Annotated in this window: 36 protein-coding genes; 23 read left to right on the top strand and 13 right to left on the bottom strand. The window is 68.7% G+C overall.

Annotated elements, in window-relative coordinates; translation table 11 throughout:
* Positions 1–137: 137 nt before the first annotated feature.
* Together LB823_RS09375 and LB823_RS09370 are read left to right on the top strand one after the other, a co-directional pair.
* A complete protein-coding gene (locus tag LB823_RS09375; RefSeq protein ID WP_224646694.1) occupies positions 138–2,009 on the top strand; it encodes a DUF2075 domain-containing protein in 1,872 nt (623 codons plus the stop codon).
* 80 nt (positions 2,010–2,089) lie between these two features.
* Complete coding sequence (locus LB823_RS09370) at positions 2,090–2,971, top strand: HNH endonuclease (RefSeq protein WP_224646693.1); 882 nt, start codon at positions 2,090–2,092, stop codon at positions 2,969–2,971.
* A gap of 39 nt (positions 2,972–3,010) precedes the next feature.
* On the opposite strand, the gene LB823_RS09365 is transcribed toward LB823_RS09370, so the two are convergent.
* The 7 genes from LB823_RS09365 to LB823_RS09335 form a co-directional block, all read right to left on the bottom strand.
* Positions 3,011–5,119 (bottom strand): DEAD/DEAH box helicase, encoded by a 2,109-nt coding sequence (locus LB823_RS09365; protein WP_224646692.1) that lies wholly within the window; start codon positions 5,117–5,119, stop codon positions 3,011–3,013.
* A gap of 7 nt (positions 5,120–5,126) precedes the next feature.
* Positions 5,127–6,416, bottom strand: a complete 1,290-nt coding sequence (gene brxD / locus LB823_RS09360) for a BREX system ATP-binding protein BrxD (protein ID WP_224646691.1) — start codon at positions 6,414–6,416, stop codon at positions 5,127–5,129.
* Entirely contained in the window at positions 6,413–9,148 is a 2,736-nt protein-coding gene (gene pglZ, locus LB823_RS09355; RefSeq protein ID WP_224646690.1) for a BREX-2 system phosphatase PglZ, read from the bottom strand. The genes brxD and pglZ overlap by 4 nt, the downstream gene beginning before the upstream one ends.
* Positions 9,145–12,894, bottom strand: a complete 3,750-nt coding sequence (locus LB823_RS09350; RefSeq protein WP_224646689.1) for a DUF6079 family protein — start codon at positions 12,892–12,894, stop codon at positions 9,145–9,147. The genes pglZ and LB823_RS09350 overlap by 4 nt, the downstream gene beginning before the upstream one ends.
* Before the next feature lie 238 nt (positions 12,895–13,132).
* Positions 13,133–14,458: a hypothetical protein gene (locus tag LB823_RS09345; RefSeq protein ID WP_224646688.1), complete on the bottom strand. Its 1,326-nt coding sequence runs from the start codon at positions 14,456–14,458 to the stop codon at positions 13,133–13,135.
* A gap of 21 nt (positions 14,459–14,479) precedes the next feature.
* Complete coding sequence (gene pglX, locus LB823_RS09340) at positions 14,480–18,010, bottom strand: BREX-2 system adenine-specific DNA-methyltransferase PglX (RefSeq protein WP_224646687.1); 3,531 nt, start codon at positions 18,008–18,010, stop codon at positions 14,480–14,482.
* Positions 18,007–22,047: an NERD domain-containing protein gene (locus LB823_RS09335; RefSeq protein WP_224646686.1), complete on the bottom strand. Its 4,041-nt coding sequence runs from the start codon at positions 22,045–22,047 to the stop codon at positions 18,007–18,009. The genes pglX and LB823_RS09335 overlap by 4 nt, the downstream gene beginning before the upstream one ends.
* Positions 22,048–22,278: 231 nt before the next feature.
* Between LB823_RS09335 and LB823_RS09330 the strand changes: the two genes are divergently transcribed.
* Positions 22,279–26,106: a GTPase gene (locus LB823_RS09330; protein WP_224646684.1), complete on the top strand. Its 3,828-nt coding sequence runs from the start codon at positions 22,279–22,281 to the stop codon at positions 26,104–26,106.
* A gap of 4 nt (positions 26,107–26,110) precedes the next feature.
* Positions 26,111–27,694, top strand: a complete 1,584-nt coding sequence (locus LB823_RS09325; protein ID WP_224646682.1) for a GTPase domain-containing protein — start codon at positions 26,111–26,113, stop codon at positions 27,692–27,694.
* Between the two features lie 547 nt (positions 27,695–28,241).
* On the opposite strand, the gene LB823_RS09320 is transcribed toward LB823_RS09325, so the two are convergent.
* Positions 28,242–29,165 (bottom strand): intradiol ring-cleavage dioxygenase, encoded by a 924-nt coding sequence (locus tag LB823_RS09320; protein ID WP_224646680.1) that lies wholly within the window; start codon positions 29,163–29,165, stop codon positions 28,242–28,244.
* 150 nt (positions 29,166–29,315) lie between these two features.
* On the opposite strand from LB823_RS09320, the gene LB823_RS09315 reads away from it, so the two are divergent.
* The 9 genes from LB823_RS09315 to LB823_RS09275 all read left to right on the top strand — a co-directional run bounded on the left by LB823_RS09315 (position 29,316) and on the right by LB823_RS09275 (position 40,249).
* The gene (locus LB823_RS09315; RefSeq protein WP_224646678.1) at positions 29,316–29,990 is read left to right on the top strand and encodes a hypothetical protein; all 675 of its coding nucleotides are present in this window, start codon (positions 29,316–29,318) and stop codon (positions 29,988–29,990) included.
* Positions 29,991–30,053: 63 nt separating this feature from the next.
* The gene (locus LB823_RS09310; protein ID WP_224646676.1) at positions 30,054–31,709 is read left to right on the top strand and encodes a long-chain fatty acid--CoA ligase; all 1,656 of its coding nucleotides are present in this window, start codon (positions 30,054–30,056) and stop codon (positions 31,707–31,709) included.
* Between the two features lie 59 nt (positions 31,710–31,768).
* Positions 31,769–32,974, top strand: a complete 1,206-nt coding sequence (locus tag LB823_RS24020; RefSeq protein WP_224646674.1) for a MucR family transcriptional regulator — start codon at positions 31,769–31,771, stop codon at positions 32,972–32,974.
* 65 nt (positions 32,975–33,039) lie between these two features.
* Positions 33,040–33,390: a hypothetical protein gene (locus LB823_RS09300; RefSeq protein WP_224646672.1), complete on the top strand. Its 351-nt coding sequence runs from the start codon at positions 33,040–33,042 to the stop codon at positions 33,388–33,390.
* Positions 33,391–33,444: 54 nt separating this feature from the next.
* Positions 33,445–35,448, top strand: coding sequence for an excinuclease ABC subunit UvrC (gene uvrC, locus LB823_RS09295; protein WP_224646670.1), 2,004 nt, complete (start codon positions 33,445–33,447; stop codon positions 35,446–35,448).
* Positions 35,445–36,512, top strand: a complete 1,068-nt coding sequence (locus tag LB823_RS09290; protein WP_224646669.1) for an SLC13 family permease — start codon at positions 35,445–35,447, stop codon at positions 36,510–36,512. The genes uvrC and LB823_RS09290 overlap by 4 nt, the downstream gene beginning before the upstream one ends.
* 112 nt (positions 36,513–36,624) lie before the next feature.
* Positions 36,625–37,665, top strand: a complete 1,041-nt coding sequence (locus LB823_RS09285; protein WP_224646725.1) for an iron ABC transporter substrate-binding protein — start codon at positions 36,625–36,627, stop codon at positions 37,663–37,665.
* Complete coding sequence (locus LB823_RS09280) at positions 37,662–39,191, top strand: ABC transporter permease (RefSeq protein ID WP_374201303.1); 1,530 nt, start codon at positions 37,662–37,664, stop codon at positions 39,189–39,191. The genes LB823_RS09285 and LB823_RS09280 overlap by 4 nt, the downstream gene beginning before the upstream one ends.
* A complete protein-coding gene (locus LB823_RS09275) occupies positions 39,188–40,249 on the top strand; it encodes an ABC transporter ATP-binding protein (RefSeq protein WP_224646665.1) in 1,062 nt (353 codons plus the stop codon). The genes LB823_RS09280 and LB823_RS09275 overlap by 4 nt, the downstream gene beginning before the upstream one ends.
* On the opposite strand, the gene LB823_RS09270 is transcribed toward LB823_RS09275, so the two are convergent.
* From LB823_RS09270 to LB823_RS09260, 3 genes are all read right to left on the bottom strand, one after another.
* Positions 40,240–40,824, bottom strand: a complete 585-nt coding sequence (locus LB823_RS09270; protein WP_224646663.1) for a hypothetical protein — start codon at positions 40,822–40,824, stop codon at positions 40,240–40,242. The genes LB823_RS09275 and LB823_RS09270 overlap by 10 nt on opposite strands.
* A gap of 66 nt (positions 40,825–40,890) precedes the next feature.
* Positions 40,891–42,864 (bottom strand): gamma-glutamyltransferase, encoded by a 1,974-nt coding sequence (gene ggt / locus LB823_RS09265; protein ID WP_224646662.1) that lies wholly within the window; start codon positions 42,862–42,864, stop codon positions 40,891–40,893.
* Between the two features lie 74 nt (positions 42,865–42,938).
* Positions 42,939–43,412: a M15 family metallopeptidase gene (locus tag LB823_RS09260; protein ID WP_224646661.1), complete on the bottom strand. Its 474-nt coding sequence runs from the start codon at positions 43,410–43,412 to the stop codon at positions 42,939–42,941.
* A 184-nt stretch (positions 43,413–43,596) separates the two neighbouring features.
* On the opposite strand from LB823_RS09260, the gene rapZ reads away from it, so the two are divergent.
* The 9 genes from rapZ (at position 43,597) to LB823_RS09215 (ending at position 53,307) form a co-directional block, all read left to right on the top strand.
* Positions 43,597–44,454: an RNase adapter RapZ gene (gene rapZ / locus LB823_RS09255; protein ID WP_164711730.1), complete on the top strand. Its 858-nt coding sequence runs from the start codon at positions 43,597–43,599 to the stop codon at positions 44,452–44,454.
* Complete coding sequence (yvcK, locus tag LB823_RS09250; RefSeq protein WP_224646660.1) at positions 44,451–45,413, top strand: uridine diphosphate-N-acetylglucosamine-binding protein YvcK; 963 nt, start codon at positions 44,451–44,453, stop codon at positions 45,411–45,413. The genes rapZ and yvcK overlap by 4 nt, the downstream gene beginning before the upstream one ends.
* Positions 45,414–45,477: 64 nt before the next feature.
* Positions 45,478–46,455: a DNA-binding protein WhiA gene (gene whiA, locus LB823_RS09245; protein ID WP_224646723.1), complete on the top strand. Its 978-nt coding sequence runs from the start codon at positions 45,478–45,480 to the stop codon at positions 46,453–46,455.
* Positions 46,456–46,537: 82 nt separating this feature from the next.
* The gene (gene gap, locus LB823_RS09240) at positions 46,538–47,554 is read left to right on the top strand and encodes a type I glyceraldehyde-3-phosphate dehydrogenase (protein ID WP_224646659.1); all 1,017 of its coding nucleotides are present in this window, start codon (positions 46,538–46,540) and stop codon (positions 47,552–47,554) included.
* On the top strand, positions 47,554–48,792 hold the full coding sequence (gene pgk / locus LB823_RS09235) for a phosphoglycerate kinase (protein WP_224646658.1): 1,239 nt from the start codon (positions 47,554–47,556) through the stop codon (positions 48,790–48,792). The genes gap and pgk overlap by 1 nt, the downstream gene beginning before the upstream one ends.
* Positions 48,789–49,571 (top strand): triose-phosphate isomerase, encoded by a 783-nt coding sequence (gene tpiA, locus LB823_RS09230; protein WP_224646657.1) that lies wholly within the window; start codon positions 48,789–48,791, stop codon positions 49,569–49,571. Before pgk ends, tpiA begins: the two co-directional genes overlap by 4 nt.
* Positions 49,572–49,660: 89 nt before the next feature.
* Positions 49,661–49,897, top strand: a complete 237-nt coding sequence (gene secG / locus LB823_RS09225; protein ID WP_068520767.1) for a preprotein translocase subunit SecG — start codon at positions 49,661–49,663, stop codon at positions 49,895–49,897.
* Positions 49,898–50,039: 142 nt separating this feature from the next.
* Positions 50,040–52,793, top strand: a complete 2,754-nt coding sequence (gene ppc / locus LB823_RS09220; protein ID WP_224646656.1) for a phosphoenolpyruvate carboxylase — start codon at positions 50,040–50,042, stop codon at positions 52,791–52,793.
* A gap of 70 nt (positions 52,794–52,863) precedes the next feature.
* Entirely contained in the window at positions 52,864–53,307 is a 444-nt protein-coding gene (locus tag LB823_RS09215) for a limonene-1,2-epoxide hydrolase family protein (RefSeq protein ID WP_224646655.1), read from the top strand.
* 1 nt (position 53,308) lies between these two features.
* Here LB823_RS09215 and LB823_RS09210 read toward each other — a convergent pair whose 3' ends face one another.
* Together LB823_RS09210 and LB823_RS09205 are read right to left on the bottom strand one after the other, a co-directional pair.
* Positions 53,309–54,988: a serine/threonine-protein kinase gene (locus tag LB823_RS09210; RefSeq protein ID WP_224646654.1), complete on the bottom strand. Its 1,680-nt coding sequence runs from the start codon at positions 54,986–54,988 to the stop codon at positions 53,309–53,311.
* Between the two features lie 142 nt (positions 54,989–55,130).
* Positions 55,131–56,279, bottom strand: coding sequence for an acyl-CoA dehydrogenase family protein (locus LB823_RS09205; protein ID WP_224646653.1), 1,149 nt, complete (start codon positions 56,277–56,279; stop codon positions 55,131–55,133).
* A 249-nt stretch (positions 56,280–56,528) separates the two neighbouring features.
* Here LB823_RS09205 and LB823_RS09200 point away from each other — a divergent pair, with 249 nt between their 5' ends.
* Positions 56,529–57,419, top strand: a complete 891-nt coding sequence (locus tag LB823_RS09200) for a sensor domain-containing diguanylate cyclase (protein ID WP_224646652.1) — start codon at positions 56,529–56,531, stop codon at positions 57,417–57,419.
* Positions 57,420–57,671: the final 252 nt, after the last annotated feature.

Raw genomic sequence — 57,671 nt, 5'->3', positions numbered from 1 at the left:
CATCGCACCGCCCACTGACAAGTTTTTGGTGGCGGTCTTCCGCATCGCGGTAGTCTCAGGTCAGCGGTTCGACGGAACTCCCGCTCAGGGCAGATCCCCTCCGCACGATCATTCGTGCTGCCCTGGGGGATTTTGGCGTGACGTTGTTGCGGGTGACCGCGAATCGACTGCTCGAGGAGTACACGTCGGAGTCGCTCGTGGAGAAGCTGCTGGAGCGCATGCTGTTCGAACGCGGAATCACCGTCGCCGGTGCTGAGCAACGGTCGTGGGGAAGCAGTCTCCCGTCCTTCGCCGCGGATCTGCGCCACGGCGGTCTGGGCGACGTCGAGATGCTGATCGAGTACAAGCTGCCGCTGACCTCCCGTCGCGCAGACGTCGTCCTCGCCGGTACTCACCCCGACACGGGTGCACCGTCGTACGTGGTCGTCGAGCTGAAGCAGTGGTCGTCCGCTGCCTTGTTCGAGGACGATCCGGGCATGGTGACCGTCCCGCACCTCGGTGGTCCGGTACTACACCCTGTCGCCCAGGTGGCCGGCTATTGCGAGTACATCGGGGATTTCGTCCGAGCGTTGCGCGGTCAGGATGATCCGCTGGCAGGTATCGCGTATCTGCACAACGTCCACGATCCCGGCGAAGTCGCCGACCTCGGTGCCCATCCCGCCACGGCTGAGGGGCGTCTGTTCACCGGGGCTGACACCGACGCCATGCTTGCGTACCTCCGCACGCGGCTCAAGGCCGGTGCGCCGTCCGGCTACGCCGCCGATGCCCTGCTGAACTCGCGCGCCGCACCGTCACAGCAACTGCTCGCCGTCGCTGCGGAGGAGGTGCGCGAGCGGCAGGTCTTCCACTTGATCGGCAACCAGAAGCTCGCGGTCGACCTGGTGCTGCACGACGTGGAGCGGGCCCGGGCCGCCGACACGAAGCGGGTGCTCGTGGTGACGGGTGGTCCAGGAAGCGGCAAGAGCGCGATCGCGCTCGCCCTGCTCGGTGATCTGGCCCGACGGGGTCGGACGGTGCTGCACGCGACCGGGTCCCGATCGTTCACCACGACCCTGCGCCAGGTCGCGGGTGCAAGGACGCCCCGCGTCAAAGCGATGTTCAAGTACTTCAACCAGTTCGTCACCGCTGACCGCAACGGGCTCGACGTACTCATCCTCGACGAGGCGCATCGGATCCGAGAGACGTCCGCCAACAGATACACGCGCGCGGCGGACCGGACCGGGCGCCCGCAGGTGGACGAGCTCATCGCAGCCGCTCGAGTTCCGCTCTTCCTGCTCGACGAGCACCAGGTGGTGCGCCCCGGAGAACTGGGTTCGCTGCCTCAGATCCGTGCCTACGCCGCCTCGCTCGGACTGGAGACAGTGCACATCGCGCTCGACGACCAGTTCCGCTGCGGGGGAAGTGAGCGGTACGTCGAATGGGTACTGGACCTCGTCGGACTCGGTGAGCGGGCGCCGTGGACGTGGACGGGAGACGACGGCTTCGAGGTGCGGATCGCGGAGACGCCGTGGGACTTCGAACGGATGCTCAGTGAGCAGCGGGACAAGGGCTACTCCGCGCGCATGACCGCCGGCTATTGCTGGCCGTGGAGCGATCCCACTCCCGAGCGGACGCTGGTGCCGGACGTCGTCATCGACGATTGGGTCAGGCCGTGGAACTCCAAGTCCGACCGACGGATGGGCGACGTTCCGCCCTCGCAGCTGTGGGCGACCGAGGACGGCGGCTTCGGGCAGGTCGGATGCGTGTACACGGCGCAGGGCTTCGAATACGACTGGAGCGGCGTGATCCTCGGACCGGATCTGGTGTGGCGTGACGGCCGATTCGTCGTGCGAGGGGACGAGAATCGCGATCCCAGCCTCAAGTCGAAGAAGAACCTCACGGACGTGCGGTTCGACCTGCTGATCCGCAACACCTACAAGGTGCTGCTCACCCGCGGCATGGTCGGCACCGTTCTGTACTCGACCGATGAACAGACCCGCGAGGCGCTCCGGCGTCTCGTGCAGCAGTAGCAACGAAACGAGCTCGGCCCGACAGGCTTCCGCATAGGAAACGCCTCCACCCGATGCGAACCTTGAAGGGCGCATGGGCAATGACGGCATGGATCGTTACGATCGCCAGCGAGTATCCCGAGCACATGGGGATCGCATTCGAGGACAAGTGGTGGGACTTCGGTCAGCGTCGCGACATTCGAGCCGGAGATGATCTCTTCTTCTGGCAGGCTGGTGTGAAGAAGGTCGTGGGCTGGGCGACCACGACGAGCTCGATCGAGCCTCGAACAGAGGAAATGCCGCCAGCTCACTGGACGGATGATTCACCGACTCGCTACCGATATCGAGTGCACCTGGTGAAGCGGGCGGCAGCACCGGTTACGTCGCCGACGTGGGATGAAGTTCGTGCGCGCATTGGAACGAAGGCATCTCCGAACATCCCTGTGATTGAGGTGAAGACCGGCGCAGGAGAGAGGTTCCTCAAATCGCTCTTTCTGGACGCGTCGAGTGAGATCGACGAGGCATTGCTTCGTCAGCTCACTGCAAAGGGGGCATTTCTCGACGCGGCCGACCGACGGCTACGGCGGGTCACCGATGTCGTGATCCGACCTGGCCAATCGGGCTTTCGCGACGGTCTTCTGGTTGCGTACGACGGTCGATGTGCAATATCGGGCAGCGACGTCACCGAGGTGCTCGAGGCGGCTCACATCGTTTCGTACCGGGGCATGCAGTCGGATTCGGTGAAGAACGGGCTCCTCCTGCGTGTCGACCTGCACAGGCTATTCGACAAGTTCCTAGTCACCGTCGGCGCGGATCGTCGTGTCCGTGTGGCCCCCGGACTGCGTGAGGGGGCGTACGGCGACTTCCATGGAAAACGTCTGCGCAATCCAATCGTCGCCGGCTCGGAGCCTGCCGACGAGGCCTTGGAGAACCACTGGAAAGCCTGCGACTTCATGACGTCGGCGGGGCAAGTTCGCATTTGAAATACGCGTAGGCGGCTCGATGGGCACTACGTGCAGGACCTACCCACTGAACCGAACAACGGCCACGTGGGATGCGCAGTCGAGGGCACCGTCGACGTCCATGTCGCGAACGGCGACGGTGCGTCGCGCGAGGTGATCGGGGAGCGCTGCCGAGAATTTGAGCCCTTCGAGGGATCGATCGTCGATCAGCGGGAGTCGCTGTTGCGCCTCGTCATCGAGCCGGAGTAGCTGGATCTGGTCGGCGATCGAGCCGGCGGTCAGGTCGGCGTGGAGGCGCAGATAACGACTGTTGAACGATTGCCTAGGAGCGACGAGGTCTGGTGCCCATGCCGCAAGGGTGCGGTTCGCCTTGGTGCCGGCCCACGTCCACCATCGCCACTCGTTCTTCTCCCGCGCCACAACAAGGCCGCGTTCGGAAACGCTCCATCCTGAAGTCTCGCGGAGGTCGCTCAAGGTCGCAGACGCTCGTCGAGTGAGCGTCACCCCGTCGGGCAGGGAACCGAGCAGGACTGCGCGTGCACCGCGGGTGAGGGCGAAGGAGTCACCGTCGGCGGCGCTGCCCCACTTGGCCTTGCCTGCCAGCGTGCTCGATTCGACGTACACCTGGCGGCGCTTCCAATCCACGTGGGTGACCTGCCAGGACCGGCCGCCGAGAAGGAGAACGCGCGGACCGTCGACGAGGTCGGTGAGGACCGATACATCCACCGACCCCACCTCCTGCCGGCCGGCGAAGACACGGAACTCGGGGGCGGCGGTGAAGACGGCGAGCAGCTCCATGAAGTGGCGGCGCCCGAAGCGCTTCTCCGCCTCGGCACCGATGAACGCGGTGCCTGAGTCATGCTCGAGAAAGCCTTCGTCGAGGAGGTACTGGAAGATCTCGTCGCCGTCGTGGTCGAACAGTGGGAGGGAACCCCAGCTGCCGCGCCAACCGTCGATCGGTACGCGGCGAGTCTGCAGCGCCAGGGCGAGCAACTGTTGCGCGGCGATATGGCGCGGTTCGGGAGGAGCGAGCACAGGTTCGACGAAGCCCTCCGACCAGCAGTGCAGCATGCCCAGGGTGTTGAGGACTGCTTCGTCGCTCGTCGCCATGAAGAGGCAGTTGCGGACTGTGCCGGGGCGTCGGCCGGTTCGGCCGAGCCGCTGCAGAAAGGACGAGACGCTCTTCGGCGCGTTGACCTGAATGACACGATCGAGGTCTCCGACGTCGATGCCGAGCTCGAGCGTGGACGTTGCGACGATCACGCAGTCCCTGGCTTCGGCGAAGGCCTCCTCCGACTGTCGGCGTTCATCCGCCGACAACGAGGAATGGGAGACGAACGTAGTGATTCCGCGCTCGCGAAGCTCAGATCCGAGCTCCTCGGCCAACCTCCGAGAATCGACGAACACCAGACGCTTCTCACCGTGATGCAGCGCGGCGATCACCGTTGCGGCGTTCTCGATGTTGCCCACCGAATCGACTGTGAGCTCCGGTGGGTCGGCCTGGCGCGCGGGAGGATTGATCACCCGGCCGGCAGTGCGGGCGCCACCCTGGAGCCAGCTCAAGAGGTCGTCGGGATTACCGACGGTGGCGGACATTCCGATCCGCTGCAGCCGCCTACCGACGAGACTCTCGAGTCTCGCCAACACCGCGAGGAGATGCCAACCACGATCGTCCCCGGCGAAAGCGTGCACCTCGTCGATCACGACGGCTCGCAGTTCGCCGAGCACAACTGCCGGATCGACCGATTCGGAGACGAGCATCGATTCAAGGGACTCGGGCGTAGTCAGCAACACGTCCGGGCGTTCGGCCTTGATGCGCTTGCGCTGTCCGGCCGTGACATCGCCGTGCCACGTGGCCGCATCACGGCCGACCCAGTCGGCGTACTCGGCGACGCGTGGCTGGAGGTTGTTGAGTAGCGCTTTGAGCGGGCAGAGGTAGAGAACCGACGTCCCCGACCAGCGTTCGCGTTGCATCTTGGTCAGGATCGGAAAGACCGCTGCCTCCGTCTTGCCACCGGCCGTAGGCGCGAGCAGGATGGCATCCTCGCCGGCCAGAATCGGCGCCACCGCGTGATTCTGGAGTGGCCGCAGGCCCGGCCACCGGAGGCTGTTTACGATGTGGTGCTGGATACCAGAGTCCAGCGCGTCGAATCCCGCAGTACTGGTCATGGACGGCTCAGAGCTCCACGTCGTCCGCGGACGACGCGCGCACGACCTCGTCACGCTCGGTGGTGGCGATGGTCAGGCGGTAGTCGCGCCGAGGATCGAAGTCTTCGAACTGATCGATCCGGTCCAGTACATCGGCGACCAACTTCTTGAGGAACAGCCGTGGAGAGACCCCGACCTTGCCGCCGAGCTCGCCGGCGACGGCGGCAGCGAGGTCGCGCAGGTAGGCGTCGTCGCACACCGACAGAATCCGAGAGGGCGAGGAGGCGCCATCGGCGTACAGATCGCGCACCCGTGTACCGACCTCGACGAGCTTGTCCATATCGAACCCGGTGAGTCGGATCTGCGGTGCGCGCGGATTGTCGAATCGCGGGTCACCGAAGTCGGTGTGGAGGCGTTGCGCGAGCGGTGGCAGCGTCTGGACCCCCATCCGGCCGTCGTAGAACGCGGGCGTGCCCGTGACGATCAGGTACAGGCCGGGGTAGCGGCCGGAGTCCAGCTCATCGAGCCATTGCCGCAGGGCATTGAGGGCCTTCTCCCGCGAGTCCCGGCGCATGCGCTGCAGCGTCTCCACCTCGTCGATCACGAGAACAAGGCCGGCGTGCCTGGAACCCTTGAGGACCGACAGAAGGCCGGTCAAGAAGCCCATCGCGAGGAAGTGGTCGACGTCCTGCTTCACCCCGGCGAACCGTTTGGCCTGCGCGCCCACGTGGGGCTGGCCCCCGAGCCACGCGATCAACCCGTCAGCGGTGGCGGCGTCGCCGGATTCCAGAGCCTCGCGGTACTTGCGCAGCACCATCGGGTACTGCGGTGTGGACGAAGCGACCGTCGCCAGGCGTTGCTCGAGGAGCTTCTCCACCTCGGCCGCGGGCGCTTCGGCGGCGCCGAGTGCGTCCGCAGCATCCTCCTCCACCCCGTACAGCCACGCGTCGATCACTGCGCGGAAAGCGCTCTTGCTGAACGCCGACGTCCGGAGTTCTTCGATCGTGCGCCGGTAGACCGTCTCCAGGCGGTGAAGTGGCGTTTCCAGCTCACTGATCTGCACCTCGGCGACGGCGAAACCCCTTGCCATCGCACGCTGTTCGACCCAACGGGCGAAGAACGTCTTACCCGCGCCGTACTCGCCACGGACTGCCTTGAACGCGGATCCGCCGGCGGCAACCGCGACGAGATCCTCGTCGATGGCTCCGGCGAATTTGTCGATGCCGACGGCCAGCGCATCGAGCCCGCCATCCGGCACCGTTCCCTGGCGGAGCGACTGCAGGATCTCGCGTCGCCGGACCGGCGAGACCGGGCTCACCGTCGAACTCCGAACTGCTCGAAGAGAACATCGGCAGCGACCACCAACTCTGTTCCGTTCACCGAGACGGCCTCCACGCCGTCGACGTTGAACACCTGCAGGAGCGTGGGGGCGGTGCGCCCGACGCGCGCGGACGTCGACCCGAGTAGGGCATCGACGCGGGCGAGCGGCAGGACGCCGCCCAGCGAGATCGCTTCTCGGATGACGCTGCCGACCGCCGCTGCCTTCATCCGGGGCGCGAACAGCCGCATCTGTGATCGGAACAGGTCACTCTCCTCAAGGGCGGCCACGGCGCTGTCTTGGACAGGTGCCGAAGGTGATGTGCTCGGCGCATCGGGAAGGTCGAACAGACCGTCACCCTTCGGCTCCGCCTTCCTCCGGGCGGGCTTGGTCGGTGCCTTCGGTGCTGCCATCGGTACCGGACCGATGATTGAGGCCGGCGACCCGTTCCAGAACTGCGGCGCCTCGATGCCTCCGGGCCTCAGCTCCAGATGGGCGGGCGGGGCGCCCTTCACGAGGATCGTGACGGGGATGGTGACTTCCGCGGGCGACCCTCCGCCGTGATACCCGGCCTTCTTGCCCGTGTACCGGACCTGTTCATCGACGGCGAGGATCTCCTGGCTCCCGTCCGCGAGAACCCGTGGGCCCGTCAAGAGAACCTCGTACGCCTCAGCCGGCTCGTCGACGGGACGGTGCCGTGCGGAGGTCCGGGTGCCGCGCTGGACCGACGGTGCCTCACTCCGCTCGACGACGTGTCCGTGGTCGGAGACGAGGACGACGGTGCGCCCGACGGTCGCGGCCGCCGCGAGCAGCGCCTCCAGGTGCCGCACCTGCGAGACGGTCCAGACAGTGCCGATCGGATCGGACTTGTCCAGGGCGTCATCGATCGTGTTGAGCACGCACGCGACCACGGGGGTTCCGACGGTGTCATTGATGGACTCGCGCACCTCGGGGGCGAGGGACCCGCCAGCGAGTGTATCGAGCTGGGCCTTGTGAAACAGCGGAGTCTGTTCGGCCGGCAGCCCATTTCGTTCGAGCCACGAGGCGAAACCGGGCTTTTCTTTGGTTTGGTCGCCCGCGGTGAGAGCGCCGGTGAGCAGCGAGCATCGGGAGAAGCGCGTGACCGTGGGAAGGACTGCGACAGCTGAGGTGGGCAGGTCGTCCCGTGTGAACTGTTGCCACTGCGGACTGCGTCGGGTGAGATCGGTGACGATCTCGTTGGCCGCTGCGGAGCCCATGCCGTCCGCGACGATCAGCAGCACGGGGGAGCGGTCCTGCCGATCGTCCCCGAAGGTCGACGGCGCAGGCTGGGTCAGTGGCACGACGACGCGGTCGAGCAGGTTCTCGATCGGCAGGAACGCGTCATCGGACGGGGCGTGCGTGGCTGAAGCCGCGAGCTCCCTGGCGAACTCGCGGTCATATGCCCCGCGCCGCGCGCGGACCGTCTCCAGGATTCGACCGTTGGCGGACTGCAGTGCGGGATCCTCTGCACCGACGAAAGCCTCGTCGATCGCCGCATCGACCCAGGAGAGCTCAGTGCGGTACGCAAGAAGCCAGGCGCTCAGCCCGACGGGCGACTCGAATTCTCCGCGTGTCCATCGCAGGAGGCGTAGTGCAGACCGGGCGACCCGGACGTCCTGCGGTGCGTCGGGACCGTCCGCGAGGGCGGAGGAGTGCGCTCGGACCGCCTCCCAACTGTCCTCGGCGTCGGCGAGGGGACCGCCTTCGACGGCGGAGTCGAGGGCTACGGCGAAGTGAGCGAGTCGGTGCGGGAGCGCGTCGGGGAGCACGTCCGAGCGACCCACGAGCGGGGTGGCGCGAAACTCCGAGACGAGGTCGGTGGCGCGTCGGAGCACGGGTGCCGTGCCGCTCTCCTGGGCGGCGAGCGTGGCGGCGGTGCCCCAGGCACGGATTTCGCGTTCGGTCAGCTCGACGCCGAGCGCCTGAGCGAGCAGCGTGCGGACGACGACCACAGTGTCCCGTGCCGTCGCTGCGGAGTGCTCCGTGTGGGTGTCGTCGGTGAGCGCAGCGACGAGGCCGAGCGGCACGAGGTCGGCCGGCCCGCGCGTGCGCCAGACGGCGGTCATCGCGCGGCCGGCATCCCCGAGTCGTCTGGACAGCCAGGCGTTGAACTGTTCGAGCAGGACCGGATCGGCGCTCTCCCGCCAGGACTCGAACCTGACATGTGTGGAGGAGATCGACCACAGCGCCACGCGATGGGGCGCCACACTGTCTGCCTCGAGTCCGAAGCCGCGCGTGAGCGCACCGAAGAGGTGGTCGCCGGTGAGCACGCCTCCGGGGGCGGGTTGCACGGCGTCCGGGAGCGAGCGCAGGGCTGACCGCGCGGCGTCGTTCTTGTTGCCCAGCAGGCTGTACTCCTGGCTGGTCGCGTTGAACGCCTCACGCAGTGCGGGCCACGGATCCAGATGGGAGAGGGTGTGCCGGCCGGTGAGGTGCTCCTGCACACCGACGGGGATCTCCGTCGCCGGACGGTCCGTGAGGATCACGACCCAGTCCACCTCGTACCGGTCCAGCAATGCGTCACGGATCGCGAGCACGCTCGGGGCCGTGCGCACGCGGACGCGCTGTCCGTCGAGGGTGAGCGTCGGGTCACCGGACCACTCCGGTCGCGCCGCGACGGCGATCGCGCCGCGTGCGTACTCCTTCGCCTTGAGTTGCCGTACCAGCGCGCGGATTCCGGCGCGGTCGGCGATCGGCAGTGAACTCGTCACTCGTCCACCCGCGTGATGGTGACCTGGAATCGTGCTCCGGGGTGGGCGCGCAGCAGCGCCTGAAGGCGCTGCTCGAACACCGACTCCGTGTCGGCATTCAGGTCAAGGGTGACCGGCTGGAACGTCCGTGTAGCGGGATCGACCGGGAGTGGAATCTTGTCGGGGTCCGGCCGTGCCGGTGGCGGCGGAGGCGGGGCGACGGGGCCCGGCGCGAGGGCCTCCAACCACGACTCGCGCTGACCATTGGCGCGCTCCAGAGCACCGGCAAGGCCGATGGCGAACTCCTGGGAGGTCACCGCTTGCTGGATGTCGGAGAGGATCCGCTTGGCCTGGCTGCCGTGCGGGGTGTCGCCCGGCGCCTGGACCAGGACGTCCCACCGTGTGACGGGGTACTTCGTGATCGCCTGCGCTACGTCGGCGGCGGTGCTCAGCGATTGCGAGACCTCGATGTCGGACCCGCGGAGCAATGCGTCCGCGATGAGTGGAACGAGGTCCAAGTTCTTGGCACCCGGTACCCGGTCTTCAAAGAGTTCCATCAGATCGGCCGCGAGCGGGCCGCGGCCCTCGCTGAAGGGGAGCCCGAAGTACTCGTAGTACGTCTGCAGCTCGCGGACGAAGCTGCGGCGGCCGGCGAACTCGGAGCGCGCGTACTCGCGCACCGCGTCACCGAACACGCCGAGATTCGTCGCCGTGAGGTACTCGCTGAGGTTCTGGCCGGTCCACGTCCTCCACCGCTGCACGGCGCGCTCGAACACCGCCTGGTCGGGAAGGGGCTCGAGACGAAGCTCCATGGCAGGCTTGATCTCGCCGACGGCGGGTTCCTCCACCGTCGACTTGAACAGGAACCAGGACCGCTTGGTCCGCGTCGCCCACACCGCCGCGATCAGGTCGACCATGTCGTCCGTCAGGCCGCGGCGCTCCGCGATTTTCGCAATCGCCTGCCGCAGCGCCGCCACTTCGACGGTGCCGCCCTCGTCGATCCCGGCGCGCCCCAGCTCCTGCGTGATGCGGTTCTGCCAGGTGGTGAACTGATCCGGGCCGAACATGAGGTGCGTCTCGTTGGTGCGGGCCAGTTCGAGAGGTCCAACGATGCGGCGCGCCGTCGAGCGTTCGGACTGGTCGAGAGCCACCCGGCCGTCCGGCACCGACTGCGCCTGCCGCAGGCGGCGGAGCACGACGTTCAGATCACGCCGCACGATGAGCTTGTCCTCGGGCGAGAACTCGGGGTGCTCGGGGAAGCGGGAGGCGAAGGAGTCTGCGAACAGTCGTTCCGCGGCGGCGCCGAGCGAGTTGCCGATCGGCGTGCTCACGCTGACCCCGGAGTGCAGGGGCCGGAGGTAGGGCTCCGGCGCTTTCGCCCCACCGACCACGCCGTACGCCACCTGCAGCGCCAACTCCAGCTGCGCGGTGGTCTGGCTGCGCTGGCCCTCGAGGATGGCCTTCGCGGTGGACCGGTCGGCCTCCGGGAGCTCGTTGGCGTAGGTGCCCCAGCGCTCGCCGTTGAGCAGGTACTCGAGCACCACGAGCCGGCCGAGGCGGCGGTTGGTGTCGTCGTCGAAGAAGGTGGGCAGCCAGGCGATGGTGAAGGCCTCGTCGCCGGTGCGTCGGAGTTCGTCGATCCGGTCGTGGTCCTCCTGGACGGTGTGGCCGGGGTCGTCGAAGGGGAGATCGACCACCAGGCGCAGCGCGCCGTGCGTCTGCGGGACGAAGGCCTCGTCGGAGAGGTAGCCGCGGTCGCGTACGTTGCCGAAGACGATCTCGACGATGCGCTCGGTCCCGCGCCAGACGATCTGCCGGAGGCGGGCAGCGTCGATGGTGGCGGTCGCGTCGGCGACGCCGAACTGCTCGGCGAGGAGCCGGCGGATGAGTTCGCGGCGCCGGCCGTCGGTGTCCTCGCCGGAGGCGCGCTTGACGATCCGTTCGTAGTCGACAGATTCGAGGGAGGCGGAGATGATGGGGTTCGCGTCCGAGGTCACGCTGATCTCGGGGATCTCGGCGGCCCAGCGCTTGACCTTGCCGAGGATCTGCGTGGCCTGGTCGCCGGGGATCAGAGAGATCACGCTGCCGTGGTTGAGGGAGGCGAGCCGGTTGGCGTCGATCTGTTTGAGCGCGGGCACGTTCGGCGCGATCGCGGCCATGAGCAGAGTCTTGGCGATCCGGATGTCGGCACGGAGCCCTGGAGGGGTCTCGCCGTCGGTGATGTCGGTATCGACGCCGGCCTCGCGGAATAGCAGCGGGCGCAGCTTCTCCAACCACAGGGTGCGCGCGGTCTTGAACGTGGATGCGGCGGCGGCATTGATCGCGGTGCCGCCCGCGCTGTCGATCACGTAGTCGAAGGCGTCGCCCACGGGGATCACGTTGGAGATGGTCAGCTGATCGGCCTCGTCCTGCAGCATTTGCTGCATCACCTTGAGGGCGGTGCGCTCGCGTTGCATCTGGCCGGAGAGGGCGCGAAGGGTGGCGATGAGGGCCGGGGAGAAGGGGTAGGTCAGTTTGAAGGCGTCGGCGTCAGCGCCGCGGTGCTGATCGTCGGTGTTCACGCCGTCGAGCAGCACGTCCCACACCTTGGGGCTGCGTTCGATCCGGCCGAACGAATCCTGTAGCGCGGAGGCAGCCTCGGCGTCCAAGGGCTGGAGGAGGCGCTTGTTGGCGATGTAGGGAAGGTTCTCGTCGCCCAGGGTGACCTCGCCGAAACGGCCGGCCTGGTGCGCGAACGCCTGCTCGACGGCCTGCTGGGTGGCACCGGAATCGCTGCCGCCCGCGACCCACTTGGAAAGGTCGTGCTGGCGCGCGATGAACGAGGCGATCGGGACGGCGAGCCGCCCCCGGCTGGTCTCGACGAGCTTGGTGATCTTCTGGACCTCGGCGCTGAACTTCTCGCGCTCGGTGATGAGGAACGTGAGCCACAGGACGAGCTCGTCGAGGAGGAGGACGACTCCGTCGTAACCGAGCGACTTCGCGTGATCCGCGATTACTGAGAGGCCATCCTCGAGCGGCAGCCAGTCGGTGTTGCGCGAGAAGCTGGTGAAGTACGTGGCGATCAGCGCTTGCTTCAGTCGCGCGCGGTCCGCGGCGGGGGCCCCCGGCGCGGAGGACTCGGCGTAGGTGTTGTCGTTCCACGTGGTGGTGGCCGCGCCGAGCGCCGCCCAGTTCACGGTGCCCGACGGTGCCGCCTCGCCCTGATTGAGGCCGGCGAAGAACTTCTCGTCCCCCATCTCGGAGCGGAGGCGCGCGGCGTCCTCGAAGAGGCCGCCGGCGGAGTGGAGTACGGGCGGCCTGGCATCGGGATGAAACTGGGCGATCTGACGCAGGTACTGATCGAACAGCGCGGATTCGATGGTGGTGGAGTCGAGGAAGTGGAACGTGAGCCGAAGCAGGTTCGCCTCGGTGGCCCGGGGGTGTTTGGCGATGATCGGCTGCAGGTCGGTGATGGCGAGGGTCTCGGACGCACGACCGAGCACTCCGTACAACACGGCCATGAAGTGTGACTTACCGGAGCCGAATGATCCGTTCAGGTACGCGGCCTTGTTCTCTCCGGTCCGCAGCGCCTCTTCGACGGTGCCGAGTGCCTGGTCGAAGGCCTCGGCGATCGCGGGGGTGACCACGTAGGCGTCGACGGTCCCCTGCATGTGCCCGCGCTCGACCGAGTCCGACAGACGCAGCACGTAGTCGTTCGTGCCGTGCGATTCAGGGATCGAGAACGTCTCCCGCAGCGTGCGTGCGGCGGTGCCGGGGCCTGAGAACATGGTGTGTCGCTACTCCGTCTTTTCGCTGGTCGGGTCGAGCCTATCCGTCCAGACGGCCTTGAGCCGTAGGGGCTGTGATGTAAGCGCCGGTTAGACCGCATGACAACGGTTGATACGGGCACTGCGGGGTGGGGCGTATCGGGCGAAGGATGGCAGTACCTGGCCCAATCCGCCCTTCGTAGGTGCGTATGTACTCGTGGCATCACCCCGGGTGTGCGTGCGGTGCGACTAGTTCGAACTATTGAAAGTATGATATTGCATCGATTGCAAGCATGCGCACAACCTCGATATCGGGTCCGAGCGCTTCGGCTTCGCCGCTCCTAGGAAGTAGAATCGGCGCATCAGCAAAGCGTGGATCGTCTTTTGAGTGAACGATTCTGTTGCGAATGAAGTATATTCGTTCCGCGACCTGGGTGAGAAGTGCTGCGGAACTGATCGATTGACCAGTGTTGATCGGCTGCCGTACCGTTATCTTTCCACGTTTCCCGAAGTGTGCTCTGACGTCCTCGTGCATCACGAATTCTCGTATCCGCGTCTCGTCGGCGACCTCGTGGACCAGCAGTTTTAACTGTTCCTCTTCTGTAACGCGTGCGGATGCACCTGCGATCTTCACAACGCGTAAGAGGTCTTCGTTGGCGTCGGGGTTGAAACGGACGTCTCTTATTTCCTTTCGTAGCCGACGAACTGTGTCCTGGGTAGTTGCGAGTGGGAAGTAATACTCGAGCACTTGGTAATAGGACAGAAATGAAAGTGGGCGGTTGAGATTGACCGCTTCGGCGAATTGGAAAAGTTCTGAAACCTCGCTATTGATCCTTGTTGAAGGATATCGAACCTCATCAACAATTGTTCGATGCTTCTTAGCGGGCGATTGAGTGTTTTCGGTGCGGGGTGCGAGGGCTAGTAGTGCTCCGTTGCGGGCGGCGAGCTCGTACAGAAATGACGACGCGATCTTCATCGCCTCGGCCTCTGAGAGTTGCTCCGTTCCAAAGATCTTGATAGTTAGATCTGGTCGCAATTGGCTTCGATCTTGCTCGAAGCGTATTCGCAACTCTCCTGGCGAATAGAGTCGCGCGCACGCCGTCCCCCAGGACAACTCGACGCAAGGAGCTCCTGGTAGGTGGATCGGCTCAGGTAGGCGTGCAGACGGGCGGTCCGGGACCTGGGTGTAGCGACTCATATCGATAGATCGCGCACCCGCGATATGCTGACAGTTGAAGGTGTCCGAATTTGTCGGAGCCGTCAGTTTGCCGAGTCTGCCTGAATAGATCGGCGTAGAACGACGGTACAGCTGGATCGATGGATTCTCGACGTAGAATTCGAAGTATCCGTTGCTCGTTTGAAATCCGTGGAATTCTTCTAACGGCGACGGGTTTTCCCTAAGTTGTTCGACCAGTTCTTCGAAGTGATCGTCGATTACAATTGCTCCCCTTCGCGCCCAGGCTGTCGAGGTGTCTTCACCTTGAGGGATGGTCAAAATTCCAGAATTGTGTTCATCGACGATCGAGAACCCCTTCTCTTCGAGCAGAGTTCTAACCATCGATCGGCTTGTGTCATCTTCAGGCATTTATGACTCTTCGAATCTCATTCATTTGGGCTGATAGAATTTTCTGGCATGGATCGCCATCTCGGACAACTGGGTTTGAAGGTAGTCTGCCAAGTTTGCCGAGAGGGCCGGGTCTGGCAAACTGTGGTACTGGCGGACGAAAGGCAAGATTTCATTGATGCCTGATTGAATGGCGGCGACGGCGTATTCATTTTTGGCGCCGTCGGAGACGTCGCCGGCGAAAATCAGAGCCAGAGCGAGCCCCTGGTAGGCGTGGTTCCAGCCGGCCCAGCCGAGGAGGGAGGTGGGGTCGGTGGCGCGGCCGAGGCCGGGATAAGAGATGAATCGTTCCTTGGGGACGTCGAGCTTGCCTCGATGCTGCCAATACGATGGCTTCTTGAAGTCGGCGCTGGTGTACTTCGGAGGGACGGGGATGTCCTCTGCCTTGACCAGACCAGCGTCCTCTTGGCGCTGGAGTTCCCAGACCTTCTCCCACTCGGCGCGCTTACGCAGACCCGAGGGCTTGTAGCGCAGTTCGGCGAGGAAGGGCACGGCCTCGTCCTTGAGGAGTTTTTCCAGAGTCTTCGTGACTGGTGCATCCTTCTGGCCGGCCCACATGTCCAGAGCGGTGATGAACTCCGAGTTCGTCTCGACGCGGGCCGCAAGCTCAGCGACCGACAGCGGCTGGGGCGTGCCCTGTGGGGTGAACCAGAGCGACTTGTCTTCGAGGCTGTCGAGGAGCCAGTTTCGCACGGCTCGTTCCACCTTCGTGCCCCAGGACTCGCCAGCCCAACGGCGCTTGTACTCGGGCTTCTCGAGTAAGCGAATGAAGGGATTGGACTCAATTTCGCTCACGCGACGCTGGATGAGATCGCGGTAGGCCTGTGGCCAGTCGGTTGGAAAATCTGCATGCATCGGATGTTGATGATTTGCGTGTGAGAACCATTTTGACGTGTCAATCCCGGAGCGGATGTTGCGGGCCATAACAATCTCGAAAGACCGCAGGCCAGCTGTGATTGGAATCCCGGTACCGGTTGGAAATGAGAGGTTCTCGGTGGTCAGGCCATAATGATAATACGTCTCCCAATCGAGTTCCTCTTGTTCGGAGATCAATCGTGAGCGGAGCTCTCGATCTTCGTCGAGTAACTCAGAAGGGGAGTGGACCAAGGCCTCGATCGTTGCCACATCTGGCTGAATCAATGCAAGGCGTTGTGCGAGTTCGTCGATGTAACGAGCACGGGTGAGTGGAAGATCCTGGGGAAGTGGGAAGTCCTTCAAGGTTGTGCCGGTGAATTCCCAGTTCCAAGACCAAGGTTGGTCAGGCATTCCACTCGCGGCGGTGGCGTTGCCCTTGCTGTGGCTGTTCTGCTTGAGCCAGAAGCAGGCGGTGGAGCTGTTGAGGATGCCGAGGAGCCGGAGGTGCTCGTCCTCGGTTGCGCCCTCGGGGAGCTTGATCACGGGAGCCGTGCGGATGAAGATAGCGGAGTTTCTCGCCAGATAAAAGTGGTTGTGCGTGCTGACGAACGGAAATGCGATAAGGAGTTCCGACGTGAATCGCCGCTTGTTTAACTGGGAATACTCCCACCATTCAAGACCCTGTTCTTCCTGGGTCCCCGACAGTGCGCGTCTGATTCTAAGCAGCGGACGCACAGGCCATAGAGCACGCCTGGTTGGTTCGTCTGCTGCGGCATTGCCGTCAGCACCATACGGACACATTGCTCGGCTTGCCTCCGTGAGGCACCAGTCCCGCACCGAAGATCCACCCACGAACGGCCTTTGGAGCTGCTGTTCTATGCCGAGTCGTCTCAGAGTGGGGGCTCCGAGGTCGAACGCGTCATCTTCGCGCGTGACCGCCATGAAGCCGATGTCCGTCGTAGTTTCGGAGAGTGCTTGGCTCCCAGCTAGATTGATTGCCGCAAGAAGTTCGACCGCGCCGCCGCCTGAAAGGCTCCATGGGTGAACGGCCAGGTTAGAGATCGGCAAATCTGTGACAGAGATCCATTGGTCTTCAAACCCGGGTTGCTCGGTGTGACTCGTGATTGACGACCAGACCGTTCCTTGTGCGGGATTCTTGGGTGCGCCGGGTTCGCCCTGGATGCCGAGAACGGCGCGGACGGTTTCGGTCACGGCACCGTGGTTGCGACCGACGAGGATCACAGTCGGGGTGCCGTGGCCCGGGATGTACGCACCGGAGGTGTCGATCACGAGGCGGAGGTCGATGTTCGCGAGGAATTTCTCGATCAGCGGAACGCCGAACTCGCGCTTCATGAACGAGTTCGACGTGATTTGGCCGACCCAGCCAGCATTGTCGCCGGGCTTCGCGAGGGCGAAGAACCGCTCCATGAATGGAACCGTCAGGGCATAGGTGCCCTTGCAGTAGTGGTAGATCTCGCGGTACCTCGCGTTGAGGGCCTTGTCTTTGACCGTGATGTATGGAGGGTTGCCCACGACGCAGTCGTACTGGCCCGAAGCGAGGAACTGGGCGAGCTTGGTGCGGTCTTCGGTGCTGTAGGCGAAGCCGGTGACGACGGCGTCCTTGTCGAAGGCGGCGTCGCCGTAGTCCAGCGCGTCGCGGCCGCCGGAGTCGGGGCCGTGGAGTAGGGAGTCGCCGTTGATCACGTTGAGGGTAAAGGCGGGGAGGCCGATGAGCGAGGAATCGCCGGAGGCCTGCATCGCCGCGACGAGCAGCCGGAACTGGGCGATTGAGACGGCGAAGGGGTTCAGGTCGACGCCGTAGATCGATCCCAGAGCCTTGTCCGCGAGGGCACGCGGTTCCATCGCGGGAGCCTGAGCGCGCCAGCGTCCGAGGAGGCGCTGGAATGCGCCGAGTAGGAAGTGGCCCGATCCGCAGGTGGGGTCGACGAGTTTGAAGCCGTCGAGCGGGCGATCATTGAGAGCCGGCTCCATCGTCTGGTCGAGGATGAACTCCTCGACGAAGACCGGCGTCTGGAGGAGGGCGTACTTCTTCTTCGCGAAGTCCGAGAGATCCTGGTAGAGGTCGCCAAGGAAGCGGGTCTCCAATTCGGGATCGGCGAAGGACCAGAGGAGGACACCGTCGTCATCGGTCGCCCTCCAGAACTCCAACAGTCGCTGCACAGCGTCCGAGCTCGGGGCGAAGATGTGGATTGCGGCGTGGCTATCCACGAGGCCTTCGGTGGCCCGGTGCGCGCCGAGCTCATCGAAGGCCACCTGCAACCATTCGCGGTACGAGGCGTCGGGGTTGCTGCGGTAGAAGCTGTTCTCCGCGTCGAGGGCGCGCTGGCGCAGCGTGTGGTCTGGGCTGGCGATCCACACGCCGGTATCGCCGAGGAGCAGGTTGTCCTCGCAGAAGCGCACGAACACCGAGGTGAGTAGCCAGCCCACCGCTGCCTGTGTGAGCTGGTCCTCCGACCAGTCCGTCCACGAGACTGCGGTGCGCTCCTGTTTGCGTGCCTCGTCGTAGGTTGCGCGCCACTGCGCGAGGGCACCGACCTCGTCGTCGGTGAGGCGCGCTCGCATGTCCTCCACGAGCACCTTCAGCTGCGGCTTCAGCGCAGCGTTCAGCTCGGCACCGGACGTGGTGGCGACGGTCATTGAAGCGACTCCTCGGGAGAACTAGGTGTGGAGGTGGAGATCAGGGCATGGACATCGTCGTCGGATGCCTGGACGAACTGCTCCGGCGCGGACTGGGGGAGCGCGATGTCGTCGATCCTGGCACCGGGCCGGCCACCGGACTCCTCCGGCTGCGGCACCAGGGCCCAGACCGCGTGCGGCGGCGGATTCGTCACGTCCACCCAGCATTGCAGCACACCGAGTTGGCCGTATGCTGCGAGCGTCGACAGGTCGGTGAGGACGACCGGCGCGCCGGCTTCTGCGACCCGATCCGCGATGGCCGGTACGCACTGGGACACGAAGCCGCGCAGCCCCTCCCGGTCGGTCGATGCGCCGGAATCGGCGGCGACGATCGCCTCCCACGGCATCCCGGCCGCAGCCGCGCGGGCGCGCATCTCGCTCAGCAGTACGTCGGTCACGTCGATGTGCACCGCGCCGAAGCGGGCAGCGATCGCCTCAGCGACACGATCGGTGTCGCCCAGCGGTACGCCGATCGCGCGGAACGTCCGATCGCGGGAGCTACTGGCCAGCAGCACCTCCAGCTCGCTACCGGACTGAAGCTGCGTCGGTGCGGCCGTCCGCGTGGTGTAGGTCGGGACCTTCGTGAACTGGTCCGGATCGGGCTTTCGCTGGAAACGCTGTTCGTCCGTGTTCCACTCGGTGCCGGGGAGCACGTCCTCAACGAGTGCGTGCAGCGCATCGCCGGACGGCAGCGGCGCCGCGTGCGGGAACCGCGCCGCGATGCGGGAGCGCAAGGTCTTCACCGTGAAGGTTTCGGTGCGAGACGCGCCCGCAAGGACCTCTCGCAGCGCAGCCCTAGGATCCAGAGGGATCCGGTGCAGCTCATCGCGGGCGGACAGGGCGACCTCCGCGGACGACGTAGCCGCGATCCGCAGCAGGACGTGCGTCGGCACCTCCACCTGATCTGCGGTATCTCCCAGTATCTTCGCTGCGGCTCGGCGCAGCTCGGCGGTCGCGTCGGCGGGACCGACGAGGGCCCGGCCGTCGGCCTCGGCACCGTCGACCAACTTCTCCGCGGCCTTCGCCAACTCCCGGGGCAGTGCTTGGGCCTGCTTGGAGAGCGTGAGCATCGCGACACTGCCGGTGGCCTGCCGCCGGACCGGGCTGATCCGCGCACCGTCGGCGTCCAGACCGGACGCGAGCGCGATGCGCAGGACCCCGAGCGCGCGGCGCTCCAGAATCCGATCCGCCGAGTCGTCGAAGCCTGCAACCAGTTCGCGGGCAAGCAGATCCGGTGTCGAGACTCCGCCGGAGGACTCCAGCAGCGCGATCACCGAGCCGTAGATCTTCTCGATCGTGCTGTTCAACTGTGGATTCTTCTGCCACAGCGTGGAGAACTCCGTGAAGATCTGTGCGATCCGGCCCGGCGTCACCTCCAGGATCTCCGCCAGTCGGCCGTACGACTCGAAGGGATCGGCGGGGGATTGCTCGTGGGTGCCGAGCAGGAGGGCGACCACCTGTCGCCGGACTCCCGATACCTTGGTCCCCGCGACGGCGAGCATCGCGTCCGTGATACCGGTCAGGCTGGTCAGCGGAGGCGAGGTGGTTTCCGGTCTGGCAGGCTTGGCCTTCGTCGTGGGAGCCGCGGGCGGCGTCGGGTCTTGCGTCTTCGCTGCGAACACCGCGGTCCACGCTTCGCGCATCGCCGCAGCCGTATCGAAGCGCTTGCGCGCATCCCGTGCGAGCGCGCGGCGGAAGAACTCCGTGAGGGCCTGCGCGCGGGTGGGAGCGAAGTCGTGCGCGACGAAGTCCTCCACCTCGATGGTCGGCTCGTCGGTGAGGGCGCTGGGGTCGCTCCGGCCGTCGCCGTACAGCGGCGTGGACGCCGTGGCCATCTCGTACAGGACCACCGCTACGGAGTAGCGCTCGGCGGCGGAGTCGTACGCGCGACGGGTACCGATGCCCAGGTCCGGGTCCCGGTACGGGGGAGTGCCGGCCTCGATCGAATCCGCCGACGCCCGGGCGAGGGAGAAGTCGAAGAGCACCAGCCGTGGCTGCGTGTTGCGTCCGGGCTCGCGGTACAGGCCCAGGTTGGACGGCTTGATGTCGCGGTGAGTGATGCCGGCTTCGTCGAGGCCGATCAACGTGTTGAGCAGCTCTGTGCCCCATAGCTTGAGGCGGTTCTCCGAAACCGAGTCGTAGCGCACCAGATCGGCCAGGGTCTGCTGGCCGCAGTAGGTGAGCAGGAGCGCGGTTCGGCCGCGCGGCAACTGCTTCGGGCCCTCGATGAGCCGGACCACTCCCGTCAGGGACGGTGCGAGGTCGGCCACGGAACGCAGGGTCTCGGCCTCGTCGGCCAGGCGAGAGGCGGCACCGTCGTCGATGCCGACCTTGAGGACGCGCTCCGCATCGTCGGCCTCGCGGTCCCGGACCAGGATGCCGCGGGCGGTCGATCCCGCGCCCAGCACCTTGACCACATCGAAACGGTCGTCGATCACATCATCCTGGGCAGGATTGAGCGGATCGACCTCGGGCGCGTCGTCGGCGGTGCTCTTGCGGTGGTTCGCCAGCGCGCCGGCGAACTCCTGGGCGCCGAACGTGTCATCCTTCGTGGTGATCGGCTTCGTGCGTTTGGTCGCCTGCGGCGACGTGACCTTGAGGACCAGGTCGCGGAGGGCACCGTCGACGAACCGACCCGAGGCGGCGAGGTCGAGCCCGCCCTCCTGGCGAAGGCGGTTCAGGAGCTCGGCCCGGTCACGCGCAGGCGCGTCACCGCCCGAGAGGAGGAAGTAGGCGAGCGCTCCGAGCGAGAACATGTCGATCGCGACGCGGTCGGCGTCCTGCGCCCACCGATCCTCGGGCGCCTGGAAGACGTCGTTCTGCGTGGGTTGTTCGGAGGACCCCAGGGCCGTGCCCGGTGTGGCGGTGCCCTGATGGATCTTGCCCGCCCACGTCCAGTCCACCAGTTTCACGGATACGGCACCGTCGTCGACCTTCACCAGCACGCTGCCGGGGGTGAGCCCGCGGTGCGCGACGTGGTTGCGGTGGGCGTAGGCCAGAGCGTCGGCGGCCTGTTGGAGGACCTCGAGTTGCTGGTCGGCGGTGAGAACGTGCTCGGCGAGATACAGGTCGAGGGGCGTGAATCCTTCGATCTCGGGATACACGATCACGGTGTTGCCGTGCGTGTCCTGGGGGAGATCGATGGGGGAGACGATCGACTCGTGGCGGAGGCCCTCGAGCAGCGTGAACTCGCGGTTCATGGCGCGGAAGCGGGCGAGCCGCGCCTGCGTCGGGGTGCCGGGCGGCATGCTGATGATCCGAGCGCGCGCCTTGGAATTCGTGGTCTGGTGCTGCGCCTCCCACTCCTGCCAATCGTCGCCGGCGGCGAGCGGCTGGCCGTTGATGGTCCACGAGCCCGCGTGCCGCTCCGCGCGGCGATGGCCGGTGATCGCGCGCATCGCCAAGCCGACGATCACGCTGATGTCCTCGTGGATCGGTTGGCGATCGCGTGGAGGCTCGAGGACGCGGGTGGAGATCCCGGGAAGCCCGGTCACGGATTCGAGGCCGTCGATGCTGAACAGGCTCGAGCGGGCCAGGTCGCTGAGGTCGGTCGTGAAGTCGTCGCCGTGGAGGTACACGCACTCCTGGATCCAGGGGAGCGCGCGGTCGACCTTGTTCGGGTCGAGGTCGTGCTCGATTGCGACCTTGCGTGCTTCGTCCTTGATCCGAGAGGAGAGTCGTTGCGCCTTGCGGCGGGTGAGGATGAGCGGCGAACGCTCCGTTTTGGTACGCCCGTTGCCAAAACGCCGAGTCCAGGTCTGCTCCGTGCCGGTGAGGTGGCCGGCGTAGGACTTCATCTCGACGAGGTGCAGGCGACCGCGACCCAGGATCGCGGCGTCGATCTCGTGCCACTGCCCCTGGCCGTCCATGAATTCGAAGTTCGTCCACGCGCGGTAGGGGGAGGTGTTCGGGAAGATCTCACGGAGCAGTCGGAGGCCTGCCGCCTCGTGGGCGTAGTTCGACGGCGTGACCTCGATCCAGCGATCCTCGCCACCCACCGTTGGAACCTCCCGACACCCCACCCGCGCGGGCGCGCGGGATCTCCCCGGCGACGATATCAATCAGAGCTGCGTCTCTCTTCGGCAACGGGCATTACGCTGCGAAACGGTCGGAAACATGTCGGAGATGCGCCTTACGATGTCGCGCATGGCTGAAGAACTGTGGTCAGGTCGTGCTCAGGAGCGCTCAGTCCCGTCTGCGAAGCATTCGAAGCGGTGGGGCTTCGTTGCATGGTGAATTCACCTTTGGAAAGTGCGATCGACGATGCAGTCCAACAGGCCGAGACCGAACGCGACGAACTGCGCGGAGTTGTCGCTGACATCCGGTCCGCGATCGAATCGGTGCTTACGCCCGGGATGGCCGAGAGCAGCGAGCTTCGACGGATTATCACGGAATTCGCCCAGGTATCCGCTGGACTCATCGGCGATGCCGGGCAGGGCGACACGTTCAACATCGCGTTCTTCGGCCGCACCGGGGCAGGGAAAAGCACATTGCTATCCATCCTGGGGCACCTGGATGGTGCGCGTGTGTCAGACGGCCACAGCGACTTCACCACCGAGGTCACCCCGGTCGCCTGGAACAAGTGCCAGCTCTGGGACACTCCGGGGATCAATGGCTGGGGGCGGCCAGATAGCGACGAGGGGACCGAGCTCCCGTCGAAGGACTCCGCTCGGGAGCGTCGCTCGATTCTTGAGAGCAGAGCGCGGCGGGCCGTCGAGAAGGCCGACCTGGTTCTCCTCTGCTTCGACAGCCAGAGCCAGCAAGCGTCGGAGTTCGGCAAGATCGCGGCGTGGGTCCAGGAGTTCGGCAAGCCCGTGATAGCGGTCTTGAACGTGCGGAATCCACGCTGGCGCCACTCGCGCAGGCTTGCCGCGGTGGCAGCGCGGAAGACGCTATCGCGCGCTGTAGCCGAGCACGCCGGCAATATCCGTACTGAGCTCGACCGGATAGGGCTCACTGGTACGCCGATCGTTGCCTACCACGCTCAGCGGGCCCTTTTTGCGCGAGCGTCCGAGCCCTACTCGGGGCCGGCACGGGATAGCCTCGCCGTGGAACGCGAGCAGTTCGGCACTGACTACCTGCTCACGAGTTCGAACTTCCCGACACTCGAACAACTCATCGTGAGCACGATCGCACACGGCGCTGCGGATCTGCGGAGGGCATCGATGCGAGACGGGCTGCGGGGGGCCGCAGGCCGAGCCTCGGCCGACCTCGCGGCCATGGTCACTGATGTGGAGGATCGCATCGCGCTGGCCGATGTCACGGCGATGAAGCTGATCGAGGTCCTGGGCTACCCGGAGGAGGAGAACCGGTCGGATCTGCTCGGTGACAGTGCGCCGATCCTCGCGGACGCTGAGGAGGCACGTGGTGGTCCGTATCTCGGAACGGCGAGCGGGTCCATCGACCGATACTTCGAGAGGCTCGTAGAGAAGCACTTGGCAGCGCCACGGCAATTGGTGTTGAACGAGGTCGAGACCCTGGTGAGCGTGAACCTCGAGAACGGGGACGACACCGCAGCCGAGGACATCCGAGACGTGTACGAACGCCACCGCGAGGACCTCACTGCGGCGGTCGCCGAGATGTGGGCTGCCGCAGGTGCGTTTCTCAACCGCAGGGTGAGCATCGTTCTTGCGCAGGGCGATCAGGACGTGGCGCTGGGTGGTGAGGCGGGAGCCCGACGAGACGGTGGATTGAAGGGCGTTTTCGGACGTGTTCTGAGGGTCGTCGGTATCGGTGCATCTGCGGCAGGCGGCGTGCTCGTGCTGCCTGCGGTGACCAATTTCTGGAATCCTGCCGGGTGGGTGAGCGGTACGGCGGTCATCGGGTTGAGCGCTGTCAGCGCGGCAGCGGGAGCTCTTGGGGACAAGCTGAGCGCGGATGGCCAGAAGGACGGTGACCGGCACCGATCGCGTGCACTCCAAGGCGTGCGAGATGCGGTGAACGAGTCCTTCGACACGGTGGAGGCGGATCTGCGTCACGCCTTTCGCGAGCAGAAGTGGAATGCCGCCGCGCCACATGTCATCGAGGCGTTGGATCACGTGGTGAAGCTGAACCGGTACGCGCAGTCCGTCCCGGCGGCGAACATCGGGATAGCTCAGAGTCGTGACCGGATCCGCCGCTCGCCTGAGCCGCGGGAGGTCATCGATTGTGCGGTCGCCGAGGTCATGGCGAGCCGGAGGCGAGATTCCGCCCGTGCCCTTACCTCGGCAGATGTCTGGCTGGGTGAGGATTGGATCGATGCCGCAGACGCGGCATCGGTCGAGACCCGCGCGGAGGTGCTCGATCACCTCGCTGCAGTGCGCGCCGACGATCGGATGCGGTTGGACCGCTTCATCGCCAGAGCCTGGACCCCTATAGACCAAGAACGCCTGGACAAATGGCTTTCACGGATCGACGGCGTGGTGGACGAAAAGACCAACGGTCGGATCGAGAGCATCTTCGCCGTGTTCGACGGCGTCCCGTCGGTCGTGGTGGTGGGTGACTACAGCGCGGGCAAGAGCAGTCTGGTCAAACGTCTTCTGGCAGAGGTGGGCGCCACGGAACCGCGAGATCTCCGGATCTCCGGTGCTGTCGCGACAGACACCGTTCAGGTCTGTGACGCAGGGCATTTTCGCATCGTCGACTGTCCCGGGTTCCAGAGTGGTCGGGCGCATCACGACTCCATCGCCCTGGCGGCGACGGTCAGCGCTGCGCTCGTCATCGTGGTCGTGCACGTCAACCTGATGATCGGCGATACTGGGCTGCTCGAATCGATCGTGGCCGGGACCGACCTCACTGTGGGTAAGGCGCGGAGGGTGCTGTTCCTCGTGAACCGGGCCGACGAATTGGGTGCGGACCCGACTATCGTGCCTGAGGACTTCGCACGTCTGAGGGAGCTCAAGGCCGCCGAACTGCGGGGAGCGCTCGCGTCCATGTCCGTCGATATCGACGACCTGCAGGTTCACCTGGTGGCAGGCGATCCGTTCGGCCAGTACGCGGATCGGACCACCGTCGTACCGTCCGACTTCGACGAGAACCGGTCGTGGGACGGCATCGACCCCCTCAAGAGTGCGCTCCTCGGATTCAGCCGTGGTGCAGCACGTTCCGGAGCTACCCGGGGAATCATCGACGAGGCGTGCATGATCCTGGCACGTCGTGGGCAGGTGGTCGACGACCGATCCCGGGAGCTCGAGCACGAGTCCGACGCGACAGAGGACCTGATCCGTGCGCTCACTGCGGCCGAGAACGAGGCGCGAATCCTGGAGGATTCGGTGCGAGAGCGGATCGCCAAGGCCGTACGCCGCCGAACGGATTGCACGATCGACGAGATACGGAAAATCGCGCCGGGCGACGGCAGCGGCCTCAGGGATGCCGTTGACGGGTGGCTCGACGAGTCCTTCTCGCGCGATCTGGAGCGACTGTTCGATGTCATCGCTACGGAGAGCCAACACCTGGTGGAGGAACACTCGTCGGCGATCCGGCGTGAACTGGAGTTCACGCGCATCGAGTTCGCTGGAATGCGGCCGGGAGGATCAGCCGACGACTTCATCGGTGCGCCGGGTGGCCAGGGCAGCGGGGCCGCCGCTGCGGGATCCAGCGCATTCAGGCTGTCCGCCGGACTGGCCCAGACGCTGGGAAACAGGGACGCCGTCTACGCCATCGGCAAGGCGGTCGGCGTGAAATTCCGGCCGTGGGGCGCGGTGAACGCAGGCAAGGCGGTCGGCAAGGTCGCGCCGATTCTGAGCCTCGTGGCAGCGGGGCTCGAATCATACAAACTTCACGCTGACTCCGTCGCAGCGAACAAGATGCGCCTGGCGAAGGTCGAAGCGGAGGAACGGCTGCGCGCGAGCTCAGCGGAGTTGGTGGAATCGGTGATGCGTGGCGACGAGGAACACCCCGGTCCTGGCGCAGTTCTCTCGGACTTCGCAACGACCGTGCGCGACCTGCGCGAGGAGATTCGCGTCACGCACGCTGAGTCTTTCGCAGAGTGGGAGGCGTTGCACGCGGAGCGCCTTCGCATCTCCGAGCTCCTATCGGACGCGGCGGACCTGACCCACATCGAGAATGTGAAGGACTGACACGATGAATATCGAACATGCGAAACAGTGGTACGAGGAAGCGGCCGAGGACGGCTCTGCCGTTGAGGAATGGGTGGCGTTCATCGGCGATCCGCGGCCCGTCGTCACGGTCCTTGGTTCGTACGACGTGGGTAAGAGCAGCCTCGTCCGCCGCCTTCTGGTCGACGCGGGCGTGGACGTGCCCGACTGGCTCACCATCAGCGCCCGGCACGAGACCTTCGATGTCAACGAGGCGGGAGTGCACGGCATTAGGCTGCGGGACACGCCTGGACTTGCCGTGGGAGCAGGTGACGCACGGGGCCTGTCGAACTCCGCGCACGCGCTGGCCTCGTCCATGGCCACTGATGTGCTGGTGGTCGTCCTGACGCCGCAGCTGGCCACAGGTGAGCTCGACGTGCTGCGGACGATTCTGGCCCGAGGGTGGGATCCGGGAACTCTCTGGTTCGTCATCTCGCGTTTCGACGAGGCCGGTGTGGATCCGGAGACGGATCCTGCCGGCTACAGCGACCTTGCGGACAGAAAACGGGCCGAGCTGCGAGCCGCGTTCGCCCTTGCAGAGGACGTGCCCGTCTTCGTAGTCGCTGCGGACGGATTCCAGTACGCCGCCAGCGAGCACGACCCGGACCCGGCTGTATGGGAGTCCAACCGAGCATGGGACGGAATGGGAGACCTTTCGGCCGCACTCGACGGAATCGTGGACGAGAGCACGAGCCTGCGTGGATCCGCCGCGGACAGGTACTGGCGAACGATCGTTCGTGGCGTGTGCGACGACATCGCAACACAACTCCCGGACATGGAGTCGGCGGCGGCGCAAGCACTCCTCGTCGAACAGGCCACCCAGGCCTGGCGCGAGGAGCTCGAGCACCTCGATGCAGCGGCGAAGGCCAGCCTGCGTGGCATTCTGGCGGTATCAGCACGCGACGGCTACACCTCGAGCCCGGAGTCTTGGAGCAATGTGGGGCCGGCCCTTTCGCAGTCCGTGGACTCGTGGATTACGCAGGAAACCGGTGAGCTCGACCGTCTCGCGAACGACGTCAATCGCAGCGCGCGGACCGAACGTCAGAGTCCGAACTGGCAGAAGCTCGATGAACTTGTTTCGGCGGCAATCGATTACGAGGTCGACGATGTTGAGACGCCTGAGCTGCACGAGAAGTTGAGGCGGTATGCGCCGTACGTCGTGCAAGCTGTCGTTGTCGGCGTTCCCTTGATCACGCACCTCCGTTCCACCGGGCTCGACGGAATCGGTGACCTGGAAAAGTTCGTTGCGGCGCAAGCGGGTCGTGTCGGGAAGGTGAACGCCGGGGCGGACTTCGTCATCGATCGGGTGGCCCCACTGGTCGAGGAAGCATTGATCAACCACGCTCAGGCGCGGGCCGAGGCGACTGCGTGGCGCGGACATGTCGATTCCTTCATCGAGAAGGTCCACGAGATTGCTCTCCAGCAATGGGAGGCGCGCGTCTCCGAGACTGCAGAACTGATCGAAGTCGCGGGCGGTGGACAGGCCCAGCTCGCCGACGGCCTCCGTGCTGCCCTGGAAGATGCACGCGAGAGGTGCGCGGCAGGGAGGGGGCTCCTCCGCCCCGAGTGAGGTGCGTACCGCGGACGCCCACCACCCGGCGGCGGCCCGGACGTGCTCACGGCTTGCGGGGCAGTCCGGTATCCACCCCGAACGAGCAGGGAGATGCGATAGCCGGACGACACGTCGCCGGTCACGGGTCGCTATCTGGTGCGCTGCACCGTCCACGATGTCGGAGGCCAGTGACACCCGGCTGAGCGTCCGCCCGGACGACTCGTACCGGCGGTCGCGTAATCGGCGACACGCACGTTCTTCGGAACGCCAGCGACGACGTGGAGATGGCTTCGTGGAATTGGTGATTGTTCGTATCGTCGACCGCGCGATCACCCCGAGTCGAGTAGTTCACGACGAAAGCCGGTGATACAGAAGGGAAAGAGAGGCATCGTTCGAGTGCATCGGTGATGACTTCGAGGTGCACAACAGCTTCGCCGGCCGGCAGATCGCGAGCATCGACGGCGAGCTCGAGGTGCCCGAAGGGGTGAGCCTCGCTGAGCCGGTCCCAGTCGTCCGTCCTGTCGGGCTTCCAGGCTTTCGGTGAGCGCGGATCAGACGGTGACGACTACCTCGGGCGCCCATTGATCGGCGGTTGCCCGGGAATGGAGCCACTGCCCGGAGCGGTCCGCGTATCCACGCCCACCGGCAAGGACGAGCGGTAGCCGGCCCGTACGTCACCGGTGACGGTGGCCAATTGGTGCTCGGCGCCGTCCTCGCGGAAGACGCTGTCGGAGGCCAGCGACACGCGGCTCATCGTCCGCACGGAGGATTCGTACCCGGACGTGGCGTAGACGGCGTCGCAGACATCCTCAGGGAAGGCCAGCTGCGAGGTCGCGATCGCGCTCTCCGCGTCGGTGATGCCCGCCCGGTCGCGGTAGACCTCGAAGTGGACGTGCGGCCACCGGCCCTCGTAGCAGGCGGGGAAGACGCTGGTGAAGCGCACGACGCCGGCATCGTCGGCGATCTGCACGCCCCGCAAGTAGTTCTGGTCCGTCGCGCCCGCGGTGTACAGCGAATAGCGGCCCTCCCGGTCGCAGTGCCACACGTACACGGCGGCGCCGGCGAAGGGCGCACCGTCGCGCGCGAGATCGCGCACCGTCAGCTCGAGGGTGATCGGCACGCCGTCCGCGGTTCCGGACATCGCGCCGAAGCTCGACCGGATGTCGCTGCGCACCACCCTGTCGACCTCCAGCACATCGGGCCCGTTCGACCCGTCGCCCGGGTACGGGCCCGCGGTCTCCTCGGGGATCTCGGCGAGTGTGGACGGTGTCGTCGTCGGCCCCGCCGTGGACGAGGACGCCGCCATGGAGGTCGACGGTCCGCTCTGCGTGCCTTTCCCGCACGCCGCCAGCCCGATCCCGGCGGCGCCGATCCCGAGCGCGGCGAGCATCCGCCGTCGGGTCGTCACCGTCCCGAGGTCGAAACGCAGCCCCTGGTCGACGACGTCCTCGTGCGGGCGGGGCAGGGGACGTCCCTCATAGGTGCGCATGACGGTCCTTCCGGCGGAGTCGGCCTCCGCGACGAAATGAACGGTATCGGCCGATTCGCGCACCCGCCGTGGAGTTCGCTGTGAGGTCGCTGGGAACGAGGAACTGTCAGTGCCCCGCGCTACCGTTCGGGCATCGTCGAAGGGGGCACGATGACGGACCTGGAGCCACTGCTCACCGCGCAGATCGTCCCGCCCGAGCGGGCGGCGGACTACCTGCGCGCCATGGACATCGAGGTCGAGGACCTGTACGCCGCCGTGACGGCGGGGGAGCGCGCAGCCGATGCACTCGACCACTTCGCCCCGCCCATGGCGCCGGGCTTCGTGCGCTGGGTCGAACTCGTCGCGGAGCTGCGCCGGCGGCTCGCGGCGACGGGACGATGGTTCCCGGACAACAGGCGCGGCCAGCCCACAAGCCGCCACATCGCCAGCCGCCGCACGCTCACGGTGATGAGCGGCGACGCGGCCACCGGCAGCGCCGGGGCCCTACACGGACCGCACGTCGTCCGCCGCAAGGGGATGGCCACCGCCGACTCCTTCCGGCCCGACGAGGTGCTGTTCCCGCTCTCGGCCCTCCGCCCCGCGGCCCGGTCCGACGGTGCGCTCGCCGGCACCTGGGTGCTCCTCTACTGCGACGACGGCGCCGCGGTGCACCTGGAGGTCTCCCAGCCGACCGGCTTCGACGAGGACGCGGGGCAGTTCACGGGCTGGACGGTGCGGGTCCTCCTCGACGACTGGCGCCCGGGCGACCGGCGGGGCCTGGAATCGGGACTCGAGTCGGGGCTCGGCGCCGCGACGGACCTGCAACTGTTCCGGGCGGTCGCCTGAGCCGTCCCCGTGAGCTGGCCGAAACCGGGCCGCGCACCGTCGGACATGCGGTACGCATGCCCTATGACCGAGCGGATCCTGCCCCTGGCCTCCACGATGCAAGACGAGCACCTGTCCCTGGCGACGCTGCTCCGCCACGCCACCACCTGGTACGCGGACGCCGGCGAGGTCGCCACGTGGACACCCGAGAAGACCACCCGGATGAGCTTCGGCGAGCTGGGGCGCGAGGCCGCGCGGCTCGCGAACGCGCTGACGGCGCTGGGCGTCGTCCCGGGCGACCGCGTCGGCACCTTCCAGTGGAACAACAACGAGCACATGACGGCGTACGTCGCGATCCCCGCGATGGGCAGCGTCCTGCACACCATCAACATCCGGCTCTTCCCGGACCAGATCACCTACATCGCCAACCACGCCGCCGACCGCGTGATCATCACCGACGGCAGCCTGATTCCGCAGCTCAACGCCGCGATCGGCGGCATGACCACCATCGAGCACGTGATCGTGGTGGACGGGCACAAGGACGAGGTGGAGGCGCCGTCGGGCGTCCAGCTGCACGACTACCGCGACCTGCTCGACGCGCAGGCCGACGAGTACGACTGGCCCGAGATCGACGAACGCGCGGCGGCGGCCGCCTGCTACACCTCGGGCACCACCGGCGACCCCAAGGGCGTCATGTACAGCCACCGCAGCATCTGGCTCCACTCCACCGCGGTGTGCGCGAGCTACGGCCTCGGCATGGGCCCGAACGACACCGTGCTGCCGATCGTGCCGATGTTCCACGCCATGAGCTGGGGCACGCCGTTCGGGGCGCTCATGTCGGGCGCCTCGCTGATCCTGCCGGACCGCTACCTGCAGCCCGAGCCGATGACCCGCCTCCTCGCCGAGGAGAGGCCGACCATCTCCGCCGCGGTGCCGGCGGTGTGGATCGGCATCGTCAACCACCTGGACGCGCATCCCCAGGACATCAGCCACCTGCGGCACATCGCGTGCGGCGGGTCGGCGGTCCCGCTGAGCCTCGCGAAGGCCCTCGACCGGCACGGCGTGCAGGTGGTCCAGGCCTGGGGCATGACGGAGACCTCGCCGCTCGCGAGCATCGCGTGGCCGCCGCGCGGCGTGACGGGCGAGGAGGCCTGGGCCTACCGGAACACGCAGGGCAGGTTCTTCCCGGGCGTCCAGGGCCGTCTGGTCGACGACCTCGGCGAGGTCGTCCCGGCGGGCGGGGAGCAGGGCGAGGTGCAGGTCCGCGGGCCCTGGGTCACCGGCAGCTACTACAGCCCGGAGGGGTCCGAGCCCGTCGGCGCCGACAAGTTCGAGGGCGGCTGGCTGCGCACCGGCGACATCGGCAAGCTCACCGCGGACGGCTACGTGACCCTCGTCGACCGCTCGAAGGACGTCATCAAGTCCGGCGGCGAGTGGATCAGCTCGGTCGAGCTCGAGAACGAGGTGATGGCGCACCCGGCGGTGCTCGAGGCGGTGGCGATCGGCGTGCCCGACCCCAAGTGGGACGAGCGGCCGCTGGTGGCGGTCGTGCTCCAGCCGGGCGCCGAGGTCACCATCGCTGAGCTGCAGGAACACCTCGGCGGAAAGTTCGCGAAGTGGCAGATCCCCGACAACTGGGCCTTCATCGCGGAGGTCCCGAAGACCTCCGTGGGCAAGTTCGACAAGAAGGTCCTGCGCGCGCAGCACGCCGCCGGAGATCTTTCCGTCGTCCACGAATAAGGAACCGCACGGGCGTGTCAGAACATCTGGGGTTGACACGATGATGCATTCTGAAAGGCGTGCCCGAGCAGTCTCACGATCCGCGCTGGGTCGCCGCTGCTAATTGGGCGGCGGCCGGCGGCTTCGGCGTGGGCGCGATCGCGCAGCGCGAAGGAGTCACCCGGATCGATGCTCTGCTGGCCATCGCCGACGAGTGGATGAGGTTCCCCGACCTGTTCACCCGGCCGCCCGCCACCGTGCCGCCGGTCGGTGTGGAGCAGTGCCCCGAGTGCGGGATCTGGTTCTCGGACGTCGAGGCGCACCGGGTCGTGCACCGGCGGGGCCGCCAGCGCTCCACAACGCCCCGCCCTCGGCGCGCGAACCGGCAGCGGACCGTCGACCCGGCGCGGCAGAGCGGTCGACCCATACGTCCACGTGCCTCTCCGAGCGCCCTGGAAGGCTCGCTGGAGGCCCCGCCGCCGGGGCGGGGAGTCCCGTTGACCGAGCTGCCCCCGGACGCGCCCTGGGGCAGTTGGGCCGAGGCGGCCAACTGGGCCGCCGCCAACGGCCTCGGGCCGAGCCGGCTCGCGGACCGCGTGGGTACCGACGCCGCGTCGGTGACGGTCGCGATCATCGACGCGTGGAGCCACGACCCGACGGCGTTCACCGTGCCCTCCGCCGTCAACGCCCCCGGCGGGGCGCTCAAACAGTGCCCGGCGTGCGGACTGTGGTTCGCGAGCGTCGACAACCACGTCGCGGCGCACGGTCGGATCAGCGGGCGGCGACGGGGCTCGACCCGCACGCAGGCGCGGTGGGGAGCCCGGACCGAGCACGACGGGCACGCCGCCCCGCGCACCGCCTTCGAGCACGCGATGGAGCGCGAGGGGCTGCTCGACCACTACCTCGAACTGCGCCGATGCGTCCTCGGGCACCTGAGCCCGCCGCAGTTCCGCTCCCGCATCGATGCCACGGACCAGCGGGTCGCCGAGCTCTTGGAACGGATGCCGGCGCACGGCGACTACGCCGACGCCCTCGGCGACCTGCTGCGCTCCCGCTCGGGACGGCTGGAGGACGATGGCGACCGGGTGCAGTGCCACCTGTGCGGCTTATGGATGGCGATGCTCGTCCCGCACCTCGGGGTGCACGACATCGACGCGGAGGCCTACCGCCGCCGGTTCGGCCTGGCCGCCGACGACCCGCTCGCCTCGCGCAGCATGGTCCCGCGGCGTCCCCGCGCGCCCCGTCGTCCTGCCGGGAGCGCGGTCGAGCCCACGGTGACCGCCTGACGAGTCCCAGCGAACGCCCAGGTCGTCCCCCGCTCGCGCGCAGGACGGGCGGTCACGCTTCTCGTATGACCACGATGAAGAAGATGATCGGATCCACGCTCCTGGGTGCCACCGCGATCGGCGGCCTCGCCACCGTCGGCGCCGGCGCCGCGGCCGCAACGCCGAGCCCCGGCCAGCCCGGTGCCCCGGGTGTCGGGCAGGGCGCGCGCCCCGCCGCGAAGCCCGCGCCGAAGCCGGCCGCCTGGCCGGCGCCCAACCAGGTGCCCCGCCAGGTCGCACCGCGGCCGAACGGGCAGAACCCGAACTGGCGGCCCGGCCCGGTGTACCGCCAAGGCGCCTGGCACACCCCGGTCTGGGACCAGGGCCGCAACCACTGGGGCTTCTGGCTCGGGCCGATCTGGATCCCCATCGGCTGACCCTGCGCCCCGCCCGCACCCGAACCTGTCGGCCACCCGTCCTAATCTGGACGGGTGGCCGATCCGCAGAGTTACCGTCCCGCACCGGGCACCATCCCCACGCAGCCCGGCGTGTACAAGTTCCGGGACAAGCACGGCCGCGTCATCTACGTCGGCAAGGCGAAGTCGCTGCGCAGCCGCCTCAACTCCTACTTCGCCGACGTCTTCGGCCTGCACCCGCGGACCTACCAGATGGTCACCACCGCCGCGTCCGTCGAATGGACCGTGGTGGGCACCGAGGTCGAGGCGCTGCAGCTCGAATACAACTGGATCAAGGAGTTCGACCCGCAGTTCAACGTCCGCTACCGGGACGACAAGACGTACCCGATGCTCGCGGTCACCCTCAACGAGGAGTACCCGCGGCTGTACGTCTACCGCGGCCCCCGGCGCAAGGGCGTGCGCTACTTCGGCCCCTACAGCCACGCCTGGGCCATCCGCGAGACCCTCGACCTGCTCCTGCGGGTCTTCCCCGCCCGCACCTGCTCGGCGGGGGTCTTCAAGCGGCACAACCAGATGGGCCGCCCGTGCCTGCTGGGCTACATCGACAAGTGCTCGGCGCCGTGCGTCGGGCGGGTCACCGCCGCGGAGCACCGGCAGATCGTCGAGGACTTCTGCGACTTCCTCGCCGGCAAGACCGACAACCTCGTCAAGCAGCTCGAGAACGACATGCTGGCCGCCAGCGAGGACCTGGACTTCGAGCGCGCCGCGCGGCTGCGCGACGACGTGGCGGCCCTGCGCAAGGCCGTCGAGAAGCAGGCCGTGGTGCTCGGCGACGGCACCGACGCCGATGTCATCGCCTTCTCCGCCGATGAGCTCGAGGCCGCCGTCCAGATCTTCCACGTCCGCGGCGGCCGGGTCCGCGGCCAGCGCGGCTGGGTCGTCGAGAAGCCGGGCGACGCGGAGCAGAACGAGCACGCCGAGCTGCTGGAGCAGTTCGTCACCCAGTTCTACGGCGAGGAGGTCGAGCGCGCCGAGCAGTCGGGCGACGGCGCGGTCAATCCCGTGCCGCGCGAGGTCCTCGTGCCGGTGCTGCCGGACGATGCGGACGAGCTGCAGGACTGGCTGTCGGGGCTCCGCGGCGCTCGGGTGTCCTTGCGCATCCCTCAGCGCGGCGACAAGCGCACCCTCATGGAGACGGTGGAGCGCAACGCCGTCGAGGCGCTGCACCAGCACAAGCTCAAGCGCTCGGGCGACCTCACGGCCCGCTCGGCGGCGCTGCAGGGCCTGCAGGACGCGCTGGACCTCGACGAGGCGCCGCTGCGCATCGAGTGCGTCGACATCAGCCACATCCAGGGCTCCGACGTGGTGGCCTCCCTCGTGGTCTTCGAGGACGGCCTGGCGAAGAAGTCCGACTACCGGCACTACGGGATCAAGGAGGCCGCGGGCGACGGCCACAGCGACGACGTCGCGTCCATCGCCGAGGTCACCCGTCGCCGCTTCCTGCGCCACCGCGCGGACGCCCGGCAGACCGAGGACGCCGGCGGCGCGGAGGCAGGGCAGCAGGGCGACGACAACGGGGGAGACCTCGCCCCGGAGGCCGCGCTCGACCCGCAGACGGGGCGCCCGCGCCGGTTCGCGTACCCGCCCAACCTCTTCGTGGTCGACGGTGGCGCGCCGCAGGCCGCCGCCGCGCAGGAGGTGCTGGACGAGCTGGGCGTGACCGACGTGGCGGTGGTGGGCCTCGCGAAGCGGCTCGAGGAGGTGTGGGTCCCCGGCGACGAGGACCCGGTGATCCTTCCCCGCAGCTCGGATGCGCTGTTCCTGCTGCAGCGTGTGCGCGACGAGGCGCACCGGTTCGCCATCTCCTTCCACCGCAGCAAGCGGTCCAAGCGGATGACCGCGAGCGCGCTCGACGCGATCCCCGGCCTCGGCGACACCCGCAAGACCGCGCTGCTGCAGCACTTCGGCTCGGTGACCAAGCTCCGCGAGGCCAGCCTCGAGGAGATCGTGGAGGTGCCCGGGATCGGGATGACCACCGCCCGCACCGTGCTCGACGGCCTGCGCACCGACGGCGCGTGAACGCGGCCGACGTGGCGGCGCAGGTCGCGCCCGTTCTCGTCTTCCTCCTCGCGATCACCGTGGTCGCCGAGATCGCGCAGCTGGCAGGGGTGTTCGACGCCCTCGGCGTGCTCGCGGCGCGCCTCGGCCGGGGCCGGGTGCCGCTCATGTGGCTGTGCACGGTCGCGGCCGCCTGCGCGGCGACGATCGTGCTGAGCCTCGACACCACCGCGGTGCTGCTGACACCCGTCGTGCTGGCCGCGGCGTCGCGACTCGGGCTGGCGCCCCTGCCCTTCGCGATGACCACGGTCTGGCTCGCGAACACGGCGTCGTTGCTGCTGCCGGTCTCGAACCTCACCAACCTGCTCGCCGTCTACCACCTCGAGGGCGGCGTGCGGGCGTACGTCGCGCTGTCGTGGCGGCCCGCGCTGGCGGCGATCGCGGTCACCGTCGTCGTGCTGTGGCTGCTGCACCGCCGGGACCTGCGCGGCCGGTACGAGATCCCCGACTTCGAGGCGCCCGCCGATCGGGTCCTGTTCGGCGTCGCCGCGGCCGTCTGCCTCGCCCTGGGGCCGGCCTTCGCGCTCGGTGTCCCGCCCGCCGCGGCGTCGACGGTGGCCGCGCTCGTCCTGGCCGGCACGGTGGCCGTTCGCGCGCCGCAGCGGCTCCGCGAGATCGTGGTGCCGTGGCGGATGGTGCTGATCCTGGCGGCCGTCTTCGCCGGGGTGCAGGTGCTCCTCGCGGTGGGCCTCGAGGGTGTTCTGCGCGACGTCGCGGGGGCGGGCACGGCACCGTCGGACCTGCTGCGGGTGGCGGGCGTCGGGGCCCTGGCCGCGAACGGAGTGAACAACCTGCCCGCGTACCTGGCCCTCGAACCGGTCGCCGCCGGCGATCCCGTACGCCTCATGGCGCTGCTCATCGGCGTGGGAGTGGCGCCGATCGTGACGCTGTGGGCCTCGCTGGCGACGCTGCTCTGGCGGGAGCGGTGCGCCCGCGCGGGAGTGCGGATCCCCGCCCGCCGGTTCGCGTTCCACGGCCTGCTGCTCGCCGTTCCCGCGACTGTCGCCGCGGTCCTGGTTCTCTGACGCGTCAGGTATGTCCGGTTGCTCCCCATCTCGGCGGGCTTAGTGTAGCGTCGCCTTACTCTCGCCCGTCGTGAGTGATTTCGTTGCTCAAGAAAAGGATTCGACGATGTCGTTGCGCAAGCGCTCCACTCTGGCCGCCGCCCTGGTGGCGGTGGCCTCCCTCACGATCACGGCCTGCGGGTCGAGCGGCGACGGTGCGGCACCGTCGAGCTCGGGCCCGGCGGGCGGCGAGCTGACGCTCTACAACGCCCAGCACGACACCCTCGCCAAGGAGTGGGTGGAGAAGTTCACCGCGGAGACCGGCATCAAGGTCACGATCCGCCAGGGCAAGGATTCCGAACTGGCGCAGCAGATCATCGCCGAGGGCGAGCGCTCGCCCGCCGACGTCTTCCTCACCGAGAACTCGCCCGCGATGACCCAGGTCGAGAACAAGGGCCTGTTCGCCGACGTCGACCCGGCGACGCTCGCGCAGGTGAACAACGGCCTCAGGCCGTCCACGGGCAAGTGGACGGGGATCGCGGCCCGGTCGACGGTGCTCGTCTACGACAAGCGCAAGGTGACGCCCGAGCAGCTCCCGAAGTCGATGGCCGACCTCGCGACGCCGGAGTGGAAGGGCCGCTGGAGCGCGTCGCCGTCCGGCGCGGACTTCCAGGCGATCGTCTCGGCCTACCTGCAGCTCAAGGGCGAGCAGGCCACGAAGGACTGGCTGAAGGCGATGAAGGAGAACGCCAAGGAGTACAAGGGCAACGGCGCCGCGATGAAGGCCGTCAACGCCGGCGAGGTCGACACCGCCCTCATCTACCACTACTACTTCTACGGCGACCAGGCGAAGACCGGCGAGAACTCCGGCAACGTGGGCACCCACTACTTCAAGAACCAGGACCCGGGTGCCTTCGTCTCGATCTCCGGCGGCGGCGTGCTGAAGTCGTCGAAGAAGCAGGCGCAGGCCCAGCAGCTGCTCAAGTTCATCACCTCCAAGGCGGGCCAGGAGGTGCTCGAGAAGGGCACGTCCTTCGAGTACCCGGTGGCCTCCGGCTTCCCGGCCAACGCGAAGCTCGTCCCGATGGCGGATCTGCAGGCGCCGACCGTCGACCCGGCCACCCTCAACGGCCCGCAGGTCGTGACCCTGATGACCGAGGCGGGCCTGCTCTGAGGCTGCTCACCCTCGCGGCCGCCGCCATCGCGGCGGTCGCGGCGGTGCCGCTGGGCTTCGTCGTCTACACGACGATCGACACCGGCTGGGCGGAATCCGTCCGGCTCGTCTTCCGGCCCCGCGTCGCCGAGCTCCTCATCAACACCGTGCTTCTCACGGTGATCGCGGTGCCGCTCAGCGTGATCCTCGGCGTCGGCGGCGCCTGGCTGGTCGAGCGGACCACGCTCTGGGGCCGCCGGGCGTGGTCGCTGCTCCTTGCGGCGCCGCTCGCGATCCCCGCGTTCGTCGGCAGCTACGGCTGGGTCTCGGCGATCCCGTCGCTCGGCGGACTGTGGTCGGGCGTGCTGATCGCGGTGCTGTTCTACTACCCGCTCGTCTACATCCCGGTCGCGGCGGCGCTGAGCCGGCTCGACCCCGCGCTCGAGGAGTCCGCCGCCGCGCTCGGCCTCGGGCGGTGGGCGGTGTTCGTCCGGGTCGTCCTCCCGCAGTTGCGGCTCGCCGCCCTGGGCGGCGCGGTGCTCGTGGCGCTGCACCTGCTCGCCGAGTACGGCGCCTTCGCGATGATCCGGTTCGACACCTTCACCACCGCGATCATGGTCCAGTACCAGTCGACCTTCAACGGGGCCGCGGGGTCGATGCTCGCCGGGGTGTTGGCGCTGCTGTGCCTGCTCCTGCTCGTCGCCGAGGTCGCCGCCCGCGGCCGCGCCAGGTACGCCCGGGTGGGGTCGGGCGCGGTCGCGACGCCGGAGCGGATCCCGTTGGGCGGCTACCAGGCCGGCGCACAGGTCGCGCTCCTGGCGCTCGTCGGGGCCGCCCTCGGGCTCCCGCTGTGGTTCGTCGTCCGCTGGACCGTGCGCGGGGCCGCGCAGACGGTGCCGGCCGACCTCCTCGAGGCGCTCGGCACGTCGCTCGGCTACGGCGCGGCGACCGCCGTCCTCACCGTCGCCGCCGCCTTCCCGCTCGCGTACCTCGCCGTGCGCCGGCCGAACCGCATCACCCGGACACTCGAGGCCTCGACCTACGTCAGCAGCGCGATGCCCGGCATCGTCATCGGCCTGGCGCTGGTCACCGTCTCGATCCGGGCGGTACCGGACCTGTACCAGAGCGCGACGGTGCTGATCCTCGCCTACGTGCTGCTCTTCCTGCCGCGCGCCGCCGTGGGCCTGCGGGCGGGCCTGGCCCAGGCGCCGGTCTCGCTGGAGGAGGCGGCCCGCGCCCTCGGCGCGCCGCCCCCGATCGCCTTCGCGCGCATCACCCTCCGCCTCACCGCGCCCGCGTCGGCGGCGGGCGCGGCCCTCGTCTTCCTCGCCGTCACCAACGAACTGACGGCGACGCTGATCCTGGCGCCCAACGGAACCCGCACCCTCGCGACCGAGTTCTGGGCGCGCAGCAGCGAGATCGACTATCCCGGCGCCGCGCCCTACGCCATGGCGATGGTGCTCCTGTCGCTGCCCACCACCTACCTGCTGTTCCGCCAGTCCCGACGGGCCGCCGGACGCACCACCCGGACGAGAGGAGCCGCATGAGCGCCGAACTCGCCCTGCGCGGGCTCACCAAGCGCTACGGCGCCGACACCGTGCTGCGGGACGTCGACCTGACGGTGGCGGCGGGCTCGATCACCGCCGTCGTCGGGCCCTCCGGTTCCGGGAAGACGACGCTGCTCCGGCTCGTCGCGGGCTTCGCCCGGCCCGACGCCGGGAGCGTCCGGCTCGGCGACCGCGACCTCGCCTCGGACGCCGCGTGGGTCGCCGCGCACCGGCGGGGCGTCGGCTACGTCGCGCAGGACGGCGCGCTGTTCCCGCACCTCTCGGTCGCGCGCAACATCGCCTTCGGTCTCGGTGCCTCGCTGCCCGTGCGGCGGCGGGCCGCGGCCGGACGCGTCGCCGAGCTGCTGGAGACGGTCTCGCTGGATCCAATACTGGCCCAGCGGTATCCGCACGAGCTGTCCGGCGGCCAGCAGCAGCGCGTGGCGCTGGCGCGGGCACTGGCCGGGGCGCCGCGGATCATGCTCCTGGACGAATCCTTCTCCGCCCTCGACGCGGGCCTACGGGTCGCGACCCGCGCCGCCGTCGCCGAGGTGCTCGGCGCGGCCGGCATCACGACGGTGCTCGTCACCCACGACCAGTCCGAGGCCCTCTCCTTCGCCGACCAGGTCGCGGTGCTCCGCGGCGGTGCCCTGGAACAGGTCGGTCCGCCGGCGCGGGTCTACGCGCGGCCCGCCTCCGAGTCCGTCGCGCGGTTCCTCGGCGACGTCGTCGTGCTCGACGGTGCGCTCGACGGCCCCGCCGCCGAGACGGTGCTGGGACGGATCCCCGTCGCCGGGACCGACGGTGCCGCCCCGCGCGGGTCAGTGCCACTCCTGTTGCGCCCCGAGCAGATCCGGATCGCGGGGGAGGGTGTGCCCGCCACCGTCATCCGGGTCGAGTTCTTCGGTCCGGACGCCACCGTGGGGCTGCGCCTCGCCGACGGGACGAGCATCGAGATCCGGCACCCCAGTACCGAGCTGCCCGCGCCCGGCGACGAGGTGCGGCTGCAGGTGGTGGGGGAGGCCGTGATCCTCGAATCGCCCGCGGCTCAGCGGTAGACGAGGAGCGGCACCGTCGCCGGATCGATGTTGTCCGCGGAGTACGGACCTTCGTAGCAGTACCCGAGGCGATCGAGGATGGCGTTCTCGGTGATCCAGCCGAAATCGTCGTCCTCACCGTGGAGGTCGCGTTCGAACGGCAGCCTTCCGCCCTCGTCGACGATCACCCCGTCGTCACTCGAGCCGGCGAACGACCGGATCAGTTCTCCGCCGCGCCAGGCGGCGAAGCATCCCATGTCGACGACGGAATGGAGTACGAACACGTCCGCGTCGTAGTCGTCGATCAGCGCCACGCCCCAGCCCTCGACGGTCTGCTCGAACCAGGACAACACGTCGTCGCTGGCGACGATGACGAGGTCGCCGTAGACCGCCACCGCGATCTCGCCGTCCTTGGGGTAGACGTCGACAGAGAGATCGCCTGTCCGGTGCGATCGACGCGATCGGCCCCAGGAACGCTTGCCGAGGACCGCAGTCGCCAGGGCGTCGCTCGCGTCGACGTCCAGCGGCGGCAGGTTCCGAAGCCTTTCCGCCGGATCGGATCGGCACGCGACGACGAAGTTGCACTTCATTCCCATGCCGAGATCGTAGGCGCGGTGCCTTGCGTGGCGCTTGGACCGGGCCAGTGAGCTCCGGGGGTCGGATCAGCTGCCGCCGAGCACGACCCCCTCGCGGCGCGGATCGACGCCGCCCGCGTAGACGTCGCCTTGCTTGACGATCGCGGAGAGCCCCGACACCTGTGGCGCGAGGTTGAGCTGGTGGCCGAGCGCCTGGAGCTGCTCGACGACCTTGCGCCCCTCGTCGGTGTTCAGCGTCGGGTGCGCGCTGTCCACGTTCGTCTTCGCCGTGTTCGCCGCGCCGAAGTTCGCGACGCCGACGGCCTGCTGCGGGTTCAACTTCCAGTCGGTGAGGCCGATGATCGTCTTGATCACGTACTGGATGATGACCGCGCCGCCGGGGGAGCCCAGCGCGCCGATCGCGTCGCCGCGCGCACCGTCCGCGCCGCGGCCGAACAGGATCGTCGGCGACATCGAGCTGCGCGGGCGCTTGTTCGGCTGCACCCGGTTCGCCACCGGCAGGCCCGCGGAATCGGCGGGCTCCGCGGAGAAGTCGGTGAGTTGGTTGTTCAGCAGGAAGCCGTCGACCATGTGGTACGAGCCGAAGGCCGACTCGATCGTGGTGGTCATGGACGCGACGTTGCCGGCCTTGTCGAGCACCGTGATGTGGCTGGTGCCGTGTTCGGGTGTCGTCGTGACGCCGGGTGTGGCGGTGGCGAACTCGCCGGGCTTCGCGGTGCCCATGGTCTTGTTCCGGTCGATGAGCTTGGCGCGGCCCTCGAGATAGGCGGGATCCACCAGAGCGGCGGGGGAGCCGCCGGGCAGCGGGATGAAGTCGGGATCGGCGATGTACTTGTCGCGGTCCGCGTAGGCGAGGCGCTCGGCCTCGGAGATCAAGTGGATGGCCTCCGCGGTGGGGATGCCGCCGTCGGGTCCGGGGTCGCCGCCGTGCACCGCGTCGGGCCCGAGCTTCGACAGGTCGAAGGAGTTGAGGATGCCGAGCGCCTGCGCCACGGTGATCCCGCCCGACGAGGGTGCGGGCATGCCGCACAGCTCGCGGTCGCGATAGGGCGTGCACACCGCCTCGCGGGTCTTCACGGCGTACTGCTCGAGGTCCTGCACGGTCATCGTCCCGGCCGTGCGGCCGCCGGTGGTGTCGCGCACGGAGGCGACGATCGCCTCGGCGATCGGCCCGGTGTAGAAGGCCTTGGCGCCCTCGGAGGCGATGGCGCCCAGGGTCTTCGCGTACGCCGGGTTGGTGAGCTTGACGCCGGCCTTCTTCGGCGCACCGTCGGGCTCGAGGAAGTAGGCCCGGAGGTCGGCGTCGTTGGCGAAGTTCTTCGCCTCGTCGGCGATCGCGCCGGCGAGGCGCGGGCTGATCTCGAAGCCGTCGTCGGCGATCCTCACCGCCGGGTCGAAGAGCTCGCGCCACGTCTTGCTGCCGTGCTCGCCGTGGACGGCCTCCAGCAGGCGCAGCGCGCCGGGGACGCCGATCGCGCGGCCGGACGACCGGGCGTCGGGCTTGGGTGCCGTCCGGTCCTCGGGGGAGACCCACCGGAGGTAGTTCTCGTCGGCGCTCGCGGGCGCCGTCTCGCGGCCGTCGTACGCCTGCACCTTCTTCGACTTCGCGTCGTAGTACAGCAGGAACGCGCCGCCGGCGATGCCGGAGGACTGCGGCTCGACGAGGCCGAGCACCGTCTGCGCCGCCACGAGCGCATCGGCCGCGCTGCCGCCCTGCTCGAGCACCTCGCACGCCGCCTTCGTGGCGATCGGGTTCGCGGTGGCGACGCCGTAGTCCTTGGTGTGCGTGACGGGCAGGCCGGACCGGTACCCGGACGCGCCCTCCGGATTGGTGCTGATGTCGCGCGGCCCGGTCGGCGACGCCGTGGCCGAGGGGCGGTACATCGTGCCCGTCGGACTGGTGGCGTCGCATCCGCCCGCCGCGATGGTCACGGACGACGGTCCGCCGGAGGGGCCACCGTCCGATCCGGACGTCCCGCACGCGGTGAGCGTGAGGGGAATGACGAATGCGGCCGCAGCCGCCGACCTGAGACGGAGCATGACGTCCTCCACGAGAATCGGGTCATCGAAACCTAACACCGGCCCGTGAGCCGCGCGAAGGGTTCGGCGAGACGTCAGCGGTAGGAGGCGTCGGGCACCGTCGGCGGGCAGGCTCCGCCCGGGGAGGCGACGAGTTCGAAGTGCCACCACTCGTTGTCGAAGGTGCGGCACAGGCCCCACCGGTTCCCGTTCGCCTGCAGCCACGCGGCGCCCTGCCACGGGCCGACGTCGACCGCCTCGCCGCCGACGTGCGTGGACTCGGCGGGCGGGAGCACCCAGCGGCGCGCGGCCGCGGGCGAGCCGTAGCGGGCGAGGCCGTCCTCCCACAGCCACTGCTGCTGGTCCCACGAGCGCTTGCCCGACGTGATGCTGAGCACCACTCCGTTCGCGGCGGCGGCGCGGTACGCCGCCGAGTAGGCCTCCGCGAGGGCCGGATCGAGGCCCGCGGTGCCGGGCACCGTGTCCGCCGACGCCGCGGGAGCCACCAGCACGGACGCCGCGACGGCGAGGGCCGCGGCGGTCACGGAGGCGGTACGGGAGACGGACACGACGATGACTCTAGGCGGTCGGCGATCCCGGCGAACGGGCCGCCGAGACCACCGCGGGAAACGGCCGCGATGGCTAGGCTGACGGAGTACCGACGACCGAGGAGGAGGGTCCGTGCGCCCGACCGGGAATCCGGACGACCGAGCCGAGGAGCGGACCGTCGGCGAACACCGCAGCGACGGCCCCATGGACGTGCTCCTGGTGACCGGCCTGTCCGGCGCCGGCCGCGGCACCGCGGCCAAGGTGCTGGAGGACCTGGGCTGGTACGTCGCCGACAACCTCCCGCCCGCGCTGATCAGCAACATGGTGGACATCTCTCTGGCCGACGAGTCGCGGATCCATCGGCTGTGCATCGTGACCGACGTGCGCAGCCGCACCTTCACGGGGGACTTCGCGAACATCCGGCGGGAGTTGGCGGAGAAGGACATCGAGCCCCGCGTGCTGTTCCTGGACGCCTCCGACGAGACCCTCATCCGCCGGTTCGAGCAGGTGCGCCGCAAGCACCCGCTGCAGGGCAGCGGCACGCTCGCCGAGGGCATCGCCGCGGAGCGCCGCATCCTGCAGCCCATCCGGTCGACCGCGGACCTCGTGCTCGACACCTCCACTCTCTCGGTGGCCCGGCTGCGCGAGACGATCGAGAACTCCTTCCGCACGCTGCGCTCCGGCACCATCACCGTCACCGTCGAGTCCTTCGGCTTCAAGAACGGCATCCTGCTGGACGCCGACATGGTGCTGGACGTGCGCTTCCTCCCGAACCCGTTCTGGGTGCCCGAGCTGCGCCCGCTCAACGGGCTGACCGAGGAGGTCTCCGGGTACGTGCTGGGGCAGCCCGGCGCGTCCGACTTCCTCGACACCTACGCGCAGCTGCTCGACCCGCTGCTCGCCGGGTACCGGCGCGAGGGCAAGACCTACCTCACCGTGGGCATCGGCTGCACCGGCGGCAAGCACCGCAGCGTCGCGATGACCGAGGAGCTGGTGCGCCGGCTCGCGGGCCGGCCGGGCATCGAAGTCCGTGCCGCGCACCGGGATCTGGGGCTCGAATGACGGCCCTCAAACTGGCCTCCCTCGGCGGCGGCCACGGACTGTTCGCGACCCTGCGCGCGGGCCGTGCCCTGGGCGCGGAGATCACCGCCATCGTGACCGTCGCCGACGACGGGGGATCCTCCGGCCGCTTGCGGAGCGAGCTCGGCATCATCCCGCCCGGCGACCTGCGCATGGCGCTGGCGGCCCTCATGCCCGACGACGACCGCGGCGAGTTCTGGGCCGGGATCCTGCAGCACCGCTTCGGCGGGGGCGGCGCGATGGCCGGGCACCCCGTCGGAAACCTGCTGCTGGCCGGGCTCTGCGAGGTCCTGGGCGACCCCGTCGACGCCCTCGATGCGATCGCCGACCGGTTCGGCGTTCAGGGCCGGGTGCTGCCGATGGTGCCGGGGCCCTTGCGGATCGAGGCCGACGTGACCGGGCTCGAGGACGACCCCAGACTGTCCCGCGTGATCCGCGGGCAGGTCGCCGTGGCCGTGACGCCGGGGCAGGTGCGCCGCGTCCGGCTGCTGCCCCCGCACCCCGAGGCGTGCGCCGACGCGGTCGAGGCGATCCTCGCCGCCGACGTCGTGACGCTCGGCCCCGGCTCGTGGTTCAGCTCCGTCATCCCGCACGTCCTCGTGCCCGAGCAGGTGGACGCGCTGCGGCGCACGTCGGCCCGTCGGGTGCTGATCCTGAACCTGGCTCCCGAGCCCGAGGAGACCGGGGGCTACTCGCCCGAGCGGCACCTGCACGTGCTCGCGGCCCACGCCGACGGGTTGCGGTTCGACGACGTCCTCGTCGACGCCCGGACGGTGCCCCCGGGCACCGAGCGCGAGCACCTCATCCGCGCCACCGCGCTGCTGGGTGCGACGCCCCACTTCGTGGACGTCGGCGTCCCCGGGACGCACCAGCACGACCCCGAGGCACTGGCAGCCGCGATCGCGAAAGTGGCCTACAGTGAACTCTCGGACCGCGAATAGTCAACCTTTCCCGTTTCCCCATCCGATGTAGTCGACGTTTCCCTAGGAGGGTCCAGCTGTGGCGCTGACATCCCAGGTCAAGGACGAGCTGAGCAGGCTCTCCATCACCCAGGTGAGTGCGCGCCGCGCCGAGGTCGCCTCGTTGCTGCGGTTCGCGGGCGGCCTCCACATCCAGGGCGGCCGCGTGATCGTCGAGGCCGAGGTCGACACGGGGATCACCGCCCGGCGGCTCCGCAAGGAGATCCTCGACCTGTACGGCTACAACTCGGACGTGCACGTGCTCAGCGCGGGTGGCCTGCGCAAGGCGGCGCGCTACATCGTCCGGGTGGTCAAGGACGGGGAGGCGCTCGCGCGGCAGACGGGGCTGCTCGACATGCGCGGCCGGCCGGTCGTCGGGCTGCCCTCGCAGATCGTCGGCGGCTCGGTGCACGACGCCGAGGCCGCGTGGCGCGGCGCCTTCCTGGCGCACGGCTCGCTCACCGAGCCCGGCCGCTCCAGCGCGCTCGAGGTCTCCTGCCCGGGCCCCGAGGTGGCGCTCGCGCTCGTCGGCTGTGCGCGACGGCTCGGCGTGACCGCCAAGGCCCGCGAGGTGCGCGGCGCCGACCGCGTCGTCGTCCGCGACGGCGAGGCCATCGGCGCGCTGCTCACCCGCATGGGCGCCAACGACACGCGCCTCGTCTGGGAGGAGCGCCGCATGCGGCGCGAGGTCCGGGCGACGGCGAACCGGCTCGCCAACTTCGACGACGCCAACCTCCGCCGCTCCGCCCGGGCCGCCGTCGCGGCCGCCGCGCGCGTCGAGCGGGCGCTCGAGATCCTGGGCGCCGACGTGCCCGACCACCTGGCGCAGGCGGGCTCGCTGCGCGTGCAGCACCGTCAGGCCTCCCTCGAGGAACTGGGGCAGCTCGCCGACCCGCCCATGACCAAGGACGCCGTGGCGGGACGGATCCGCCGCCTGCTGTCCATGGCGGACAAGCGCGCCGCCACCGACGGGGTGCCGGACACCGAGTCCGCCGTCACCGCGGACATGCTCGACGAGGGCTGAGCGTCTCGATAACGCCGAGCGGCGGGGGTGTTCCGGGGCTACCGTTGACGGGCAGGTATTCCTGACCCGAAGGAGCACTACAGTGACGGTTCGCGTAGGTGTCAACGGATTCGGTCGGATCGGCCGCAACTTCTTCCGGGCGGTCGCCGCCCAGAAGGCCCTGGGGACGACGGACGTGGAGATCGTGGCGGTCAACGACCTGACCGACAACGCGATGCTGGCGCATCTCCTCAAGTTCGACTCGATCCTCGGCCGCCTCGACGCGGACGTGGTCGCGGACGGCGATTCCATCCGCGTCGGCGATCAGGTGATCAAGGCCCTCGAGGTCCGCGAGGGACCGTCGGCGCTGCCCTGGGGCGACCTCGGCGTGGACGTCGTCATCGAGTCGACGGGCATCTTCACCGCCCGTGACAAGGCGCAGGGCCACCTCGATTCCGGCGCCAAGAAGGTGATCGTCTCGGCCCCCGCCGCCGGCGCCGACCTCACCGTCGTGATGGGCGTCAACGACGACAAGTACGACGGCAGCCAGCACGTCATCTCCAACGCCTCGTGCACCACGAACTGCCTCGGCCCGCTGGCGAAGGTGGTCAACGACGAGTTCGGCATAGTCAAGGGCCTGATGACCACGGTCCACGCCTACACGCAGGACCAGAACCTGCAAGACGGCCCGCACAAGGACCCGCGCCGCGCCCGCGCCGCCGCGATCAACGTGGTGCCCACCTCGACCGGCGCGGCCAAGGCCATCGGGCTCGTGCTGCCCGAGCTGGAGGGCAAGCTCGACGGCTATGCGCTGCGGGTGCCGATCCCCACGGGCTCGGTCACCGACCTGACCGTGCAGCTCGCGAAGAAGGCGACCGTGGAGGAGATCAACGCCGCGATGAAGGCCGCGGCCGAGGGGAAGCTCAAGGGCATCCTCAAGTACTACGACGCTCCGATCGTCTCGTCGGACATCGTCACCGACCCGCACAGCTCGCTCTTCGACGCGGGTCTGACCAAGGTGATCGACGATCAGGCTAAGGTCGTGTCCTGGTATGACAACGAATGGGGCTACAGCAACCGCCTCGTCGACGTGACTGATCTGGTAGGTAAATCGCTCTGATGACCGTTTCCACTCTTTCCGACCTGCTGTCCGAGGGCGTCGAGGGACGCACCGTGCTGGTCCGCAGCGACCTCAACGTGCCGCTCGACGATGCCGGCGCCATCACCGATGCGGGCCGCATCATCGCCTCGGTGCCCACACTGAAGGCGCTCGCCGAGGCCGGCGCCAAGGTGATCGTGACCGCGCACCTCGGCCGCCCGAAGGGCGCACCCGACCCGAAGTTCTCCCTCGCGCCCGTCGCGGCGGAGCTGGCGGAGCGCCTGGGCCGCAACGTCCAGCTCGCGGGCGACGTCGTGGGCCAGGACGCCCTGGCGCGTGCCGAGGGCCTCACCGACGGTGACGTCCTCCTCCTCGAGAACGTGCGCTTCGATCCGCGCGAGACCAGCAAGGACGACGCCGAGCGCGAGGCGCTCGCCCGCGACCTCGCCGAGCTCGTCGACGTCTCCTCGCACGCCGGTGAGGGCGCCTTCGTCTCCGACGGCTTCGGCGTCGTGCACCGCAAGCAGGCCTCCGTCTTCGACGTCGCGAAGCTGCTCCCGGCCTACGCCGGCGGCCTCGTCGACGCCGAGGTCAAGGTGCTGGCGCAGCTGACCGAGAACCCGTCGCGGCCCTATGCCGTGGTGCTCGGCGGCTCGAAGGTCTCCGACAAGCTGGGCGTCATCCGGGCGCTGGCCCCCAAGGTCGACACCCTGGTGATCGGCGGCGGCATGGCCTTCACCTTCCTCGCCGCGCAGGGCTACTCCGTGGGCACCTCGCTGCTGCAGGAGGACCAGATCGACACCTGCAAGCAGCTGCTCGAGGAGTTCGGCGACGTGCTGCACCTGCCGATCGACGTCGTGGTCGCCGACGCCTTCGCCGCCGACGCCGCGTCGAAGACCGTCGCCGCCGACGCCATCGAGGACGGCTGGATGGGCCTCGACATCGGCCCCGAGTCCGCGCAGCGCTTCGGCGCCGTGCTCACCCAGGCCAAGACGGTGTTCTGGAACGGCCCCATGGGCGTCTTCGAGTTCCCGGCCTTCGCGGCCGGCACGAAGGCCGTCGCGGAGTCGGTCATCAAGGCCACCGGCAACGGCGCCTTCACCGTGGTGGGCGGCGGCGACTCGGCCGCGGCCGTGCGCACGCTGGGCCTCGACGAGGACGGCTTCAGCCACATCTCCACCGGTGGCGGCGCTTCGCTGGAGTACCTCGAGGGCAAGGAGCTCCCGGGGCTGAAGGTGCTCGAAAGGGGTGACGCATGAGCCGTAAGCCGCTCATCGCCGGCAACTGGAAGATGAACCTCAACCACCTCGAGGCGATCGCGGTGGTGCAGAAGCTGGCCTTCGCGCTGCCCGACAAGTACTTCGCGCACGTCGACGTGACGGTCATCCCGCCGTTCACCGACCTGCGCTCGGTGCAGACCGCCGTCGACGGTGACGATCTGAAGATCACCTACGGCGCGCAGGACCTCTCGCCGCACGACTCCGGCGCCTACACCGGCGACATCTCCGGCGCCTTCCTCGCCAAGCTCGGCTGCACCTACGTCGTGGTCGGGCACAGCGAGCGCCGCACCATCCACGGCGAGACGAACGAGATCGTGCTCGCCAAGACCAAGGCGGCGCTCCGGCACGGCCTCACCCCGATCGTCTGCATCGGGGAGGGGCTCGACATCCGCGAGCAGGGCACGCAGGTCGAGTACAACGTCGAGCAGCTCAAGGGCTCGCTCGCCGGGCTGACCGCCGAGGAGCTGTCCAAGACGGTCATCGCGTACGAGCCCGTCTGGGCGATCGGCACCGGCAAGGTGGCGACCCCGCAGGACGCGCAGGAGGTGTGCGCCGCGGTGCGGGCCACCATCGCCGAGCTCGGCGGTGCCGAGGTGGCCGCGGGGATCCGCGTGCTCTACGGCGGCTCGGTGTCCAGCAAGAACGTGGGGGAGCTCGTCGCGCAGCCCGACGTGGACGGCGGCCTCGTGGGCGGCGCCTCGCTCAAGCCCGACGAGTTCGCCGCGCTCAGCGCCATCGCCGCGGGCGGGCCGCTCTGATCCGGAGCCGGCCGCTGTGGGCCGACGCGCCTGCCACGCCCTGAACGACCGACGTCGACCGGAAGGTACACTGGATCCTCGTGGAAACATTGCAGCTGGTGCTGAAGATCGCCATCCTCGTGCTGAGCCTGCTGCTGGTGGTGCTCGTCCTGCTCCACCGCGGTAAGGGCGGCGGCCTGTCGTCGCTGTTCGGCGGCGGTGTGCAGTCGTCGCTCTCGGGCTCCTCGGTGGTGGAGAAGAACCTCGACCGGGTGACGATCTTCGTCGGCATCATCTGGACGGTGTGCATCGTCGGCGTGACGCTGAGCATCAAGCTGACGTCCTAGACGTCGCCCCGAAGACTTCGGCGAGGCGCCTCGAACCCGCAGGGTTCGGGGCGCCTTCGTCGTCGGCGGGGTGCTGCCGGGCAGGGCGCCCATATGAGCGCCGGCCTCGAAATCTGAGCAGGCGGTAGGAATACTGCCCAGCATGACCAGTGAGCCAGCGCGCGCCGCCACCGAACCCCTCCGTGACGACATCCGGCTGCTGGGCGGGATTCTCGGCGACACCGTCCGCGAGCAGGCCGGGCCGCAGATCTTCGACCTCGTCGAACGCGCCCGGCAGGAGTCCTTCGCCGTGCGCCGCTCCGAGCTGGACCGCGAGCAGCTCGCCGCCCTGTTCGCCGACGTCCCCACCGGCGAGGCGATCCCGGTCATCCGCGCCTTCTCGCACTTCGCGCTGCTCGCCAACCTCGCCGAGGACCTCCACCGCGAGCGCCGGCGCGCCATCCACGTCCGCGCGGGAGAGCCGCCGCAGGCCTCGTCCCTCGCGCACACCTATGGCCTCCTGGAGGACGCGGGCCTCGACGGTGCGGACGTCGCCGCGGCGCTCCGGCACGCACTCGTCGTGCCCGTGATCACCGCCCACCCGACCGAGACCCGGCGGCGCACCGTCTTCGACACGCAGCACCGGATCACCGAGCTCATGCGCTACCGCGACCGGACCCAGCTGGATGCGCGCGAGGAGGAGCAGACCCAGGTCGCGCTCCGGCGCCAGATCCTCACCCTGTGGGACACCGCGCTGGTACGGCTCGAGCGGCTGCGCATCCAGGACGAGATCGAGAACGGCCTGCGCTACTTCGATTCCGCCTTCCTCCAGGTGATGCCCGCGATCAACCGCGAGGCCCGGATCCGGCTGCGCGAGCTGTACCCCGGGACCGCCCTCCTGTCCGAGCCCATCGTGCGCCCCGGATCGTGGATCGGCGGCGACCGCGACGGCAACCCGTACGTCACCGACGAGGTGGTCACGATGGCCTCGCGGCGGGCCGCGGCCACCGCCATCGGGCACTACCTGCGCGAGCTGCTGCAGCTGGAGCAGGAGCTCGCGCTCAGCTCCCGCCTGACCACCGTCGCCGACGCGCTGCTGGACCTCGCCGCCTGGGACGACTCTCCCCGCCGCGCCGATGAGCCCTATCGCCGCGCGCTGCACGGTATCCGCGGCCGCCTCACCGCCACCGCGGACCGCCTGCTCGACGAGCAGCTGGACGCGCGCACCGACATCGGTGCCGAGCCCTACGGCGGACCGTCGGAGCTGCTCGCGGACCTGGGCGTCGTGGACGCCTCCCTGCGGGCCGGCGGCGACGGACTCATCGCGGACGACCGCCTGCAGTCGCTCCGGGAGGCCGTGAACACCTTCGGCTTCCACCTCTCCGGCCTCGACATGCGGCAGAACTCCGACGTGCACGAGGAGACCGTCGCGGAGCTCTTCGCGTGGGCCGGCGTGCACCCCGACTACGCCGCGCTCGACGAGGAGGAGCGGGTGCGCCTGCTCACCGCCGAGCTCCGGCTGCGGCGGCCGCTCGTGGGACCGGGCGCGGAGTTCTCCGACCAGACGGCGAAGGAGCTCGGGGTGCTCCGCGCCGCGGCGCGCGCCGTGGAAGCGCTGGGCGCCAAGGCGATCCCGAACTACATCATCTCGATGTGCACGTCGGTCTCCGACCTGCTCGAGGCCGCGGTGCTGCTCAAGGAGGTGGGGCTGCTGCGGCCCGACACCGACGGCGGCGCCGAGTGCCCGGTCAACATCGTCCCGCTCTTCGAGACGATCGAGGACCTCCAGCAGGGCGCCGCGACGATGCGCGCCGCGTTCGCCGTGCCGGCCTACCGCTCGCTGGTCGACGGCAAGGGCGGGCTGCAGGAGATCATGCTGGGCTACAGCGATTCCAACAAGGACGGCGGCTACCTCGCGGCCAACTGGGCGCTCTACCGCGCCGAGCTGGACCTCGTCGCGATGGCGCGCGAGGCCGGGATCACGCTGCGGCTCTTCCACGGGCGTGGCGGCACCGTCGGCCGCGGCGGCGGTCCGAGTTACGACGCGATCCTCGCGCAGCCGCCCGGCGCGGTCCGCGGCTCGCTGCGGTTGACCGAGCAGGGCGAGATCATCGCCGCGAAGTACGCCGAACCCGCACTGGCCGTGCGGAACCTGGAGTCGCTCGTCGCGGCGACGCTGGAGTCCTCGCTGCTCGACGTGGAGGGCCTCGGCGACGACGCCGACGAGGCCTACGCGGTGCTCGACGAGCTCGCCGCCCTCGCGCGCGACGCCTACGGCGACCTCGTGCACCGGACCGAGGGCTTCGTCGAGTACTTCACCACCGCCACGCCGGTGGAGGAGATCGGCTCGCTGAACATCGGTTCGCGGCCCAGCTCGCGCAAACAGACGTCGAAGATCTCCGACCTGCGCGCCATCCCGTGGGTCATGGCGTGGTCGCTGTCGCGGGTCATGCTGCCCGGCTTCTACGGCACGGGAACGGCGTTCGAGACGTGGATCGGGGGAGACCCGGATCGCCTCGAGCGGCTGCGCGCGCTGTACCGGCGCTGGCCCTTCTTCCGGTCGGTGCTCTCCAACATGGCGCAGGTCCTCGCCAAGTCCGACCTCGGCCTCGCCGCCCGCTACGCCGACCTCGTGCCCGACGCCGACCTGCGTGAGCGCGTCTTCGGCAAGATCGCCGACGAGCACCGCCGCACCATCGAGACGTACTTCGCGATCACCGAGACCGACGACCTGCTCGCCGACAACCACGCCCTCAAGCGTTCGGTGTTCAACCGCTTCCCGTACCTCGAGCCGCTCAACCACCTGCAGGTGGAGCTGCTGCGCCGGTACCGCTCCGGCGACGAGGACCCGCTGGTGCAGCGCGGCATCCTGCTGACCATGAACGGCCTCGCCACGGCGCTGCGCAACTCCGGCTAGCTCCTCCGCCCCCGGATTCTCCGCCCCAGGGCGGAGGACGGGACGACCCGGCGCCGGTACTGTCGGCCGCATGACTGACGTAGTGGTGCAGGACGAACAGGCGACGGTGCTGACCTTCCTCGCCGATATGCAAGACGGCCGGGCGGAGGAGGCGGTCGCCGCCTTCGACGAGGACGTGGTCTACACGAACGTGGGCCTCGCGACCCTGCGCGGTCGCAACCGTGCCGGCCGGGTGATCCGGCTCCTCGCGCAGCCCGCTCTCGGCTTCGGCGTCGAGGTCACGTCCATCGCGTCCGACGGTGCCGTCGTCCTCACCGAGCGCATCGACGAGCTGCGGGTGGGCCCGCTGCGCGTGCGGTTCTGGGTGTGCGGTCGGTTCGACGTGCACGACGGCCGGATCGTGCTGTGGCGGGACTACTTCGACAACCTGGACATCGCCAAGGGCGTCGTGCGCGGCGTGCTCGCTCTGGCGATCCCCGCCGCGCAGCGGAAGATGACGCCCCTGCAGCGCTGACCTACTTGTTGTACCGGGTGCTGATCTCGGGCCGGATCGTGTCGGAGACGAACTTCGCGGCGCAGTGTTTCCCGTCGTAGTTCTGCTGCAGACACCACGCCAATGCGGGCTCGTAGGTGTCCCAGCTGGCTCCGGCGTACACCGGCACCCAGGAGTCGTCGCGGTCGAAGACCGGCCAGCCGCCGCTCTGCAGGAGACGGACGCTCCCGTGGCGCTGGTCGAAGTACGCGACCTCGCCGAGGATGTCCGCCTCGAACCAGGTCTTGCCGTCGTCGAACGCGCCGGAGTACTTCGAGGCGAGTTGCGCCACCCAGCGGTTGTTGAGCGTCGCCAGCACCACGGGCCGGTCCGCCGCGGCGCGGGTCTGCAGGGCGGCCAGTGGGTTCGGTGCGGCGGTGGTCGTCGTGGTGGGCGGCGCGTCGGTGGTGGTCGGCGCGGCCGCCGTCGCGGTGACGGTCGCCGTGGCGGTGGCGCCGCCGGTCTGTGCGACCGGCGAGCTCTGGCGGTCCGACAGTGCGACGTAGCCCAGTACGGCGGTGGCGCCCACCAGCACGGCGGCGACCACCGCGAGGACCGGCACCGCGCGGCTCTTCGCGGGCGGCGGTGCTTGCTGGTAGGCCGGTGCCATCGGGTACGACGGCGCGACCGGGTACGAGGGAGCGGCCGGATACGACGGAGCCTGCGGATAGGACACCGCGCGTGGGTACGACGCGGGCGGCGACGGCTGGGAGACCACGGTGAGGTCGGAATCCGCGGGTGGATACGGCTGCGAGATCACGGTGGGGTCGGACGGCTCCGCGAGCGGCCGGATCAGTGTGCGGTCGTAGGCGGGGGAGGGCAACGGCACGTCCACGCTGTGGCCGGCGAGGGCCTCGCGCGCGGCGGTAGCCAGCTCGCCGCAGCCGGCGAACCGGTCGGCGGGGTCCTTCGCCATGCCCCGCGCGATCACGGTGTCCATCGCCGCCGGGACCGGAGCCTCCTCGCTCACCCGGGGAATCGGGGCGGTGACGTGCTGCTTGAGCATGGATCCCAGGCTCGCGCCGCGGTAGGGAGCGTGCCCCGTGAGCGCCTCGAACAGGACGCACGCCAGCGAGTACACGTCGCTCGCGACGGTGGCCGAGTCACCGTCGAACCGCTCGGGCGCCGCGTAGGCCTGCGAGCCGACGAACAGCCCCGCCGATGTCATCCGGGACTGCGTATCGGCCACCGCGAGTCCGAAGTCGAGCAGGTACGGGAAGCCCGACTCGGTGAGCTCGATGTTGGCGGGCTTGACGTCCCGGTGCACGAGGCCCTTGGCGTGCGCCGCATCGAGCGCGCCGGCCACCTGCTCGACGAGGGCGACGGCGCGCTCCGGGGGCAGCGGACCGTCGCGCAGGGCCTCCGCGAGGTTGCGACCCTCGACGAGGCGCATGTCGATGAACAGCACCCCGTCGATCTCGCCGAAGTCGTGGATCGGGATGACGTGCGGGTCCGCGAGGCGCGCCACCGTCTGCGATTCGCGGGAGAACCGCTCGCGGAACTGCGGATCCTCGGCCGCCGAGGCGTGCAGCAGCTTCAGCGCGACGTCCCGGTCGCGCTGCGCGTCGTGTGCGAGGTACACCTCGCCCATCCCGCCCCGGCCGAGCAGGCGCCCGATCTCGTACGGCCCCAGCGTGCTCCCGCTGCGCGTGCCCTCGCTCATGGACGTCCCCTCCCGCTGGGTGCTGCGCTGATCGTAGCGGGATCGACCGACAGGAACGGCCGTGATGAGTCAGACTCCGGACACGGGAACGCCCGGGTGCCATCCGAACGGATGGCACCCGGGCGCCGGGGATCTCGTGCGCTCAGAGCGTGCGCGCGATGATCTCCTTCATGATCTCGTTGGTGCCGGCGTAGATCATCTGGACGCGGTTGTCGACCCAGAAGCGCGCGGCGGGGTACTCGGCCATGTAGCCGTAGCCGCCGAACAGCTGCAGGCACTCGGATGCGACCTCCTGGGCGCGGTCCGAGGTCCACCACTTCGCCATGGCGACGGTGGGGATGTCGAGCTCGCCCTTGACGTGCTTCTCGATGCAGTCGTCCACGAAGACCCGCGCGATGGTGGTCTCGGTGAGCGCCTCGGCGAGCTTGAACTTGGTGTTCTGGAAACCGAAGATGGGGCGGCCGAAGGCCTCCCGCTCCTTGGTGTAGCGGAGGGTCTCCTCGAAGATGACCTCCATGCCCGCGACGCAGGCCTGGCCGATGATGAGGCGCTCCTGCGGCAGCTGCTGCATGAGCTGGTAGAAGCCCTGCCCCTCCTGGGTGCCGAGGAGGTTCTCGACGGGCACGTGCACGTCGTCGAAGAACAGCTCGGAGGTGTCCTGGCCCTTCTGGCCGATCTTGTTGAGGATGTTGCCCTTGCGGAAACCCTCGCGGTCGGCCTCGACCAGGATGAGGGAGATGCCGGCGGCGCCCTCGTCCGGGTTGGTCTTGCAGACCAGGACCACGATGTCGGCCTGCTGGCCGTTCGTGATGAAGGTCTTGCTGCCGTTGATCACGTACTCGCCGCCGGTCTTGATGGCGCGGGTCTTCACGTTCTGCAGGTCCGAGCCGGTGCCCGGCTCGGTCATCGCGATGGCGCCGACGGCCTCGCCGGAGGCCATCTTCGGCAGCCATGCCTGCTTCTGCTCCTCAGTGCCGTACGCGAGGATGTAATGCGCGACGATGCCGTTGTGCAGCGAGACGCCCCAGCTGGTGTCGAACGCCTGCGCCTGCGCGGCGATGAGCACCGACTCGTGGCGGAAGTCGCCGCCACCGCCGCCGTACTCCTCGGGGATCGACAGGCACAGCAGGCCCAGCTCGCCGGCCTTGTTCCACAGGTCGCGGTCGACGTGGTGCTGCTCGGCGAACTTCTCGATGTTGGGGGTGAGTTCCTTCGCCAGGAACTTGTCCGCGAGGTCGCGGAGGGCGTCGAGCTCTTCGTTCATCCAGCTCGAGCGGCGGCGTGCGGCCATGGGGTGACCACCTTTCTGCGGAGGGTTGCCGCACCACTTAATCAGAACCGGATCGACGAAAACAAGCACGGGTGCAGGATTCGGGGAATAGGTGCAGGTCGGAACGGGGGATTCGCCCGGACGTGGCGTGTTCGGATGTGCCGATGTCGCCTCCCCGCGGTCGTAACGTTCGTCAGCGCGAGCGCGATGATGCAGCGAGCGGATTCCGGTCGTGCGGGTTCGTGCCGAACGACCGAAGGAGTGCGTGTCGTGCGCCCTGATCCGCTACTGACCGATGCCCTGTATCAGCAGGTCTTCCTCCGGGCCGGCCTCCCGATGGCACTGCACAGCGCGGACCGTCGCTTCCTGCACGCGAACGACGCGATGGTCGACCTGCTCGGCTACTCGCTCGAAGAGCTCCAGGTGATGACGGTGATGGACGTCGTCCATCCCGAGGAGCGCGACACCAGCGCGCGGTTCGCGGCGCAGTGGCTCGCCGGGATCGGCAGGGAATCCCGGCTGTTCGGACGGATCGTCCGCAAGGACGGCGGGGTCGTCAGCGCCCGGATCCGCAAGTACGTCCTGGACCCGGGCGGCCCCGACGGTGCCCTGGTCGCGCTCGCAGTGATCGACCGGATCGACGAGGAGCACACGTCGGAGTACGCCTCGCGCCACGACGACCTGACGGGCCTGCTGAACAGGCGCGGCTTCCGGGAGGCCCTGGCCGTCTCCTACCCGGAGAACCTCCCGTCCGTGCTGGCGATGCTCGACGTGGACCACCTCAAGTCCGTCAACGACCGCTTCGGTCACGCCGCGGGTGACGAGGTGATCGTCGCGGTCGCGAGGACCCTGGCGCTCGCGCTGCCGGACGACGGCGTGCTGTGCCGCTGGTCCGGCGACGAGTTCGTCGCCTTCGTACCGCGGCCCACCGCGGACGACTTCGCTCCCGCGCGCCTCCGCGCGCTCGCCTACCGGGCCCGCGTGCCGGTGACGGGCGGATACGTCGTGCCGGAGGTGTCCGTGGGGGTCACGCGGTTCGATCCGGGAACCGACCGGCTCGACGACGCCCTGCGGCGCGCGGACGCCGAGATGTACCGCGCCAAGCGGGGCGCGAGGGCGGCCGGCGATGCGTGCGCGGAAGGTCTGCCCACGGCGCCGTGAGTCGCGGGCGACATCGCCTGTGAACTGCGGAAACAGAAAGTTGGAACCGTTCGTCGAGTTGGTGCGTCTAATTCATGCGGAGGAAAAACCAACGAGATCGGGGGAACGAGTTGGACACGACACCGCAGGTCTGGTCGGACGTCGCTCACGCGGAGAAGACGGTCGAGCAGGCGCACGAGGTCCGTGAGCGATTGGCCCGAGTTTCGGGCATGGGGACGGCCGCACGGGGGGATGTGCGGGTCACCGTCGGGA

It is taken from the genome of Tsukamurella sp. M9C, from assembly GCF_020169415.1.
GTDB lineage: Bacteria > Actinomycetota > Actinomycetes > Mycobacteriales > Mycobacteriaceae > Tsukamurella.
Note: the sequence above shows the minus strand (reverse complement) of the source record. Positions and strands in the feature narration are given on the sequence as shown.

Bases quoted from the DNA above. Each gene is read 5' to 3' on its own strand.
- LB823_RS09330 (WP_224646684.1), top strand. From the start codon at position 22,279: ATGGTGAATTCACCTTTGGAAAGTGCGATCGACGATGCAGTCCAACAG.
- LB823_RS09315 (WP_224646678.1), top strand. From the start codon at position 29,316: ATGACGGACCTGGAGCCACTGCTCACCGCGCAGATCGTCCCGCCCGAG.
- LB823_RS09270 (WP_224646663.1), bottom strand. From the start codon at position 40,824: ATGGGAATGAAGTGCAACTTCGTCGTCGCGTGCCGATCCGATCCGGCG.
- rapZ (WP_164711730.1), top strand. From the start codon at position 43,597: ATGGACGTGCTCCTGGTGACCGGCCTGTCCGGCGCCGGCCGCGGCACC.
- ppc (WP_224646656.1), top strand. From the start codon at position 50,040: ATGACCAGTGAGCCAGCGCGCGCCGCCACCGAACCCCTCCGTGACGAC.
- LB823_RS09275 (WP_224646665.1), top strand. From the start codon at position 39,188: ATGAGCGCCGAACTCGCCCTGCGCGGGCTCACCAAGCGCTACGGCGCC.
- LB823_RS09345 (WP_224646688.1), bottom strand. From the start codon at position 14,458: ATGCCTGAAGATGACACAAGCCGATCGATGGTTAGAACTCTGCTCGAA.
- LB823_RS09365 (WP_224646692.1), bottom strand. From the start codon at position 5,119: ATGACCAGTACTGCGGGATTCGACGCGCTGGACTCTGGTATCCAGCAC.
- LB823_RS09370 (WP_224646693.1), top strand. From the start codon at position 2,090: ATGACGGCATGGATCGTTACGATCGCCAGCGAGTATCCCGAGCACATG.
- LB823_RS09350 (WP_224646689.1), bottom strand. From the start codon at position 12,894: ATGTTCTCAGGCCCCGGCACCGCCGCACGCACGCTGCGGGAGACGTTC.
- LB823_RS09325 (WP_224646682.1), top strand. From the start codon at position 26,111: ATGAATATCGAACATGCGAAACAGTGGTACGAGGAAGCGGCCGAGGAC.
- LB823_RS09205 (WP_224646653.1), bottom strand. From the start codon at position 56,279: ATGGCCGCACGCCGCCGCTCGAGCTGGATGAACGAAGAGCTCGACGCC.
- ggt (WP_224646662.1), bottom strand. From the start codon at position 42,864: ATGCTCCGTCTCAGGTCGGCGGCTGCGGCCGCATTCGTCATTCCCCTC.
- yvcK (WP_224646660.1), top strand. From the start codon at position 44,451: ATGACGGCCCTCAAACTGGCCTCCCTCGGCGGCGGCCACGGACTGTTC.
- LB823_RS09320 (WP_224646680.1), bottom strand. From the start codon at position 29,165: ATGCGCACCTATGAGGGACGTCCCCTGCCCCGCCCGCACGAGGACGTC.
- tpiA (WP_224646657.1), top strand. From the start codon at position 48,789: ATGAGCCGTAAGCCGCTCATCGCCGGCAACTGGAAGATGAACCTCAAC.
- LB823_RS09300 (WP_224646672.1), top strand. From the start codon at position 33,040: ATGACCACGATGAAGAAGATGATCGGATCCACGCTCCTGGGTGCCACC.
- LB823_RS09310 (WP_224646676.1), top strand. From the start codon at position 30,054: ATGACCGAGCGGATCCTGCCCCTGGCCTCCACGATGCAAGACGAGCAC.
- pgk (WP_224646658.1), top strand. From the start codon at position 47,554: ATGACCGTTTCCACTCTTTCCGACCTGCTGTCCGAGGGCGTCGAGGGA.
- LB823_RS09215 (WP_224646655.1), top strand. From the start codon at position 52,864: ATGACTGACGTAGTGGTGCAGGACGAACAGGCGACGGTGCTGACCTTC.
- pglX (WP_224646687.1), bottom strand. From the start codon at position 18,010: ATGACCGTCGCCACCACGTCCGGTGCCGAGCTGAACGCTGCGCTGAAG.
- LB823_RS09210 (WP_224646654.1), bottom strand. From the start codon at position 54,988: ATGAGCGAGGGCACGCGCAGCGGGAGCACGCTGGGGCCGTACGAGATC.